This window comes from Pseudothauera lacus (genome assembly GCF_003034845.1).
GTDB lineage: Bacteria > Pseudomonadota > Gammaproteobacteria > Burkholderiales > Rhodocyclaceae > Pseudothauera > Pseudothauera lacus.
The window spans coordinates 54,906-112,576 of the sequence record NZ_PZKC01000013.1; the positions used below are offsets into that span (position 1 = coordinate 54,906).

Here is a 57,671-nt window from a genome sequence, read left to right on the forward strand (position 1 = left end):
GGTGCTTGTCCTTCGGGATCAGGAACTCGTGCACGGTGCCGTCGAGCTCGGTGATCACCAGGCGCTGCTTGCCCTTGGTGTCCTTGCCGAAGGAAACGGTGCCGGTGTACTCGGCGAGCATGCCGGCATCCTTCGGCGCACGCGCCTCGAACAGCTCCGCGACGCGCGGCAGACCGCCGGTAATGTCGCGGGTCTTGGCCGATTCCTGGGGGATGCGGGCGAGCACGTCACCGACGCCGACCTGCTGGCCATCCTTCACGGTGATCAGCGAGCCGACCTGGAAGGTGATGGCCACGGCGTGCTCGGTGCCGGCAATGCGCACTTCCTCGCCGCTGTCGTCGAAGAGCTTGACCTGCGGACGCACGCCCTTCGCGGTGGACGAGCTGGAGCGGCGCTTGGCGTCGATCACGACGAGGGTGGACAGGCCGGTGACGTCGTCGATCTGCTTGGCGACGGTGACCCCTTCCTCGACGTTCTCGAACTTCACCGTACCGGCGTACTCGGTGATGATCGGACGGGTGTGAGGATCCCAGCTGGCAAGCTTGGTGCCGGCCTTGATCGCCATGCCGTCGTCGACCATCAGGGTCGCGCCGTAGGGCAGCTTGTGACGCTCGCGCTCGCGACCCATCTCATCGGCGACGACGAGCTCGGCGGAGCGTGCAATGACGATCTTCTCGCCCTTGACGTTGGAGACATAGCGCATGTTGCCGGCAAAGCGGATGGTGCCGGCGGACTTCGCCTCGACACCGCTCGCGGAGGCCGAACGCGAAGCCGCACCACCAACGTGGAAGGTCCGCATGGTGAGCTGGGTACCCGGCTCGCCGATCGACTGCGCAGCGATCACGCCGACTGCCTCACCGGCATTGACCATCGAACCGCGGCCGAGGTCGCGCCCGTAGCACTTGGCGCACAGGCCGTAGCGCGTTTCGCAGGTCAGCGGGGTGCGCACCTTGACCTCGTCGATGCCGATGCTCTCGATCATATCGACAGCATCCTCGTCGAGCATGGTGCCGGCCTCGATGAGGGTCTCCTGGGTATCGGGATTGACCACGTCATCGGTACACACGCGGCCGAGGATACGGTCGCGCAGCGGCTCGACGACTTCGCCACCCTCGATCAGGGCCTTCATCACGAAGCCTTCGCGGGTGCCGCAATCGTCCTCGATGACCACCAGATCCTGGGTCACATCGACCAGACGGCGGGTCAGGTAGCCGGAGTTCGCGGTCTTCAGCGCCGTATCCGCGAGACCCTTACGGGCGCCGTGGGTGGAGATGAAGTACTGCAGAACGTTGAGGCCTTCACGGAAGTTGGTGGTGATCGGCGTCTCGATGATGGAGCCGTCCGGCTTCGCCATCAGGCCACGCATGCCGGCGAGCTGGCGGATCTGCGCGGCGGAGCCGCGGGCGCCGGAGTCGGCCATCATGTAGATGGAGTTGAAGGACTCCTGCTTGGCCGGCTTGCCGTCGCGATCGACGACGTCGTCGTGGCCGAGCTGGTCCATCATCGCCTTGGCGACCTGGTCGCCGCAGCGCCCCCAGATATCCACGACCTTGTTGTAGCGCTCGCCGTCGGTGACCAGACCGGAGGTGTACTGGTTGGCGATCTCCTTGACCTCGTGCTCGGCGGCGCGGATCAGATCGTCCTTCTGCGTCGGCACGAGCATGTCCTTGACGGCGATGGAGATGCCGGCACGGGTCGCCAGGGCGTAGCCGAACTGCATCAGCTTGTCGGCGAAGATCACCGTGTTGCGCAGGCCGCAGCGACGGAAGGAGGCGTTGATGAGCCTGGAGATTTCCTTCTTCTTGAGCGGCTTGTCCATCACGCTGAAGGGCAGGCCGGGGGGCAGGATCTCCGACAGGATGGCACGGCCCGCGGTGGTGTCGTAGCGGGTGATCTTCTCGCGGTGTTCGCCGTCGGCGCCGACCTCGATCTCCCTCAGGCGCACCGAAATGCGCGCGTGCAGGGTGATCTGCTTGGAGTCGTAGGCACGCTTGACCTCGCTGACGTCGGTGAAGATCATGCCTTCGCCGGGGGCGTTGATGGCCTCGCGGGTAGCGTAGTACAGGCCCAGCACGATGTCCTGCGAGGGGACGATGATGGGCTCGCCGTTGGCCGGCGACAGGACGTTGTTGGAGGCCAGCATGAGGGTGCGGGCTTCCATCTGCGCTTCCAGCGACAGCGGCACGTGAACGGCCATCTGGTCACCGTCGAAGTCGGCGTTGAAGGCCACGCAGACCAGGGGGTGAAGCTGGATGGCCTTGCCTTCGATCAGCACCGGCTCGAAGGCCTGGATGCCGAGGCGGTGCAGGGTCGGGGCGCGGTTGAGCATCACCGGATGCTCGCGGATCACCTCTTCGAGGATGTCCCACACCACCGGCTCCTGGCTCTCCACCATCTTCTTGGCCTGCTTGATGGTGGTCGCCAGACCCATCAGTTCGAGCTTGTTGAAGATGAAGGGCTTGAACAGCTCCAGCGCCATCAGCTTGGGCAGGCCGCACTGGTGCAGCTTGAGCTGCGGGCCGACGACGATGACCGAACGGCCCGAGTAGTCGACGCGCTTGCCGAGCAGGTTCTGGCGGAAGCGGCCGCCCTTGCCCTTGATCATGTCGGCCAGCGACTTCAGCGGACGCTTGTTGGCGCCAGTCATGGCCTTGCCGCGGCGGCCGTTGTCGAGCAGCGAGTCGACGGCTTCCTGCAGCATGCGCTTTTCGTTGCGCACGATGATCTCGGGGGCCTTGAGCTCCAGCAGGCGCTTCAGGCGGTTGTTACGGTTGATCACCCGACGGTAGAGGTCGTTGAGGTCCGAGGTGGCGAAACGGCCGCCGTCCAGCGGCACCAGCGGACGCAGGTCGGGCGGCAGCACCGGCAGCACTTCGAGGATCATCCACTCGGGCTTGATGCCGGAGGTCTGGAAGGCCTCGAGCACCTTCAGGCGCTTGGAGAACTTCTTGATCTTGGCTTCCGAGCCGGTGGTTTCGAGTTCGCCGCGCAGCTTCTCGATCTCGAGGTTGACGTCGAGCGTGCGCAGCAGCTCGCGGATGCCTTCGGCGCCCATCACGGCGTCGAAGTCGTCACCGTACTCCTCGACCTTGGCGAGGTAGTCGTCCTCGGTGAGCAGTTGCGCGCGGTTGAGCGGGGTCATGCCCGGCTCGACGACCACGAAGGCTTCGAAGTAGAGTACGCGTTCGATGTCGCGCAGGGTCATGTCGAGCACCATGCCGAGACGGCTCGGCAGGCTCTTCAGGAACCAGATGTGGGCAACCGGCGAGGCCAGCTCGATGTGGCCCATGCGCTCGCGGCGCACCTTCGACAGGGTCACCTCGACGCCGCACTTCTCGCAGATCACGCCGCGGTGCTTGAGGCGCTTGTACTTGCCGCACAGGCACTCGTAGTCCTTCACCGGGCCAAAGATCTTGGCGCAGAACAGGCCGTCGCGCTCCGGCTTGAAGGTACGGTAGTTGATGGTTTCGGGTTTCTTGACTTCCCCGTACGACCACGACCGGACCTTGTCGGGGGAGGCCAGGCCGATGGTGATCGCGTCGAACTCTTCCTCGTTCGGCAGGGTTTGCTTGAACAGGTCAGCGAGCAAGCTCTTCATCTAATTCTCCAGCGAGGAGTTTGGCCGCGGGGCAGCAGGGGGATATCCCCCGCCACCACCGCGGCCGGATTCTCAGTAGCGGTCCAGGTCGATGTCGATCGCCAGGGAGCGGATTTCCTTCACCAGCACGTTGAAGGACTCCGGCATGCCGGCGTCGATCTTGTGCTCACCCTTGACGATGTTCTCGTACACCTTGGTCCGGCCGGTGACGTCATCGGACTTCACCGTCAGCATCTCCTGCAGGGTGTAGGCAGCGCCATACGCTTCCAGCGCCCACACTTCCATTTCACCGAAACGCTGGCCGCCGAACTGCGCCTTGCCGCCCAGCGGCTGCTGGGTGACCAGCGAGTACGGGCCGGTGGAACGCGCGTGCATCTTGTCATCGACGAGGTGGTGCAGCTTCAGCACGTGCTTGTAACCCACCGTCACCTTGCGCTCGAACGCCTCGCCGGTACGGCCGTCGTACAGCGTCACCTGGCCGCCGTCGGGCAGACCGGCGAGCTCCAGCATGCGGGCGATCTCTTCCTCGTGAGCGCCGTCGAACACCGGCGAGGCAAAGGGCACGCCCTTGACCAGATTGGACGCCAGTTCGATGACTTCGTTGTCGTTGAAGGCGGAAATTTCTTCCGGCTTGCCGGTCTCGTTGTAGATCTGCTCGAGCAGCCCGCGCACTTCCTTGGCCGCGGCATTGGCGCGCAGCATGCGGTCGATCTTGTTGCCAAGGCCCTTCGCCGCCCAGCCGAGGTGGGTTTCGAGGATCTGTCCGATGTTCATCCGCGACGGCACGCCGAGCGGGTTGAGGACGATGTCGACCGGGCTGCCGTCTTCCATGTACGGCATGTCCTCGACCGGCACGATGCGCGACACCACACCCTTGTTGCCGTGGCGGCCGGCCATCTTGTCGCCGGGCTGCAGGCGGCGCTTGACGGCGAGGTAGACCTTGACCATCTTCTGCACGCCCGGGGGCAGCTCGTCGCCCTGGGTGAGCTTCTTCTTCTTGATCTCGAAGGCACTGTCGAAGTCCTTGCGGGTCTTCTCCAGACCTTCACGCACCGCTTCGAGCTGGGCTGCGAGCTCTTCGTCGGCCATGCGGATGTCGAACCAGTGATAGAACTCGAGCTGGTCGAGGTAGGCGTCGCTGATCGCGGTGCCCTTGGCGAGCTTCTTCGGACCGCCATTGGCCTTCTGGCCGACGATGAGACGGCGCAGACGGGCGAAGGCATCGCGCTCGACGATGCGCATCTGGTCGGCGAGGTCCATCTTGAAGCTGCGCAGCATGTCGTCGATGATCGACTGGGCACGCTTGTCGCGCTCGATACCCTCGCGGGTGAACACCTGCACGTCGATGACGGTGCCGACCATGCCGGCAGGCACGCGCAGCGAGGTGTCCTTCACGTCGGAAGCCTTCTCGCCGAAGATCGCGCGCAGCAGCTTCTCTTCCGGGGTGAGCTGGGTTTCGCCCTTCGGCGTGACCTTGCCGACCAGCACGTCACCGGCGTCAACTTCGGCGCCGATGTAGACGATGCCCGATTCGTCCAGGCGGGACAGTTGGGCTTCGCCCAGCGAGGCGATGTCGCGGGTGATTTCCTCGGGTCCGAGCTTGGTGTCGCGGGCGACGACGGTGAGCTCCTCGATGTGAATCGAGGTGAAGCGGTCTTCGGCGACGACGCGTTCGGAGATCAGGATGGAGTCTTCGAAGTTGTAGCCGTTCCACGGCATGAACGCCACCAGCATGTTCTGGCCGAGCGCCAGTTCGCCGAGGTCGGTGGAGGCGCCGTCGGCCACCACGTCGCCCTTGGCGATGACGTCGCCGACCTTGACGATGGGGCGCTGGTTGATGTTGGTGTTCTGGTTGGAACGCGAATACTTGATCAGGTTGTAGATATCCACACCGACCTGACCGGCTTCGTTCTCGGCGTCATTGACGCGCACGACGATACGGGCCGAATCGACGTAGTCCACCACCCCGCCACGCAGGGCCTGCACCGCAGTACCCGAGTCGACGGCAACGGTGCGCTCGATGCCGGTGCCGACCAGCGGCTTCTCCGGGCGCAGGCAGGGCACCGCCTGGCGCTGCATGTTGGCGCCCATCAGCGCGCGGTTGGCGTCGTCGTGCTCAAGGAAGGGAATCAGCGAGGCCGCCACCGAGACGATCTGACCCGGCGCCACGTCCATGTACTGGACCTGGTCGGCAGTCGCCAGGGTGAACTCACCCTTGTGGCGGCAGGACACCAGCTCACCGGCCAGCGAACCGTCGGCGGCGATTTCGGCATTGGCCTGGGCGATGACGTACTGGCCTTCCTCGATGGCGGAGAGGAAGTCGATCTGCTCGGTGACCTTGCCGTCCTCGACCTTGCGGTAGGGGGTTTCAAGGAAGCCGTGGCGGTTGGTGCGTGCATACACCGCCAGCGAGTTGATCAGACCGATGTTCGGACCTTCCGGAGTCTCGATCGGGCACACGCGGCCGTAGTGCGTCGGGTGCACGTCGCGGACCTCGAAGCCGGCGCGTTCGCGCGTCAGACCGCCCGGGCCAAGGGCCGAAACACGGCGCTTGTGGGTGATCTCGGAGAGCGGGTTGGTCTGGTCCATGAACTGGGAGAGCTGGCTGGAGCCAAAGAACTCCTTGATCGCGGCCGAGATGGGCTTGGCGTTGATCAGGTCATGGGGCATCAGGTTGTCGGACTCGGCCTGGCTCAGGCGTTCCTTGACGGCGCGCTCGACGCGGACGAGGCCGGCGCGGAACTGGTTCTCGGCCAGTTCGCCGACCGAACGCACGCGGCGGTTGCCGAGGTGATCGATGTCGTCGATGTCGCCGCGACCGTTGCGCAGCTCGACGAGCACGCCGATGACGGCGAGGATGTCCTCGTTGGAGAGCGTGCTGGGACCTTCTTCACCACGGGCACCGACGGTTTCGTAGAAGCGCTTCAGCCAGCCCGGAGCCTTGTCGTCGATCTTCTCGGGATAGGCGCGGCGGTTGAACTTCATGCGCCCGACCGACGACAGGTCGTAGCGCTCCTCGGCGTAGAAGAGGCCCTGGAAGAGCGCTTCGACGGCGTCCTCGGTGGGCGGTTCGCCCGGACGCATCATGCGGTAGATGGCGACCTTCGCCGCCCACTGGTCGGCGGTCTCGTCAATGCGCAGCGTCGACGAGATGTAGGCACCGCGATCGAGGTCGTTGACGTACAGGGTCTGGATGTCGCTGATCCCGGCTTCGCGCAGGCGGGCGAGCAGCTCTTCGGTGATCTCGTCGTTGGCACGGGCGACCAGTTCGCCGGTCTCGGCGTCGACGACGTTGCGCGCCAGCACGCGACCGAGGAGGAAGTCCTCGGGAACGGGCATGCGGGTGACGCCGGCCTGCTCCAGTTCGCGGATGTGCTTGGCGGTGATGCGCTTGTCGCGCGCGACAATCAGCTTGCCGCTCGGATCGGTGATGTCGAAGCGTGCCACTTCACCGCGCAGGCGGTCGGGCACGAGGGTGAAATCGACCGCTTCGGCGGAGAGATGGAAATCGTCGAAGTCGTGGAAGGTCTCGAGGATCTCTTCCGGCGACATGCCGATGGCACGCAGCAGGATGGTCGCCGGCATCTTGCGACGGCGGTCGACGCGGAAGTACAGGTAGTCCTTCGGGTCGAACTCGAAGTCCAGCCAGGAGCCGCGGTAGGGAATGATGCGCGCGGAGAACAGCAGCTTGCCCGAGGAGTGGGTCTTGCCGCGGTCGTGCTCGAAGAACACGCCCGGGGAACGGTGCAGCTGGGAGACGATGACGCGCTCGGTACCGTTGATGACGAAGGAACCGGTGGTGGTCATGAGCGGAATCTCGCCCATGTACACTTCCTGTTCCTTGACCTCCTTGATGGTCTCCTTGGGCGCTTCGCGGTCCATGATCACCAGACGCACGCGCGCGCGCAGCGGCGACGCGAAGGTCAGGCCGCGCTGCTGGCACTCCTTCACGTCGAAGGCGGGCTCGCCGAGCATGTACTGGACGAATTCCAGACGGGCATTGCCGCTGTGGCTGGAAATCGGGAAGATGGACGTAAACGCGGCCTGCAAGCCCTGGTTCACGCGCGTTTCCGGCGGCGTTTCAGCCTGCAGGAAGGCGGCGAAGGACTCGATCTGGGTGGCGAGCAGGAAAGGCGCGTCCAGCACGGCTGCGCGCTTGGCGAAGCTCTTGCGGATACGCTTCTTTTCGGTGTAGGAATACGCCATGGATGCTCCGGGTAGAGGTCAGACGTCGAACAGACAAAACAGCTGCAGAATACGGCGCCCCGCATGTCCCTTTCGGCACCGCGTGCAGCCGGCCGGGACGCTGTATTCTGGCTTCCTGCAAGCAGAAAGCACGAAAGGGCCGGCGCCCGAAACGAGCGCCAGCCCCATGGCAAGGCCGGGTATTACTTGATCTCGACCTTCGCGCCGGCGTCTTCGAGCTGCTTCTTGAGCGCTTCGGCGTCGGCCTTGGCGATACCTTCCTTGACAGCCTTCGGGGCGCCGTCGACGACGTCCTTGGCTTCCTTCAGGCCCAGGCCGGTGGCGGCACGGACGACCTTGATGACTTCAACCTTCTTGTCGCCAGCGGCGGTCAGGATGACGTCGAACTCGGTCTTCTCTTCGGCGGCGGGAGCGGCAGCGCCGGCACCCGGGGCAGCCACGGCCATCGCCGCGGCGGAGACGCCGAACTTCTCTTCGAACGCCTTGACCAGGTCGTTCAGTTCCATGACGGTCATCGCGCCAACGGCTTCGAGGATGTCTTCTTTGCTGATTGCCATTTCAAATCACTCCAAAATCGAACTTATCTGAAAACTGTAGTGGTGTCGCTCAGGCAGCGGCGCCTTCTTCCTCGCGCTTCTTGGCGAGGGCCGCGAGGGTGCACGCAAAGCCGGAAACCGGCGCCTGCATGACGCCCAGCAGCTTGGCGAGCAGCTCTTCGCGACTGAGGATCGAAGCCAGCGCCTTGACGCCATCGGCGTCGAGCACCTTGCCGGCATACGAACCGGCCTTGACCACCAGCTTGGGATTGCCCTTGGCGAATTCGTTGAGCACCTTGGCGGCGGCAACCGGATCTTCCGACACGCTGTAGATCAGCGGACCCACGAGCTGGTCGGCGAGACCGGCAAACGGGGTGTCGGCGATTGCACGACGCACCAGGGTGTTCTTCAGCACGCGCAGATAAACGCCAGATTCGCGGGCCTTGGCACGCAGCACGGTGAGATCGCCCACCGCAATGCCGCGATACTCGGCCACCGCGATGGTCTGGGCGTTGGCTACCTGTGCCGACACCTCTGCCACTACGGCTTTCTTGTCATCGAGATTGAGACCCACAGGCCTTTCCTCCTTTCAAGTCCACACACGGATCGCGAAACACGATCCGCACCCACGGCGACCTGGATCAGGAGCGCGGTCGCGAACGACCAGAATCCTGTCTGGGCACACCGTCTGCGCAGGCCACCAAGTGCTTAAGCGGGTTTCCCCACACCTGCGGTCTTTGACGATCCGCGCGCTACCGTGGCGGCGCGCGGCCCAAAGTTCTTGTTGCGTCTCAGGCGGAGACGCTGCCCGGCTCGACGCGCACACCGGCACCCATGGTGCTGGAGAGCGCGATCTTGCGCAGGTAGACACCCTTGGAGGCGGCCGGCTTGGCCTTCACCAGGGCCTCGACCAGGGCACTGAAGTTCTGCTGCAGCGCTTCGTCGGAGAACGAAGCACGGCCGATGGTGGCATGGATGATGCCAGCCTTGTCGGTACGGTACTGGACCTGACCGGCCTTGGCGTTCTTCACCGCGGTGGTGACGTCCATGGTCACGGTGCCGACCTTGGGGTTCGGCATCAGGCCGCGCGGGCCGAGGATCTGGCCGAGCTGGCCGACCACGCGCATGGCGTCAGGGGTGGCGATACACAGGTCGAAGTCGATGTTGCCGGCCTTCACCTGCTCGGCGAGATCGTCGAAACCGACCACATCGGCACCGGCCGCACGCGCGGCTTCGGCCTTGTCGCCCTGGGCGAAGACGGCCACGCGGACGGTCTTGCCGGTACCGGCGGGAAGCACCACGGAACCACGCACGACCTGATCGGACTTGCGTGCATCAACGCCGAGGTTGACGGAGACGTCGATGGATTCGTCGAACTTGGCGGTTGCGCACTGCTTCACCAGGCTGAGCGCTTCGGCCAGCGGGTAGGTGCGATTGCGGTCAACCTTGGCACGCAGGCCCTGAACGCGCTTGGAAAGCTTTGCCATGATCACAGCCCCTCCACGGTGATGCCCATGCTGCGGGCCGAGCCGGCGATGGTACGCACCGCGGCTTCGAGGTCTGCAGCAGTCAGATCCTTCATCTTGGTCTTGGCGATTTCCTCGACCTGCTCACGGGTGATCGAGCCGACCTTGTCGGTGTGCGGCTTCGGCGAACCCTTCTGGACCTTGGCCGCCTTCTTGATCAGCACCGAGGCCGGCGGGGTCTTCATGATGAAGGTGAAGCTCTTGTCGGCGAAGGCGGTGATCACCACCGGAATCGGCAGACCCGGCTCCAGACCCTGGGTCTGGGCATTGAAGGCCTTGCAGAATTCCATGATGTTCAGACCACGCTGACCGAGCGCGGGACCGATCGGGGGGCTGGGGTTGGCCTTGCCGGCCGGAACCTGCAGCTTGATGTAGCCGATGATTTTCTTTGCCATTGCGGCATGCTCCTGTTATGAGTGCAAACGCGCCGGACAGGCCGACGCTCCTCGCTTACCCGCCAGAGGCGGCTTGACACCGGCGGGCGCCGCAGCGCCCGCCATCACGCTCAGGTCTTCTCGACCTGGGCAAAATCCAGTTCCACCGGAGTGGCGCGACCGAAGATGGTCACCGACACCCGCAGCTTGCTCTTTTCGTAGTTGACGTCCTCGACGGCACCATGGAAGTCGGTAAACGGACCTTCCTTGACGCGCACGACCTCGCCGGTCTCGAACAGCACCTTGGGACGGGGCTTTTCGACCCCTTCCTGCATCTGGTGCATGATCTTGTCGACCTCCTTCTCGGAGATCGGCGTCGGCTTGGTGGCGGTACCACCGACGAAACCGGTGACCTTCGGCGTCGACTTCACCAGATGCCAGCTCTCGTCGTTCATTTCCATCTCGACGAGCACGTAGCCGGGGAAGAACTTGCGCTCGGAGATGCTCTTCTGGCCGCCCTTCATCTCCACGACTTCCTCGACCGGCACCAGTACCTGACCGAACAGGTCCTGCATGCCGGCGCGGTTGATGCGGTCAAGCAAGGCCCGCTGAACGGACTTCTCGAACCCGGAGTAGGCGTGCACCACGTACCAGCGCTTCGTCATGATCACTTCCAGCCCAGGACCAGGTCGTACAGCACCCACTCCAGGCTCTTGTCAGTCAGCCACAGAAAGATCGCGATAACGACCACGAAGGCGAACACCATGCCGGTGGTCTGCACCGTTTCCTTGCGCGTCGGCCAGACCACTTTCTTGGTCTCGACCACCGCCTCGCGGGCAAAACCGACGAAGCGGCGCCCCGGCTCGGAAAGCCAGGCCACCGCAAGACCGGCACCGAGGCCGACGAGCACGGACAGCACGCGCACGACCAGCGGCTGCTCACCCAGCACGTAAAAGCCGACCACGCCGGCCGCAACCAGGGCGAGAGCCAGCGCGAATTTCAACTTATCGGCCATCGATTTCTTGGTATCCGGAAAGTATGGCAGGGGCAGAGGGAATCGAACCCCCAACCTTCGGTTTTGGAGACCGACGCTCTGCCAGTTGAGCTATACCCCTGCAGCAGAGACTACGAAGCGCTCCCTCACGGGAGCGCTTGCTATCGGGCAATTCCTCGGGAATTACTCGATGATCTTGGCAACCACACCGGCGCCGACGGTACGACCGCCTTCGCGGATGGCGAAACGCAGACCTTCTTCCATGGCGATCGGGCAGATCAGCTTCACGGTGATCGACACGTTGTCACCCGGCATGACCATCTCGGTGCCTTCCGGCAGGGAGATCGAACCGGTCACGTCGGTGGTACGGAAGTAGAACTGCGGACGGTAGTTGTTGAAGAACGGGGTGTGACGACCGCCCTCTTCCTTCGACAGCACGTAGATCTCGCCGGTGAAGTGGGTGTGCGGGGTGATGGAACCCGGCTTGCACAGCACCTGGCCACGCTCGACGTCTTCACGCTTGGTGCCGCGCAGCAGCACGCCGACGTTGTCGCCCGCCTGACCCTGGTCGAGCAGCTTGCGGAACATTTCCACGCCGGTGCAGGTGGTCTTGACCGTGGCCTTGATGCCGACAATCTCGATTTCCTCACCAACCTTGACGATGCCGCGCTCGACACGGCCGGTCACCACGGTGCCGCGGCCGGAGATCGAGAACACGTCTTCGATCGGCAGCAGGAAGGGCTTGTCGATGGCACGTTCCGGGGTCGGGATGTAGGAGTCCAGCGCAGCGGCCAGCTCCAGGATCGCCGGTTCGCCGATCGGCGACTGGTCGCCTTCGAGCGCCTTCAGCGCGGAACCCTTGACGATGGGAATGTCGTCGCCCGGGAAGTCGTACTTGGAGAGCAGCTCGCGCACTTCCATCTCGACCAGCTCGAGCAGCTCTTCGTCGTCAACCATGTCGCACTTGTTCAGGAAGACGATGATGTAGGGCACGCCGACCTGGCGGGCCAGCAGGATGTGCTCGCGGGTCTGCGGCATCGGGCCGTCAGCGGCCGAGCACACCAGGATCGCGCCGTCCATCTGCGCCGCACCGGTAATCATGTTCTTCACGTAGTCGGCGTGACCCGGGCAGTCCACGTGGGCGTAGTGACGGGTTTCGGTCTCGTACTCGACGTGCGCGGTGTTGATGGTGATGCCGCGCGCCTTCTCTTCGGGCGCCGCGTCGATCTGGTCGTAGGCCTTCGCTTCACCGCCGAACTTCTTCGACAGAATGGTGGTGATCGCCGCGGTCAGCGTCGTCTTGCCATGGTCAACGTGGCCGATCGTGCCAACGTTTACGTGCGGCTTGGTCCGCTCAAACTTGCCCTTCGCCATGTCGAAACCTCTTGAGAGTCAGTATCAGGATTGGGAAAAAACCTTCAACACCAGCAACGAGAGGAGGAGAATGGTGCCCATGACGTGGATTGAACACGTGGCCTCTCCCTTACCAAGGGAGTGCTCTACCACTGAGCTACATGGGCACTGCCAAAACACCTACAACTCTCACAACCTGGAGCGGGTGAAGGGAATCGAACCCTCGTCGTAAGCTTGGAAGGCTTCTGCTCTACCATTGAGCTACACCCGCGTACCACGCAACGACCCGCAACACCCTGTACCGCAACGGCCTCACCGCGCAGCACACAAGCTACTTGGTGGAGGGGGAAGGATTCGAACCTTCGAAGGCTGAGCCGGCAGATTTACAGTCTGCTCCCGTTGACCGCTTGGGTACCCCTCCGAGCGAGAAGCGCCGCACTATAGAGACTCTTCGAGGCGCTGTCAAATACTTTTGCGCCCGGACGGCCGTTTTCGCCGCCGCCTGCGCTTATCACCGATAATTGCCGCTTTCCAACCAGCACCTCCCGACGCCCAGCCATGAACGCCCTCACCACGGCGCCGCGCCGCCCGCTGCCGCAAACCTTCATCGACGCATTGGCGGCCGGCTTCGGCGCCCGTTTCTCGACCGCGGAGGCGGTGCGTGCGCACCACGGCCACGACGAATCCCACTTCCCCGACGCACTGCCCGATGCGGTGGTGTTCCCGCACACCACGGAGGAGGTTGCCGTCATCGTCGCGCTCTGCCGCGAGCATGGCGTAGCGCTGATTCCCTACGGCGTCGGCAGTTCGCTGGAGGGGCACATCCTCGCCGTCCGCGGCGGCATCAGCGTCGATTTCTCCGAGATGAACAAGGTGCTGGCGGTACACGCCGAGGACATGGATGCCGTCGTCCAGCCAGGCGTCACGCGCAAGCAGCTGAATGCCGAACTGCATGGCAGCGGGCTGTTCTTCCCCATCGACCCGGGCGCCGACGCCTCGCTCGGCGGCATGGCCGCCACCCGCGCCTCCGGCACCAACGCGGTGCGCTACGGCACCATGCGCGAGAACGTGCTGGGCATGACCGCGGTGCTCGCCGACGGCCGGGTGATCCGCACCGGCGGACGGGCGCGCAAATCGTCCAGTGGCTACGACCTCACCCGCCTGCTGGTCGGCTCGGAAGGCACGCTGGGCCTGATCACCGAACTGACCGTGCGCCTGCACCCGCTGCCGGAAGCGGTCTCGGCGGCGATCTGCACCTTCCCCGACGTGGACGCCGCGGTGCGCACGGTGATCCAGACCATCCAGCTCGGCGTGCCGGTGGCGCGCATCGAGCTGCTCGACAGCCTCACCGTGACCGCCATCAACCGCTACAGCAAGACCACGCTGCGCGAGGCGCCGATGCTGTTCTTCGAGTTCCACGGCTCGCCCGCCGGGGTCGAGGAGCAAGCGGCCACCGTGCAGGAACTGGCGCGCGACAACGGCGGCGAGGACTTCGAGTGGGCCACCCGGCCGGAGGACCGCAGCCGCCTGTGGCAAGCCCGCCACGACACCTACTTTGCCTGCCTCAACCTCAAGCCCGGCTGCCGCGGCATCACCACCGACGTGTGTGTGCCGATCTCGCGCCTCGCCGAAGCGATCGCCGGCACGCGCGCGGACATCGCCGCCAGCGGACTCACCGCGCCCATCGTCGGCCATGTCGGCGACGGCAACTTCCACACCCTGATCCTCGTCGATCCGGAGGACGCGGCAGAGATCGAGCGTGCCGAAGCGCTCAACCGGCGCATCGTCGAGCGCGCGCTGGCGCTCGACGGCACCTGCACGGGCGAGCACGGCATCGGCTTCGGCAAGCAGGACTTCCTGCTCGCCGAGCACGGCGAGGCGGCGGTGGATGCGATGCGGCTGGTCAAGCAGGCGCTCGACCCGCACAACCTGCTCAACCCCGGCAAGGTCATCCCCGGCCTCTGAACGCCGCCGCCATCAGGGTATCCAACTATTGAATCGTGCACAGGCGGCGATTACGCTGCCTGCAGGCTTGCACGCACCCCGCGCCCACAAGGCACGCGTGCAGCCTGCAACCCAAAAACACGATTTTTGTGGAAGGAGACTCCCATGGCGGAAGCCGATCCGCGGCCCGGCGCGCCCTCGCGCGCAAGCACCGCACCCAGTCTGGAAGACAAGTACACCACTGTTTCCGGGCGCGTCTATCTCACCGGCTACCAGGCGCTGGTGCGCCTGCTGATGATCCAGAAGGAGCGCGACGCCGCCGCGGGGCTGAACACCGCCGGCTTCGTCTCCGGCTATCGCGGCTCGCCCCTGGGCGGCCTCGACCAGACCCTGTGGAAGGCGAAGAAGCACCTCGCCAGCCACGACATCGTCTTCCAGCCCGGCATCAACGAGGACCTCGGCGCCACCGCGGTGTGGGGCACCCAGCAGGTCAATCTGTCGCCGCAGGCCAGGTACGACGGCGTCTTCGCCATGTGGTACGGCAAGGGCCCGGGGGTGGACCGCTGTGGCGACGTGTTCCGCCACGCCAACGCCGCCGGTTCGTCGAAACACGGCGGCGTGCTGGTGATCGCCGGCGACGATCACGCGGCGAAGTCCTCCACCCTGCCGCACCAGACCGACCATTTCTTCAAGTCGATGATGATGCCGGTGCTGGCCCCGGCCGGGGTGCAGGAATACATCGACTACGGCGTGCACGGCTACGCGCTGTCGCGCTACTCCGGCTGCTGGGTGGCCTTCAAGGCGCTGGCCGACACCGTGGAGACCTCGGCCTCGGTGGACGTCGACCCGCAGCGCGTGCAGGTGACGCTGCCCACCGACTTCGCCCTGCCACCGGACGGCCTCAACATCCGCTGGCCCGACCCCCCGCTGGTGCAGGAAAAGCGCCTGCTGCACTTCAAGCTCTATGCCGCGCTGGCCTATGCGCGGGCCAACGGGCTGAACCGCATAGTCATCGATTCGCCCGCCCCGCGCCTGGGCATCATCACCTGCGGTAAGAGCTACCTGGACGTGCGCCAGGCCTTCGACGACCTCGGCATCGATGAGCAACTGGCCGCGGAGATCGGCATCCGCCTGTACAAGGTGGGCATGGTGTGGCCGCTGGAATCCGACGGCGTGCGTCACTTCGCCGAAGGCCTGGACGAGATCCTGGTGATCGAGGAAAAGCGCCAGCTGCTCGAGTACCAGTTGAAGGAAGAGCTCTACAACTGGCGCGAGGACGTGCGCCCGCGCGTCATCGGCAAGTTCGACGAGAAGGGTGAGTGGGCGCGCATCGCGCGCGCGGACGGCACCATCGACCACGGCGACTGGCTGCTGCCGGCAGCCGGCGAGCTCACCCCGGCGATGATCGCGCGGGTGATCGCCGCGCGCATCGGGCGCTTCTTCACCTCCGAGCGCATCAAGGCGCGCCTGGCCTTTCTCGAAGCCAAGGAGGCGGCGCTCGCCGAGCGCGTGTTCAAGATCGACCGCGTGCCCACCTTCTGTTCCGGCTGCCCGCACAACACCTCCACCCACGTGCCCAAAGGCAGCCGTGCGCTGGCCGGCATCGGCTGCCACTACATGGTGACCTGGATGCCCGAGCGCCACACCGCCACCTTCAGCCAGATGGGTGGTGAAGGCGTGGCCTGGGTGGGCCAGGCGCCGTTCACCCGCGAACAGCACGTGTTCGCCAACCTCGGCGACGGCACCTACTTCCACTCCGGCCTGCTGGCGATCCGCCAGGCGGTGGCGGCAAAGGTGAACATCACCTACAAGATCCTCTACAACGACGCTGTGGCGATGACCGGCGGCCAGCCGCACGACGGCCCGCTGGACGTCCCGACCATCGTTGCCCAGCTGCAGGCCGAGGGGGTGAACAACATCGTCGTGGTCACCGACGGCAGCGAACGTGCCTATGGCCCGGCCGACCTGCCGCACGGCGTGCCGGTACGCCTGCGCGACGAACTCGACACGGTGCAGCGCGAACTGCGCGCCGTACCCGGCGTCTCGGCACTGATCTATGACCAGACCTGCGCGGCCGAGAAACGCCGGCGCCGCAAGCGCGGCACCTACCCCGACCCGGCGCGCCGGGTGTTCATCAACGAAGCGGTGTGCGAGGGCTGCGGCGACTGCGGGGTGCAATCGAACTGCATGTCCATCCTGCCGGTGGAAACCGAGTTCGGCCGCAAGCGCCGCATCGACCAGTCGTCGTGCAACAAGGACTATTCCTGTCTCAACGGCTTCTGCCCCAGCTTCATCACCATCGAAGGCGGCCGGCTGCGCAAGGGCGCCGCACTGGCCGCCGACGAATCGCACTTCGCCGCGCTGCCCGATCCGGCGCTGCCGGACACCGCGCAGCCCTGGGGCATCATGGTCACCGGCGTGGGCGGCACCGGGGTGGTCACCATCGGCGCGCTGATCGGCATGGGCGCGCATCTCGACGGCAAGGGCGTCACCGTGCTCGACATGACCGGCCTGGCGCAGAAGGGCGGCTCGGTGTTCAGCCACATCCGTATCGCCGACCGCCCCGAGGACCTGCACGCCGTGCGTATCGCCGCCGGCGAGGCCAATGCGGTGATCGGCGGCGACGTGGTGGTCAGCGCCAGCATCGAGGCACTGGCCAAGATGGCCGCCGGCCGCACCCGCGCGGTGGTCAACTGCGCCGAGACGCCGACCTCCGAATTCACCCTCAATCCGGACTGGCAGTTCCCCCTCGCGCGCATGCAGGGCGCCATCCGCGACGCGGTGGGCGAGGCCCGCTGCGACTTCCTCGATGCCCAGCAGATCGCCACCGCATTGATGGGTGACGCCATCGCCACCAACCCCTTCCTGCTCGGCTACGCCTGGCAGAAAGGCATGGTGCCGGTCAGCCACGACGCGCTGATGCAGGCCATCGAGCTCAACGGCGTGGCCGTCGACATGAACCGCAAGGCTTTCCTGTGGGGCCGGCGCGCCGCCCATGAGCTGGCCGCGGTGCTGCGCCACATCCGCCCGGCCGAGGTGGTGCCGCTGCGCGCCCGCGGCCTCGACGACAGCATCCGCATGCGCGAGGAAGCGCTCACTGCCTATCAGGACGCCGCCTACGCGGCGCGCTACCGCGCGCTGGTGGACAAGGTGCACGCCGCCGAGACGCAGGTCGCCGGGGCGGATTCGACCCGCCTGACCGAGGCGGTGGCACGCAACTACTACAAGCTGCTGGCCTACAAGGACGAATACGAGGTCGCCCGGCTATACACCGACCCGGCGTTCTGGGAACAGGTGCACGCCAGCTTCGAGGGCAACTTCGAGGTACGTTTCCATCTCGCTCCGCCGCTCACCACCCGCCCCGATCCCAACACCGGGCGCATTGCCAAACGCGCCTACGGCTCCGGCATGCTGAAGGTGTTCCACCTGCTCGCGCGCCTGAAGGGGCTGCGCGGCACGCGCTGGGACGTGTTCGGCTACAGCGCCGAGAGGCGGGCCGAACGCGCGCTGATCGCGCAGTACGAGGAGGACATCGGCGAAGTGCTCGAAGCGCTCAGCTTCCTGCGCCTGCCGCTGGCCGTAGAGCTCGCCAGCCTGCCCGAGGGCATTCGCGGCTTTGGCCACGTCAAGGCCGACGCCATGTCCGCGGCAGCAAGCCGGCGGGAAGCACTGCTGGCACGCTGGCGCGGTGTCGACACGCCGCGCATGGCGCCGCAGACACGCGCGGCGGCCTGATCGCAGCTATGATCCGGGCCTCGACTGCGAAGAGGCCCGGATGCCATGCCCCCTGCCCTGAAGGCCCTCGCCGCCCAGCTTGGCGGCTGGCTCATCGCCGTGCTGCTGGCGCGCAGTGGCGTTTTGCCCGGTGGGCTGTGGGCGCTGCTGGCCGCACAGAGCGTTGGGGCAGTGACGGTGGCCGCGGCACTGCGCAGCGCACGCTGGTGGCTGCCCATCCATCTGTGCTTCACCCCGCTGGCGGTGGCCGCACAAGGGCTCGGCCTGCATCCGGCCTGGTACCTGGGCGCCTTCCTGCTGCTGGCGGCGATCTACTGGAGCAGTTTCCGCACCCAGGTGCCGCTTTATCTGAGCAACCGCGACACCGTGCAGGCGGTCGCCGGCCTGCTGCCGCCCGACCGCCCGGTGGCACTGCTGGACATCGGCAGCGGCACCGGTTCGCTGCTGCGCCCGCTCGCCCGGCTGCGCCCGGATTGCCGCTTCAAGGGCATCGAGAGCGCTCCCGCGCCCCACCTCCTGGCCTGCCTGCTGGGCCGCGGGCTGACCAACCTGGATCTGCGCCGCGGTGACTTTTTCGCCCAGCCGTGGTCGGAGCAGGACGTCGTGTATGCCTTCCTTTCTCCGGTGCCGATGGCTAAAGTCTGGAGCAAGGCCTGCGCGGAGATGGCCCCCGGCAGCCTGTTGCTCAGCAACAGCTTCGCCGTGCCCGGCGTCGCGCCGGCATTCACGGTGACGCTGAACGACCGCCGCGGCACCTGCCTGTATGGCTACCACCCTGCCGGCACTGCGCCCATCGCGGTGAAATAGGCTGCCTTAGGCGCGCTTTTCCGCCTCTAGGAATGCAGTCGGGGTGTCGATAATGGCATCGTGCGGTCAACAGGCCGCGATACTGGGAATGAAGTCATGGCTGAGATCATCTGCATCATTGGCAACAAGGGCGGTACCGGCAAGACCACCCTGTCGCACATGCTCTGCCAGGGGTTGGGGCTGCTCGGACACCGCTCCGCCTGCGTGCTCACCGACACCTCGCGCGAACCCCTGTCGCCTGAAGGGCGGCGCTACATCACCGCCGACGCGCGCACCCGCGAAGCCCTCACCAAGGTGGTGGACAAGCTGCGTACGCTGGAGGACTGGATCGGCGTCATCGACGGCGGCGGCAACCGTACCGAGATGGACCGCAAGCTCTACGCCTTGTCAGACATCGTGCTGCTGCCCTTCCGCGAATCGCACGAGGACATCCGCACCGTGGTGCGCGATCTGGAGATGTTCCCGCGTGCCTACGCGGTGCCCTCGCAATGGCCGGCAAACGCCTGGCAGCGCGATGCCGCCGACCGCAACGTCGCCCTGCTGATGGGCGCCTACCGCCACCGCATCCTCAAACCCGTCGGCGCGCTGTCGGCCTCCAAGCTGCTGCTGCAGAAGCAGGTCCCCGACCAGTTGCCGACCCCGCTGGCCAACGCCTGCCGGGGGCTGGCACGTCAGGTCATGCACGTGCTGGAAATCGATGGCGGCGAGGACGGCCCCTTCGTAGACGACGAGGACGACGAATCGCTGCACATCCCGCCAGCGGAGATGCCGCTGCGCCTCGGCCAGGGCGTGCGACGCTAGGAGCCTGGCGCTGCGCGCGGCGTGGCGCCCGAGCCGGGACGGCGCCCTCTTACAGCCGGGTGCCGTGGCGCGAGATGACCACCAGCGCCTGCGCGCGGTTGCTGACCTTGAGGGCGCGGAAGATGGCCGACATGTGCACCTTCACGGTCCCTTCGGAAAGGCCCAGCAGGTCGGCGATCTCGCGGTTGGTCTTGCCCTGCGAGAGCAGTTCCATGACCCGTGTCTGCGCCGGCGTGAGGCCGAAACGCTCATTGACCGGCGCCGCCGCACGCTTGACCGCCCCGCGATCGACGTCGGGCAGGAAGACGCCGCCGTCGAGCACGGTACGCACCGCCTCGCACAGCACGTCGCCAGGGCTGGCCTTGGAGACGAAGCCCGAAGCCCCACCCTTGATGGCGCGGCGCACCGAGACCGCGTCGTCCATCGCCGAGACGACGATGGCCGGAACATCCGGGAAGCGCTTGGCGATCACGCCGAGCAGCGAGAAGCCGTTCATGTCCGGCAGCATCAGGTCGACGACCACCAGATCCCAGTCACTGCCGCTGTTGAGGCGTTCGATGGCCTCGTCCGCACCGCTGGCCTCGACCAGCTCCATGTCCGGCTCCAGACGCGACAGCGTCTGCGTCAGGGCCTCGCGCACCAACGCGTGATCTTCAACGATGAGTATCTTGGTCACAGCCTGCTCCCTGCTTGCGAAGGCCGCCCCGGGGCGACGGAGACACGGCGCTGCCGCCCTCCTCACGCCGTCCGGCAGCGCCGTCGGATTGATGCGCGAAGCATAGCACGACGAATGAAGATGCGAACATTCCCCTATCACCGCGCGCAAATCTCCGCGACAATCTCTCATTGAGAACTTTCACCGGGCATATCCCGACGCTCTGCCGGCACACCTCCCGGCGACGCCGGCCCGCCACCACGGACAACACACCCGCTCCGCCCGATGCGCAGACTGTTCCGCCTGCTATGCCTGCTGTTCGTCGTGCATGCCGCCAGCGCCGCGGCCAGCGGCATCGCGCCGGTACTGCTGGTGCTCTCCGAGGACGACGGCGTGCATGCGGAGATGGCCACCGCCCTGCGCCACGCCCTGGAGGGCAGCGCAAGCACCGAGCAATTGCACTGGAAGGCCCTCTCCGCCACCGCCTTGAAGGATCGCCGGGTGGTGGTCAGCATCGGCGGCCAGGCCGCCCAGGCCGTCGCCAGCGCCGCCCCGCCGGTGCCCGTGCTGCACACCCTGGTATCGCGCGCCGCCTTCGCGCGCCTGCCTGCCAACCCGCGCGCGTCGGCGATCTTCCTCGATCAGCCGGTGGCGCGCCAGATCGCCCTGATCCGCCTTGCCCTGCCCGAACACCGCCGCCTCGCGCTGCTCTTCAGTCCGGCCAGCGAGGCCTACAGCAACGAGATCGCCAGCGCCGCACGGGGCGCCCGCCTGCAGGTGAGCAGCGCCCGCCTCGACAACGAACGCGAGATCTTCCGCGCCCTGCAGCAGGTTCTTGGCGAACCCGCCGTGCTCCTCGCCATCCCCGACCCTGCGGTCTATAACAGCTACACGATCCAGAACATCCTGCTCACCGCCTACCGCCAGCGCTCGCCACTGGTGGGTTTCTCCGCTGCCTACGCGCGCGCCGGCGCCTTGCTCGCCCTGTACTCGACGCCCGGGCAGCTTGCCGAGCAGGCTGCCGCCGCGGTGCGCAGCGCCCTGCTCGGTGGCGAACTCCCGCGTCCGGCCGCGCCACAGCAGTTCGAAGTCGCGGTCAACAGCAACGTCGCCCGCTCGCTGGGCCTGCGCATCGACTCCGCAGCAGCGCTTGGCAACGCCCTGCGCTCAGGGGAGGAGGCCCGATGATCCAGCGCTGGGGCGTGCGCGCCCGTGTCATCCTGGCCGCGGTGCTGCCGATGCTGGCACTGGCCATCGCACTCACCGTGTTCTTCACCAGCTCACGCCTCTCCGACCTCGAGGAGGCCCACAACGCGCGCGGCCAGGCCCTCGCCCGCCAGCTCGCCGCAGCCAGTGAGTACGCCGTTTTCTCCGGCAACATCGAAACCCTGCAGCAGCTCGCCAACGCGGTGTTTGCCGAGACCGACATCGTCTCGGTGCGCATCCTCGACGCCCACGGCGACGTGCTGGTACGCAGCGGCTATTTCGTCCAGGGTAGCGGCGGCAGCCCGCTGCGCGCCGGCGGCGAGGCAGTTCACGAAATCGTCGAGCCGATCACCCCCGGCAAGGTCGCCCTCGACGACGGCTTCGGACTCGATGCCGCACCCCGTGCCGACAACCAGCTCGGCAGCGTCTACCTGGGCATGTCGCGCACCCATCTGCTGCTGCAGCGCAACCAGCTCCTGCGCGGGGCTGCCGGGGCGGTGCTGCTGGGCCTGATCGGCAGCCTGCTGCTGGCCTCGTGGCTGAGCCGCGGGGTCAGCCGTCCGATCCGTGCGGTCGCGCAGGCAGTGTCGCGGATCGGCCGCGGCCAGCTTGGCGAACGCGTACCGACGATGGGCGGTGGCAGCCTGCAACTGCTCTCCAGCGGCGTGAACGAGATGGCCGCACGCCTGCAGGAAATGCACGACCAGATGGCGCGCAAGATCGATGAGGCAACCGCCGAGCTGCGTGCCCGCAAGGAGGAGGCCGAACAGGCCAACCTCGCCAAGTCACGCTTCCTCGCCGCCGCCAGCCACGATCTGCGCCAGCCCATGCACGCACTCGGCCTCTTCGTCACCGAACTGGCGCTGCAGGCCCACCCTCCCGCGGCCCGCCATCTGGTCAGCAAGATCGCCGCCTCGGCTGAGGCGATGGAGAACCTCCTCGACAGCCTGCTCGACATCTCCAAGCTCGATGCCGGGGTGATGAACGCCAATGTCCGCCCCTTCGCACTGCAGCCCATCTTCGCGCGCATCGAGGCCGAGCAGCAGCGCGCCGCCGCCGCCAAGGGCCTGCGCCTGCGCGTGCGGCCCACCCGCGCCTGGGGACGCAGCGATCCGGTACTGCTCGAACGCATCCTCAAGAACCTCACCAGCAACGCCATCCGCTATACCCGCACGGGCAGCGTGATGATCGCCTGCCGCATGCGCGGCCCCCATCTGCGCATCGAGGTGCGCGACTCGGGCATCGGCATCGCTCCGGAAGAACGCCAGATCATCTTTCAGGAGTTCGTCCAGCTCGACAATCCCGAGCGCGCACGCGACAAGGGCCTCGGCCTCGGGCTGGCGATCGTGCGCCGCCTCACCGACCTGCTCGGCCACTGCCTGACCCTGCACTCGGCGCCCGCGGCAGGATCGACCTTCGCCGTCGAGCTGCCCGCTTCGCCGCCCGAGGAACGCGACCATGGCAGCCGCGGCGAGCGCCCCCCCGGCGACCTCGAAGGCTGGCGCATCGCCCTCATCGACGACGATCCGCTGGCCCTCGCCGGCATGGAAGGCCTGCTCACCGCCTGGGGTTGCGAGGTCCGTGCGGCACCCAGCCTGGAAGCCCTGATGGCCGCCTACGACCTCGTCGACAGTCCGCCACAGCTGCTCATCAGCGACTTCCAGCTCCATGGCGCGACCACCGGGCTGGACGCCATCGCGGTGATGCGCGCGCGCTGGGGCGAAACCCTGCCTGCAGTGCTGATCAGCGGCGACACCAGCACCGACACCCTGCGCCTGACCCAGGCGGCAGGTCTGCCGCTGCTGCACAAACCAGTGCGCCCCGGACGCCTGCGTGCCTTGCTGCACCGCATGCACAGCGGTCTGCAGGATGAGTTAAGATCGGACTGACATGCCCCGGCGCCGCAAGCGCGCGGCAAGGCGGGCCAACAAGAGGAGGGCAGACCATGTCGCAGGACAACAACGCACAGGATCCGCTGGATTTCGTCCGCGGGATGTGGAACAACATGGGCTTCTCGCTGCCCGGCATGGTGACCCCGACGCTGGACGTCGACGAGCTCGACAAGCGCATTGCCGATCTCAAGGCCGTCGAAGGCTGGCTGAAGATGAACCTCAACATGCTGCAGATGACCACCCAGGGTCTGGAGATGCAGCGTGCAGCACTCGCCGCGGTGAAGGCGATGAGCGAACATGCCCGCGAATCGGCCGAACAGGGCGACAGCGGCGACACCAACCCCTTTGCCAATGCTGCAGCGATGTGGCCGTGGAACATGATGGGTGGCGCGGCCAGCACCGCCACCGGCGATGCCCCCGACAACGCGCCGAAAGCGACTTCGGCACGCACCACGACGACGCGCAAGCGCGCACCGGCGAAGAAGTAGGGGTTCCCTCAGCCGTTCAGCCGGCGACGCCGAGCAGGTACAACCAGAAGCTCAGGGTCGCCACTGCGGCCAGCGTGGACGCCGAGATCAGCCAGGCCACGCCGGGGCCGTCGCCACCCATGCGCATCGCCAGGATGTAGGCCGAGCTCGCCGAGGGCAGCGCGGCAAAGAGCACCAGCAGCTCGAAGGCCAGCCCTTCGATGCCGAGCGCGCGCCCCAGCCACCAGGCCAGCGCCGGCATCATCATCAGCTTCACTGCCAGCAGCCACAGCGAGCCGCCGAGGCGGCCGCCGACCTGGCCCCAGCGCAGCGCTGCTCCGACCGCCAGCAGCCCCAGGGTCACCGCCGCATCGCCGAGGCGCTTGAGAAAGGCCTGCGCCGGCTCGACGAGCTCGAAGCCGGCAAGATTCCACCCCAGACCGGCAAGGGTGGCCAGCACCAGCGGATTGCGCAGCAGTTCGCGCGCCAGGCTGCCCTGGCCGTGGCGGGCGAGCATGCTTACCGCGAGGATGTTGGCGAAGGGCACCATGGCGCCGGACATCGCCCCCATCGTCGCCACCCCCAGCGCGCCGTGCAGCTTGCCGGCGATGGCGATGCCGATGTAGGTGTTGAAGCGGTAGGCGCACTGCAGGCGCGAGGCGAAGGCGATCGGTGCCAGGCCCATCAGCGGCTGCCCCGCCCAGCCCAGCACGAAGCCACCGAACAGCACCGCGAGGGCACAGAGGAAGAGCGGCAGGGTGGTGGCGAAGTCGATCGGCACGCTGGCCAGCGCGTTGAACAGCAGGGCCGGAAAGAGGACGAAGTAGACCAGTTTCTCGATCCCCGCCCACAGGTTTTCGGCGGCGAGCAGATGGCGGCGCAGCAGGGCGCCGAGCAGGATGAGGGAAAAATCGGGGAGGAGCAGGAGCAGGCTTTGCATCGGTGCAAGCCTAACCCAAGGCCGGCCTGCTGCGCGCTCCGTGATGTTACGGAGCGCGCAGCGGCCGGTGCAGTTCAGATCACCCGCGCCGCCCGCAGGCGGTCGAGCTCTTGCGCATCGATGCCGAGCGCGGCGAGTACGCGCGCCGTATGTGCGCCCGCGGCGGGAGCGGGGGCGAAATCCGCCGGCGCGTGTCCGGACAGGCGCACTGGGGGGGCGAACTGGCGCACCCCGTCTACCTCGATGACCATGCCACGCGCCTGCAGGTGGGCGTTCTGCAGGCTCTCCTCGAGGCGCAGCACGGGGGTGACGCAGCAGTCCACACCGTCGAACAACGCCGTCCATTCGGCCTGGCTGCGCGTGCGGAAGATCGCCGCCAGCGCGCTGCGCGCCCGCGCCCCGGCCTCGCCGCCGGCCAGATGGGCGGGTTTCAGGTCCGCCCTGTCGAGGGTGTCGCAGAGCAGGTGCCAGAACTTCTCCTCCAGCGCCCCGACCGCCATGTGGCGGCCGTCGGCGGTCTCGTACACGCCGTAACACGGCACCCCGCCGTCGAGCAGGTCCTCGCCGCGCGGCTTCACCGCGCCGTGGGCGAGCACCTCGCAGAGCGGGAAGATGGCATGCGCCAGCGCGGCGTCGGTCATCGCCACGTCGACGTGACGCCCCTGCCCGCTCGCACGCGCATCGATCACCGCCACCAGCAGGCCGAGCAGCGCGCTCAGGGTGCCGCCGAGGAGGTCGCCGATCTGCAGGTTGGGGATGGCCGGCGGGCCACCGGCGCTGCCGATCTGGTCGAGCACGCCGGCGTAGCCGATGTAGTTGATGTCATGCCCGGCGCGCTGCGCGTAGGGGCCGTCCTGGCCGTAGCCGGAGATGCTGCAATAGACCAGGCGCGGATTGCGCGCGGCCAACTGGGCGTAGCCCAGGCCCAGCTTGTCCATCACCCCCGGGCGGAAGCCCTCGACCAGCACGTCGGCGCTGTCGACCAGGCGCAGGAAGAGTTCGCGCCCGGCGTCCTGCTTGAGGTCGATGCGGATGCTCTGCTTGTTGCGATTGACCACCTGGTAGAAGTAGCTGCTGTCGCCATTCATCGCCCCCATGCTGCGGGCGTAGTCGCCGGCGCCGGTATCCTCGACCTTGATCACCTCGGCGCCGTAGTCCGCCAGGTGCTGGGTGGCCAGCGGGCCGGGCAGCAGACGGGTGAGGTCGAGCACCCGCAGGCCGTGCAGGGGTGGTGCGCGCATGCTCAGTCGTACTTGCGCAGGTCGTCGATCACCTTGCCGTCGTTGGCCAGGCTGGCGGGCGCGCAGAACGCCACTTCGCCGCGCAGCTTGGTGACTTCGCGGATCGACGCGGCAACGGCGGCGGCGAGCGCGTCGTCGGCAGCCGCACTCTCGCAGTGCAGGGTCATGCGGTCGTTGAGTCCGGGGTTGTCCACCACCAGCCGGGCACGCGCCAGCTCGGGGTGGCGGCGGACGATCTCGGCGACCTGACTGGGATGGACGAACATGCCCTTGATCTTGGTGGTCTGGTCGGCACGCCCCATCCAGCCCTTGATGCGCAGGTTGGTACGCCCGCAAGGCGACTCGCCGGGCAGCAGGGCTGAGAGATCACCGGTACCGAAGCGGATCAGCGGGTAGTCGGGATTGAAGGTGGTCACCACCACTTCGCCGACCTCGCCGGGCGCCACCGGGTCGCCGGTGCCGGGGCGGACGATCTCGAGGATGATGTCCTCGTCGACGACCATGCCCTCGCGTGCCGGGGTCTCGTAGGCGATCAGGCCGATGTCCGCGGTGGCGTAGGCCTGGTAGGCCTGGATGCCGCGTGCGGCAAGGGCGTCGCGCTGACTGGGCGGAAAGGCCTCGCCGGAAACGAAGGCCTTGGTGAAGGACGGCGTCACGCCGAGCTCCGCCGCCTTGTCGAGGATGATGCGCAGGAACGACGGCGTGCCGGTATAGGCATTGGGCTGCAGGTCGGCGAGTGCGGCAACCTGCTGCTCGGTCTGCCCCACGCCGGCGGGGAACACCGTGCAGCCCAGGGCGTGCGCGGCGGTCTCCATCATCGACCCTGCGGGGGTGAAGTGGTAGGAGAAGGTGTTGTGCACCAGGTCGCCTTCGCGGAAGCCCGCCGCATGCAGCGCACGCGCCAGCCGGTAGTAGTCCGCCCGCGCGCCTTCCGGTTCGTACAGCGGCCCGGGCGAGGCGAACACCCGCCGGCAGTCGCGCCCCCAGTGTGCGGCGGCAAAGCCGCCGAAGGGGCGCGCCGCCTTCTGGCGCTCCAGCAGTTCGGACTTGCGGATCACCGGCAGGCGGGCGAGGGCCTCGCGCGAAGTGACCGCCTCAGGATCGACATCGGCCAGCAGACCGGCAAAGGCCGGGGCGTTGGCCTTGGCGTGGGCGATCTGTGCCGGCAGGCGGGCAAACAATTCGTCTTCGCGGGCGCCTGCAGCGCGTGTTTCACGGTCGTCGTAGTGGCTCATTGAACTGTCCCGGTCTCCGCCCGCACGCGGCGGGCGGCCAAAAGCTGGAACCACGAGGGAAGGGCTGAATGCATGCATGAGGCACGAAGCGGATGAGGATGGCGAATGCTCACGACAGCCAGCGCTTGCGCCGGCGGTAGTGCTTGACCTCGCGGAAGCTCTTGCGCCCCTCTCCGGAGAGGCCGAGGTAGAACTCCTTGACGTCTTCGTTGTTGGCCAGTTCCTTGGCCTCGCCTTCCATGACGATGCGGCCGTTCTCGAGGATGTAGCCGAAGTCGGCGTAGCGCAGCGCCACCATGGTGTTCTGTTCGGCGAGCAGGAAGCTCACGCCTTCCTTGCCATTGAGGTCCTTGACGATCTCGAAGATCTCTTCGACGATCTGCGGCGCCAGGCCCATCGACGGTTCGTCGAGCAGGATCATCTCCGGCTTGGCCATCAATGCGCGGCCGATGGCGCACATCTGCTGCTCACCGCCGGAGGTGTAGCCGGCCTGCGAGGAGCGCCGGGTCTTCAGGCGCGGGAAGTAGTGGTAGACCTTCTCCAGGCTGTCGTTGAGCTCGCGCCGCGAAATGCTGCGGGTGTAGGCACCGGTGAGGAGGTTTTCCTCAATGGTGAGGTGGCCGAAGCAGTGCCGCCCTTCCATCACCTGGATGACGCCGCGCTTGACCAGTTCATTGGGGGTCATCTGATCGACCCGCGTGCCCTTGAACTCGATGCTGCCCTTGGTGACGTCTCCGCGTTCGGCGCCGAGCAGGTTGGAGATCGACTTCAGGGTAGTGGACTTGCCGGCGCCGTTGGCACCCAGCAGGGCGACGATGCCGCCTTTCGGCACTTCGAAGGACACGCCCTTCAGCACCAGGATGACGTGGTCGTAGATGACCTCGATGTTGTTGACGCTGAGGTAGGGCGCCGCATTAGCGGCTGCGGTCTGATTGGCTGTATTCATGGGTGTTTTCGCCTGTTGTCTCCGTCCCACCTCCCCGAAGGTTTCGGGAGAGGATCTGCACGCGTCTCGCCGCAATGGGGCAAGCCGCCTGCAGACCCCCCCGCGAGCGGGGAAGCCTGCACCTGCGCACCGCCAGGGGTGCGCAGGCTGTTGCGCAATTACATTTCCTTCGAGCAGTCGCGCGGGGTGATGCCCTTCTCCGCAGCGTAGGCAGCGGCGGACTCCTCGATCATGCCGCGCACCAGTTGGCGGTCACCCGACACCCAGTCGGAAACCACGTTCCACTTGGCACCGTCCCACTGCTGGAACTTCACCACGCCAGCGCCTTCATGGTCGGCGCAGGTGATGTTCAGCTGGGGCATGAAGCCGGTGGCGCCGAGCGCGGACAGGCGGGCGTCGTCGATGCGCAGGTTCTCGAAGCCCCAGCGCATCTGCTCACCGGTGAGCGGCTTGCCCTTGCCGAACTTCTCCTGCGCGGTGCGGATGGCCTCAACGTAGATGATGCCGTGCACCACGCCACGGTTGTAGAGCACCGAGCCGACGCGGCTGCGGTCTTCCATGTTGCCGCGGTTGCTGGCGTAGACATGCTCCTGAATGGCCTGGATCACCGGGAAGCCGGTACCGGCGGGGTTGAAGCCGGCCGCGACATAGCCCTTGGCGGCATCACCCGCGGGGATGGTATCCTCCTCGGAGCCCGACCACCACACGCCGACGATCTTCTCGCGCGGGTAGCCGGTACGCGCAGCAGTGCGCAGCGCGGTCGGGTTCATCACCCCCCAGCCCCACAGGATGGTGTAGTCCGGACGCAGCTGGCGGATCTGCAGCCACTGGGCCTGCTGCTCGTTACCGGGGCTGGCCACCGGAATCATGGTGAGCTGGTAGCCATAGCGCTCGGCGAGGCGCTGCAGCACGGCGTGAGACTCCTTGCCGTAGGCGGAATCGTGGTACAGCAGGGCAATCTTCTTGCCGCGCAGCTTGTCGTTGCCACCTTCCTTGCTGCCGATGTAGTTGATGATCGCCGAGGCCTGACTCCAGTAGGTGGTGATCATCGGGAAGACCCACGGGAAGACGCGCCCGTCGGCCGCATCGGTACGGCCGTAGCCGATGGTGACCATGGGGATCTTGTCCTGGGCGACGCGGTCGAGCACCGAGTAGGCGATGCCCGTCGACAGCGGCTGGAAGGCTGAGTTGCCGGTGGCGCCGCGGTTCTTCTGGCGCTCATAGCACTCCACGCCGCGGGCGTTGTTGTATTCGGTCTCGCACTCTTCCCAGGTGAGCTTGACGCCGTTCACGCCGCCGTCGCGCTCGTTGATCATCTGCATGTAGTCGATCCAGCCGCCGAACAGCGAAGCGCCGTTGGAGCCGAAGGGGCCGACGCGGTAGCTGGGCAGGCCGATGTACTGTTCCTGGGCGGCGGCCACGCCGCCGGCCAGCAGACCGGTCACCGCAGCACCCATCACAATGGTGTTGCGCAAGCTGAATTTCATTGGATTGCCTCCTCTTTGTATGTAGTGCCCTGCTGGTGAAGCCTCATGCCGGCCGGGAGCAGGACCCGGCGCGGAAATTCAGTTTAGTGCCAAAAACGGCTCAGTGCGGGAAGGGCCACAGGCGCAGCTTTTCCTTGCCGATCTGCCACAACCTCGCCATGCCATGGGGTTCGACGATGAGGAAGAAGATGATCAGGCCGCCGAAGATCATCAGTTCGAGGTTGGAGCCGAAGCCCGGCGGCAGCGCGGCGCCGACGAAGCTGTGCAGGACGATGTTGAGGAACACCGGCAGCAGCACGATGAAGGCCGCACCAAGGAAGGAGCCGAGGATGGAGCCGACACCGCCGATGATGATCATGAAGAGGATCTGGAACGACAGGGTGAGGTTGAAGCCCTCCGGTTCAACGGTCCCCAGGTAAGTGTAGGCGTACAGTGCGCCGGCCACCCCGCAGTAGAACGACGACACCGCAAAGGCCTGCAGCTTGGTGCGCATCAGGCGGATGCCGATGACCTCGGCGGCGACGTCCATGTCGCGCACTGCCATCCACTTGCGCCCGGTGGTCGAGCGCACCATGTTCTTGGCAGCAAGGGCCAGCACAGTAACCACCAACAGGGTCAGCAGGTACTTGCTCTCCGGCGTATTGAAGGCGTAGCCGAGGATATTGATCTCCTGCGCGGTGATCACCCCGGAGCTGGAGTAGTTGGAGAACCACGGGAACTTCACCAGCACCCAGACGATGAAGAACTGCGCTGCCAGCGTCGCCACGGCGAGGTAGAAACCCTTGATGCGCAGCGAGGGCAGACCGAAGAGGATGCCCACTGCCGCCGCACTGAGGCCGCCGAGGAGAATGGCCATCAGGAAGGGCATGCCGTCGATGCGCAGCATGAAGTTGTAGGTGGCAAACGCCCCCACCGCCATGAAGGCTGCCGACCCCAGCGACAACTGCCCGGCATAGCCGGTGAGGATGTTCAGCCCCAGCGCGGCCAGGGAGAAGATCAGTACCGGGGTGAGGATGGCCTGCAACCAGTACTGGCTGGCCACCATCGGCACGATGAGGAAGAAGAAGGCGAGCAGCGCGATGAATCCCACCCGGTCCTGACGGATCGGGAAGATCTGGCTGTCCTCCTGGTAACTGGCCTTGAACTGGCCGGCTTCACGATAGAGCATGCGTTGTCTCCGTATGCGTTGTGTTTGTGCGTTGTCGTTCTATCGTCCGATGCCTCAGACCCGGTCGATGTGCTTTTCGCCGAACAGGCCTTCCGGGCGCACCAGCAGGAAGAGCATGGCCAGGATGTAGGGGAACCAGGATTCGATGCCACCACCGACAAACGGACCAAGGTAGATTTCCGCGAGCTTCTCGCTGGCGCCGATGATGAGCCCGCCGATGATCGCCCCGGGCACCGAGGTGAAGCCGCCGAGGATGAGCACCGGCAGCGCCTTCAGCGCGGTGAAGGTGAGGGCGAACTGCACGCCGTTGCGCGCCCCCCAGATCAGACCGGCGATCAGTGCGACAAAGCCGGCGACACCCCAGACGATGGCCCAGATGTGCTTGAGCGGGATGCCCACCGACAGGGCGGCCTGGTGATCGTCGGCCACCGCGCGCAGGGCGCGGCCCACCCGGGTGTATTGGAACAGCAGGGCCAGCACGACGAAGAGCACGAGGGCGATGCCGGCAGCGATGAGGTCGAACTTGGAGATCATCATGTCGAACTCGTCGAGCATCCACATCACCGGTTCGTCGGAGATGCCAAGGCTCAGACCGCGTGCGGTGTTGCCCCAGATCGCCTGCACCAGGCCCTCGATGAAGAAGGTCAGACCGATGGTGGCCATGAACAGGGTGATCGGCGGCTGGTTGACCAGCGGACGCAGCACTACCTTTTCTGTGGCGATGCCGAGCACCACCATGGACATCAGCGCAAGCGCGAAGGACAGCCAGAACACCCCGCCGCTGCCGGGCTCCATGCCGGTCCATCCGGGCAGCACCTCGGTGAAGCCGACGAAGGTCAGCGCAGCAAAGAACACCATCGCGCCCTGGGCGAAGTTGAACACCCCCGAGGCCTTGAAGATGAGCACGAAGCCGAGCGCGACCAGGGCGTAGAGCACGCCCGACAGCAGGCCGCCGATCAGCACTTCGAAAAAGAACGTCATTGTTGTCTCCTCTTATCCTTTTTCCTGCGGCCGCACTCAGTGCGAGGTACCGAGGTAGGCGGCGATCACATCGGGATTGCTCTTCACCTCGTCGGGCGTGCCGTCACCGATCTTCTTGCCGTAGTCGAGCACCACGACACGGTCGGAGATGTCCATCACCACCCCCATGTCGTGTTCGATGAGCACGATGGTGGTGCCGAACTGGTCATTGACGTCGAGGATGAAGCGGCACATGTCCTGCTTCTCCTCCACGTTCATGCCCGCCATCGGTTCGTCGAGCAGCAGCAGCTCGGGCTCGGCAGCCAGCGCGCGGGCGAGCTCGACGCGCTTCTGCAGACCGTAGGGCAACCGCCCCACCGGAGTCTTGCGGATGCTCTGGATCTCAAGGAAGTCGATGACCTCCTCGACCTTCTTGCGGTGCTCGATCTCTTCCTTTTGCGCCCGACCCCAGTGGAGCATGTGCGACAGCAGGCCGCAGTTCATCTTCATGTGGCGACCAGTCATGATGTTGTCGAGCACGGTCATGCCCTTGAACAGCGCGATGTTCTGGAAGGTGCGCGAGATGCCCTGCGAGGCGGCCATGTAGGGCTCCATCTCGCGGCGCTCCTGGCCATTGAAGACGATGCGGCCTTCCTGGGGGTGATAGACCCCGTTGATGACGTTGAGCATCGAACTCTTGCCGGCGCCGTTGGGGCCGATGATGGCGCGGATTTCGTGCTTGCGCACGTCGAAGCTGATGTTGGTCAGCGCCTTCACCCCGCCGAACGACAGCGAGATGTTCTGCAGGTCGATGACGACTTCGCCGAACTTGCGTTCCATGTGCCTGTGTCTCCCCTCAAGCGGCCTGGCGGGCACCGCGCGCCGGGAAGGTCTTGGCCTCCTCGATGCGCAGCGTGGCGGCGATCTTGCCTTCGCGGCCGTCTTCGTATTTCACCGGTGTCTCGATGTACTGCTCCTTGCGCCCTTCGTAAAGCGCCTCGATCAGCACCGCATAACGCTCGGAGATGAAGTTGCGCCGCACCTTGCGGGTCCGCGTCAGCTCACCGTCGTCGGCGTCGAGTTCCTTGTGCAGGACCAGGAAGCGCTTGATCTGGCTGGCGCTCATCATCGGATCGGAAGCCAGTTCGGCATTCACCTTCTCGATGCCGTCGCGGATCAGCTCATACACCGCCCCCTGCTGCGCCAGATCGGTGTAGCCCGAATAGGCCATGCCCTTGCGCTCGGCCCAGTTGCCCACCGCTTCGAGGTCGATGTTGATGAAGGCGGTGACGAAGTCGCGGCCGTTGCCGAAGGCCACCGCTTCCTTGATGTGCTGGAAGAACTTGAGCTTGTTCTCGATGTAGTTGGGCGCAAACATCGAACCGTCGGTGAGTTTGCCCACGTCCTTGGCGCGGTCGATGATCTTGAGGTGGCCATCTTCATCGAAAAAGCCCGCATCGCCGGTCATGAAGTAGCCATCGGCATTGATCGATTCGGCGGTGGCGTCCGGGCGCTTGTAGTAGGCCTTGAGCAGCATCGGCCCCTTGACGAGGATCTCGCCGTTGTCGGCGAGCTTGACCTCGACCTGCGGTGCCGGCTTGCCGACCGAATCGAGCTTGATCTGGCCATCCGGCTGCAGGCAGACGTAGGCGCAGGTTTCGGTCTGGCCGTAGAGCTGCTTGAGGTTGATGCCGATGGAGCGGTAGAAGCGGAACAGGTCCGGACCGATCGCCGCACCCGCGGTGTAGGCCACGCGGATGCGGCTCATCCCCAGCACGTTCTTGAGCGGGCCGTATACGAACATGCTGCCCAGCCAGTACTGGAAGCGGTCGGCACCGGAAACCGGCTTGCCGTCGAGAATCTCGGCGCCGCAACGGCGGGCGACGTCCATGAAATGATGGAAGATCTTGCGCTTGATCCAGCCGGCATCCTCCATGCGGATCATCACCTGGGTGAGCAGGCCTTCGAACACCCGCGGCGGCGCAAAGTAGTAGGTCGGTCCGATCTCGCGCAGGTCGGTCATCACCGTCTCGCCGGATTCGGGGCAGTTGATCGTGAAGCCGGCAACCATGGCCTGCGCGAAGGAAAACAGGTGATCGCCCACCCAGGCCATCGGCAGGTAGGAGAGGATGTCTTCCTGCTCGCTGAGGCGGTCGAATTGCGCCCCGCCCTGCGCCGCGGCGATGAAGGCGCCGTGAGTCTGGCAGACTCCCTTGGGCTTGCCGGTGGTGCCGGAGGTGTACAGCATCACCGAAATGTCGTCGGAGGCGCCCTTGTCGATCTCGCCGTTGAGGAAGTCGCTCTGGTTGCGGTCGTGGATGCGCCCCATCTCCTGCAACTCGTCGAGCCCCTTGAGCAGGGTCTGGGTGTAGTGCCGCATGCCGCGCGGATCGTCGTAGATGACGTGTTCGAGGAAGGGCACCTCGGGGTGGATCTCGAGCATCTTGTCCACCTGCTCCTGGTCCTCGACCACGGCGAACTTGATCTCGGCATCCTGCAGCACGTAGGCCATCTCCTGCGCCACCGCATCCTGGTAGAGCATCACCGGGATGCCGCCCAGGCACTGGCAGGCCGCCACCGACCAGTACAGGCGCGGGCGGTTGTCGCCGATGATGGCCAGGCGGTCGCCCCGCTTGAAGCCCAGCTCGGCCAGCCCGCAGGCGATGGCGCGGACGTTCTCGGCGACCTGCGCCCAGCTGTAGGTCTGCCAGATGCCGTATTCCTTCTCGCGCATCGCCGGGCGGTTCGGGCGCACCCGGGCGTGGTGCATCAGCAGGCGCGGAAAGGTGTCGAGCGCGGATTGCCCGGTAGAGTCGGACATGCCCATTCCTCCTTTGGTTTGCTTTCTGTCTCGTTACCCGGACCGTGTTGATGTTGTGTGTTCCGGGGGTGCCGCAGCACCTGTCTTCTGCGACCGCCTGCCGCCGGGCAGGCGACAGTGCGGTCTGATCACGGCTGCAGTGTGTCAAGCCATGTTTGCGCAACTGTTTGCGCAATGTATCGAATTGTGAAGAGCGGAAAACGAAACCGCGGAGGCGGGGATCAGCGCCCGCGCTGGGCGTCCTCGATGATCAGCATCTCTGCCTGCGCGGCGGTCACCGGACGCGAGTAGAGGAAGCCCTGCGCGTACTCGACGCCGAGGCTGCGCAGCAGCGCGGCCTGCTCGGGCAGCTCGACGCCTTCGCAGACCACTTCGCGGCCGAGCTTGTGGGCCAGGTCCACGATGGTCTCGACAAAGCTGCAGTCCTCCGCCCGCTCGTGCATGTGCATGACGAAGGAACGGTCCACCTTGAGTGCGTCGATGGGCAGGCGATGGAGGTAGGACAGCGACGAGTAGCCGGTACCGAAATCGTCCAGCATCAGCTTCAGGCGGGTGCGCTTGAGCGCTTCGAGCAGTTCGATGGCACGCTCGGCGTTCTCCATCATCGCGCTCTCGGTGATCTCCAGCTTCAGGTGGCGCGGCGACAGTCCGGTTTCGCGCAGCGTGCGGCGGATCTCCGCCAGCACCTCGGGGTGCAGGAGCTGGCGCGCGGAGAGGTTGACGCTGACGGTGAGCGCCGGGCGGCGCGGAAAGGCCAACTGCCACTGGCGCATCTGCTGGCAGGCGGCGCGCAGCATCCAGCGTCCGATATGGACGATGAGACCGTTCTCCTCGGCGAGCGGGATGAACTCCGCCGGCGAGATCAGCCCGCGCTCGGGATGGTTCCAGCGCACCAGGGCCTCGAAGCCGGTAAGGCGGCCGTCCTTGACCCGCACGATGGGCTGGTAATAGGCCTCGAACTGCTCCTTCTCCAGGGCCCGCCGCAAGTCGAGTTCGAGATCGAGGCGGCGCAGGGCCTCCTCGTGCATGCCGCGGTCGAAGAGCACGTAGCCCCCGCCGCCCTGCGCCTTGGCGCGGCGCATCGCCATGTTGGCATCGCGCAGCATGACGTCGGCCTCGGTGTACTGGTCGCCGGATACCGCCATGCCCGCAGAGAGGCTGGAAAACACCTCGTGCTCATGAAGCTGGAAGGGCAGCACGAACTTCTCCTGCATGCGCTTGACCACCCGTACCGGTGCGCTGGCATCGCGGATGTCTTCCAGCAGGACGCCGAACTCGTCGCCCCCCAGCCGGGCCACCATGTCGGTCGGCCGGGTGGCACGGCGCAGCAGGTTGGCCACCTCGATCAGCAGCAGGTCGCCGACGCGGTTGCCGAGGCTGTGATTGATGACGCTGAAGCGGTCAACGCCGCAGTGGATGACCGCAAAACGGTGATCCTTGCGGCGCTGCGCCCGGCGCATGGCGTGCGCGACGCGGTCGAGGAAGAGGCCACGGTTGGGCAGACCGGTGAGGCCATCGACAAAGACCTCCGGCAGGCGGGCTTCGTGCTCGCTGAGATGGACCGCGGTCTCATGTGCGGAGGCGTAGAACAGCCCCTGATCGGCATCGTGGCTGACGCTCCACGCCAGACCGACGTAGCGCCCGTCGGCCTTGCGGCAGCGGCAGGAGAAACGCACCGTGTTCATGCCCACGCCGATGCGTTCGAGCAGCGCGGTGACATCGCCACGGTCGTGCTCATGAATCAGCTCGGTGAACGGCCGCCAGCGCAGCGTCTCCTCGCCATGGCCGAGCACCTCGCGCCACGACTCGCTCATCATCTGCACGATCCAGTCGTCGTCGAGGATCATCAGCAAGGCGCCGGGCAAGCGGAAGAAGGCGCTTTCTGAAGGGATTTCCTGCGGCGGCTTGCGGTAGATGGGCATGTACGGGAGGTGCTGGGTGAGGCTTGCGCCCTGTCGGCGAATACTACCGCGGGCGCGCCGGTCTTCCCATCCTGCAGCGCAACAAGCGCTCATTCAGGCACCAGCGCGCCGCCCCTGCCGCCACGGCTCAGCCCCCTGTACCGCGCAGCCGCTCGCGCACGCGGGCTTCGAGAGTGTCGATGCGCTTGTGCTGGGCCTCGCGCTCGCGGCGGGCCTGGCCCAGCTCCTCCTCGATGGCCTCGACCCGCGCGCGCCGGCGCTCGGTCGCCGCATCGGCCTGCGGCAAGGCAACGAGTATCTCCACCAGCCGCTTCTGCTCATTGATCAGGTCGCTCTCGCGGCGCTCAAGGCCCGCGGCCTGCGCACGCGCCTCGACCAGCTCCCGGCGCAGCTCGACGAGCGCTTCGAGCAGCGCCAGCGAGCGGGAATCGGGGGCGACGCGCGACCACTGCACGAGGGTATCGACATCGAGGTCCAGCAGCACGACGCGACGTTCGCGCGGCCGCGTCTCAACGACCTCCAGCGCACGCTCGCCGCCAGCGGGCAAAGCGAGGCGGAAATGCGCCGCATCCAGGCGGGTGTCCACGGGCGCGGGCGACTCGAGCGCCCAGCCATCCTGCCGCGGATGCTCGATGGTCAGCGTGCGCTCGCCATCGGGCGCGCCCTCGACGCGGTAGCGGGTGACGCGACGCAAGCTCTCGACGACGGTCAGCACGCCATCGACGATACGCATCTCACCGACGCGCTCGGAGGCCTCACGCTCCTCACGCACGCTCACCGCGCGGTCCTGGGCAAAGTCGACGATCTCCCGCCCCCGCGGCGGCAGTTCCGGAGTGCGCGCATCGCCGGCATGACCGCGGCCATCCTCGTACAGTGTCAGCACACCGGCGGGCAGCCGCAGCGGCAGCGGATTGCGCAGGTCGAGCGCAATCATGGGGTGCCTCACCCCCCGCCCGCCGCGGTACAGCAACAGGCGCGCATCGTCGAGGAGCTCATCGATGAAGGGCAGGCTGATCATCTCGCCGGCACGCAGGGTGACGGGCTCCGCCAGCGTGAAGCGGCTGAAACTCGCCCCGTCGTCGGCCTCCACTGCCACCGCAGCCATCGCATCGGCCGCCATCGCCGGCGCCGGTGCGGGCGCCGCCATCATCACCTCACCGCGCACCGCGGGCTGCGCACGCGCACGCGCGCCGCCGCCCGCCCCCCCTTCGCCCTCCGCCCTCACCAGGGGGCGCTGGACATGGCGACGCGCATGCAGTTCGGCACGCAGGGCGCGCACCGCCCCGGTAGCCAGCGTCAGGCGCACGCCGTTCCAGTCCTGGCCGGTGGTGTTCTCGACCAGCATCCAGCCCAGCACCCGCAGCCCGGCGGGGGTATCGATGGCGCGGTAGGCCGTTTTCCACAGCGGCGCTTCCTGCAGATAGTGCACTTCGACGGTGCGCGCCGCGCCTGCCCGTGCGGACAGTTCAAGCTCGACCATTTCCGCCCCGCTGCGCGCCCGCCACGCCGCCAGCGCCGCGCTCACCACGCGCTGGTCGGCGGCGTCGCTGAAACGGAAGGCGAAGAGTTCGTCGACCGGAAACTGGCGGATGCTGCCCAGTTCCCCGGGCTCCAGCAAGGACAGCACCATGCAGCTGCGGCCCTCGCCACACGGGCGCGCCGACACCCCCATGTTGGTGCCCTGCTGCGCGTCCGCCCCCCGCCCCACCACCAGCTCTGCGCCGATGCGGGCATTGAGCAGACGCACCGGGTCGGTCACCTCATCGGCCGCAAGCGGCAGTTGCAGGAAGGCATCCTCGAAACCCTGCGGCCCCGCCAGGCGCAGGACAGGCGCACCGCCGGCGGGGTCGGAGAGCCAGAAGCTCTTGAGGAAGTCGTCGACATCGGCGCGCCGCAAGCGCAGCCGCAAGGGCTGGCCGGCACCAAGGGTGCCGCGCGCCTCGATCAGCGCGACACCCGCCGTCGACAAGGTTACCGCCCGCACTTCGGGCTGAGCCGCCGCATGGGCGGTCACCGCCAGCATTACCGCCGGCAACAGATGAGTCATTCGCATGCGCTTTCTCCGGAACTGCCGTGCAGCCTAGCCGGATATGCCATGCGCGACAACTCGCGCCGCCCTGCCGTCGCGCAGGCGCAGACGCTTACATGCTGCGCCGGTACTGCCCCCCGACCTGATAGAGCGCGCCGGTGATCTGCCCCAGCGAGCAGTAGCGCACCGCATCGACCAGCACCTCGAAGACGTTGCCGTTGTCGATCACGGTCTGCTGCAGCCTGGCCTGCCACTTGGGCGCTGCAGCCTTGTTGCGGGCGTGGAAGTCGGCCAGGCGCTTGAGCTGCGACTGCTTCTCCTCCTCGGTCGAGCGTGCCAGTTCGATCTCCTGCTGGGCCTGGCCCTTGGGGTTGAGGAAGGTGTTGACGCCGATGATGGGGTAGGAGCCGTCGTGCTTCTTGTGCTCGTAGTAGAGCGACTCCTCCTGGATCTTGCCGCGCTGATAGCCGGTTTCCATGGCGCCGAGCACGCCGCCGCGGCTGGCGATGGCCTCGAACTCCTTGAGCACTGCCTCCTCGACCAGATCGGTGAGCTCATCGACGATGAAGCTGCCCTGGTTGGGGTTCTCGTTCTTGGCCAGGCCCCACTCGCGGTTGATGATGAGCTGGATCGCCATCGCGCGGCGCACCGATTCCTCGGTCGGCGTGGTGATCGCCTCGTCGTAGGCGTTGGTGTGCAGCGAGTTGCAGTTGTCGTAGATGGCGATCAGCGCCTGCAGCGTGGTGCGGATGTCGTTGAAGTCCATCTCCTGGGCGTGCAGCGAGCGGCCCGAGGTCTGCACGTGGTACTTCAGCTTCTGGCTGCGCTCGTTGGCACCGTACTTGTTCTTCATCGCCACCGCCCAGATGCGGCGCGCGACACGGCCGATCACGGTGTATTCCGGGTCCATGCCGTTGGAGAAGAAGAAGGACAGGTTGGGCGCGAAGTCGTCGATGTGCATGCCGCGCGCCAGGTAGGACTCCACGTAGGTGAAGCCGTTGGCCAGCGTGAAGGCGAGCTGCGAGATCGGGTTCGCGCCGGCCTCGGCGATGTGATAGCCGGAGATCGACACCGAGTAGAAGTTCTGCACCTTGTGGTGCACGAAATACTCCTGGATGTCGCCCATCATCTTGAGCGCGAACTCGGTGCTGAAGATGCAGGTGTTCTGGCCCTGGTCCTCCTTGAGGATGTCGGCCTGCACCGTGCCGCGCACGGTGGACAGGGTCCAGGCGCGGATCTTGGCGTACTCGTCCTCGGTCGGCTCACGGCCGTTGTCGGCCTTGAACTTGGCCACTTGCTGGTCGATGGCGGTGTTGAAGAAGAAGGCCAGGATGATAGGCGCCGGGCCGTTGATGGTCATCGACACCGAGGTCGACGGCGCGCACAGGTCGAAGCCGTCGTAGAGCACCTTCATGTCTTCCAGCGTGGCGATGGACACGCCGGAGTTGCCGATCTTGCCGTAGATGTCCGGGCGCAGGTCGGGGTCGCAGCCGTAGAGCGTGACCGAGTCGAAGGCGGTGGACAGGCGGTGCGCCGGCATGCCTTCGGACACCTTCTTGAAGCGGCGGTTGGTACGGAAGGCGTCGCCTTCGCCGGCGAACATGCGGGTGGGGTCCTCGCCCTCGCGCTTGAAGGCAAACACCCCGGCGGTGTAGGGGAAGGAGCCGGGCACGTTCTCCTTCATCAGGAAGCGCAGGGTCTCGCCCTCGTCCTCGAAGCTGGGCAGCGCCACCTTGCGGATCTTGCTGCCGGAGAGCGACTCGCTGGTGAGCTTGGTGCGGATCTCCTTGTCGCGGATCTTCACCACGTACTCGTCGGCGGCGTAGAGCGCCTTCTCGGTCGGCCACTGTTCCAGCAGCTTTCTCGCCGCCGGGGTCAGCTCGCCGTCCTTCCAGTCGATCATCTCGTCGAAGGAGCCGATGTCCTTGCCGCACTGCTCGAACAGCGCCTTGGCGGTCTTCAGCGACTGGCGCTCGCGGGCCACGCGGGCCTGCTGCTGCACGTGCTTGTGGTAGTCGCGCAGGGTGTCGGCGATCTCGGCCAGATAACGGGTGCGCTCCGCCGGAACGATGGCACGCCCCTTGGAGGAAGCCTTCACCGTCACCTTGGGCAGCTTGCCGGCCTTGTTCGCCTTCAGGCCCTTGTCCAGCAGCTGCGGGAAGATGGCCTGGTAGAGCGCGGTCACGCCGTCGTCGTTGAAGCGCGCCGCCATGGTGCCGAACACCGGCATCTCGTCGGTGTTCTGGCTGAACAGCTCGCGGTTGCGCTGGTACTGCTTGCGCACGTCGCGCAGCGCGTCCTCGGCGCCCTTGCGGTCGAACTTGTTGATCGCCACGAAATCGGCGAAGTCGAGCATGTCGATCTTCTCGAGCTGGCTGGCGGCGCCGAACTCCGGCGTCATCACGTAGAGCGACAGGTCGACGTAGGGCACGATGGCCGCGTCGCCCTGGCCGATGCCCGAGGTCTCCACCACCACCAGGTCGAAGCCGGTGAGCCTGCACGCGGCGATCACTTCCGGCAACGCGGCGGAGACTTCCGAACCGGTGTCGCGGGTGGCCAGCGAGCGCATGAAGATGTTCTCGTGCTCGATGGCGTTCATGCGGATGCGGTCGCCCAGCAGCGCGCCGCCGGTGCGCTTGCGCGAAGGGTCGATGGAAACGATGGCGATCTTGAGCTTGTCTTCCTGGTCGAGGCGGAAGCGGCGCACCAGCTCGTCGGTAAGCGAGCTCTTGCCTGCGCCGCCGGTGCCGGTGATGCCCAGGGTCGGCACCTTGACCTTGGCCGCGGCATCCTTCAAGGCCTGCTTGATGTCGTCGCTGCAGGCGCCGTTCTCCAGCGCGGTGATCAACCGCGCAAGGCTGCGCCGGTTGCCGGCGGCGAGCTGCTTGAGGACCTCGGCAGCGCTCTTCGGCGCCTCGCCGGTAAGGTCGAAGTCGGACTTCTGCACCACGTCGTTGATCATGCCCTGCAGGCCGATGGTGGCACCGTCCTCCGGCGAGTAGATGCGGGTGACGCCGTAGTCGTGCAGCTCCTTGATCTCGGAAGGGACGATCACCCCGCCGCCGCCGCCGAAGACCTTGATGTTCTCGCCGCCGTTGGCCTTGAGCAGGTCGATCATGTACTTGAAGAACTCGACGTGGCCGCCCTGGTAGCTGGTGATGGCGATGCCCTGCACGTCTTCCTGCAGCGCGGCGTTGACGATCTCGCCCACCGAGCGGTTGTGACCCAGGTGGATGACCTCGGCGCCGGTGCCCTGCAGGATGCGGCGCATGATGTTGATCGAGGCATCGTGGCCGTCGAACAGCGACGCCGCGGTGACGAAACGCACCTTGTTCCTGGGCTTGTAGGGCGTCAGCTTCTTGGCCACGCTCAGATCGGTCATGTCGGTCTCCCCCACTGTTATTGGATTGATGACTGAATGGTAGAAGCCCGCCCGGGCGATTGCCATTGCCATTGTCGACGTCAATCGTGCAAACTCTGCCAACCCTTCGCACAATGTCAGCCCACTCCCGGATGCCCCCCCAGCAGCTCCCGCGCTCACCCCGCACAGCCCCGCACAGCGCCCGCAGCCGCGCAACGGTGGCTATGGGATTCGTCACCGGAATGCTCTCCGGCCTCGCCCGCCGAGGGCTGGACGCCGCCCCGCTGCTGGACGCCGAACACATCGACCTTGCAGACCCTGCCAGCCGTGTGGCGGTCGAGCGCTACGCCGCGCTCTACAACCGCATCACCCGCGAACTCGACGACGAGGGTTTCGGACTGTTTGAGCGCCAACTGGCCCCGGGCTTCTTCGAATTTCTCTGCCGCAGCATGCTCGGCGCCGCCACACTGGGCGAGGCGCTGGCGCGGGCAGCGCGCTTCCTGCGCCTGGCCCTGCCCGATCTCCGTCTGGAAGTCGCGCGCAGCGAACCGCAGGCACTGCTGTACATCGACGAAACTCGCCGCCTCGCCCCCCGCGCCGACGACCCCGGACGGGTCTTCGCCTACGAATGGCTGCTGCGTCTGGTGCATGGGGTGGCGTGCTGGTTCGCCGGCCGCGGCCTCGCCCTGGAGGCGGTGAGCTTCCCCTACCCGCGCCCGCCGCACGCCGCCGACTACGCCCTGGTGTATACCGCGCATTCGAGTTTCGACGCGCCACGCCTGGTCGCGCGCCTGCAGGCCAACCTGCTCGACCTGCCGCTGCGCCGCGACGACCTCGCCCTGGAGCGCTTCCTCGAGGGCGCCCCCGGACGCATCACCATGCTCTACCGGCGCGACCGCGAGATGGTCACCCGCGTGCGCGACGCCTTGCGCGCCGCCTTGCCGGAGAGCCTCACCGTAGCCGATCTCGCCGCCCGCCTGCACCTCTCCCCGCGCACCCTCGCCCGCCGTCTGGAGGAGGAAGGATCGAGTTTCCGCGCCATCAAGGACGCCCTGCGCCGCGACATCGCCATCGCCCGCCTGACCAAGACCACCCAGCCCGTCGGCGAACTCGCCGCCGAACTCGGCTATGCCGATCCATCGGCCTTCTACCGCGCCTTCGTGAGCTGGACGGGGCTGGCGCCGGAACACTACCGCCACCGCCTGGCCGGCCGTGCACGGCCCGGTTTACGTTGACGCAAACGTCGATTCTGGCGACGATGCACCATTGCCGTGCGGCGCCGCAGCGTGCCCGCGGCGACGAAGTATGCAACGCTTGGGGCCTTCTGCAACGCCCGGCACACGGAGACCCGCAACACCATGGCGAAGCCGGCCGACCCCTTCGAGTCGCTCATTTCCCTGACCCCCGAGCAACGCCGGCGCTACGACCTGCTGCTCGCCGGCCTCGACCTCCTCGACCAGGCCATCGCGGTGTTCGATGCCGCGCCCCGGCTGGTGATCTGGAACAAGGCCCTGCTGCGCCTGCTCGACTTTCCCGAGGAACTGGTGCGCGTCGGCACCCCTTTCGAGGCCTTCGTGCGCTTCAACGCCGAACGCGGCGAGTACGGCGAAGGTGACATCGAACAACTGATCGCCGAGCGCATGGCCTCGGCACGCGCCTTCCAGCCCCACTACGTCGAGCGTGCGCGCCCCAATGGCCGCCTGCTGGCGGTACGCGGGGTGCCGATACCCAACCTCGGCTTCGTCTCGCTGTGGACCGACATTACCGAACAGCGCCGCGCCGAAGCGGTGATTCAGGAGCAGAACGCCCAGCTCGAAGCGCGGGTGCGCGAGCGCACTGCGGAACTCGAGCGCGCCAACCAGGAAATCGACCAGATCGCCCGCGCCCTGCGCCTCAACGAGGAACGCCTGCGCCTGATCCTCGACGCCATTCCGGCGATGATCGCCCACATCGACGCCGGACAGCGCTACCGCTTTGCCAATCGCGCCTACGCCGAGTGGTTCGGCGAAAGCAAGGACGGCATCGTCGGCAAGTCGATCGCCGAGGTGTTCGGCGCCGAAGCCTACGCGCTGATCGCCCCTCACCTCCACGACGCCGAGAACGGCGAGCGCGTGAGCTACGAATACTCGCGCCGCAATGCCGCCGGCCACACGGTGCATGCGCGCAGCGTGGTGGTCCCCGACGTGTCGCTGGAGGGCGGCTTCAAGGGCTTCTTCGTGCTCTCCATCGACATCACCGAGCAGAAGGCCAGCCAGGCGGCACTCATCCAGGCGCAGAAGATGGAGGCCATCGGCCAGCTCACCGGCGGTCTCGCCCATGACTTCAACAACCTGCTCTCCATCATCATCGGCAACCTCGCCGCCCTGCGCGACCGCCTGCCCGACCCCGGCCAGCACGGACAGTATCTCGATCCCGCCCTGCATGCCGCCCAGCGTGGCGCCGAGCTGATCAAGCGCCTGCTCACCTTTGCCCGCGGCCAGACCCTGGAACCGTGTGCGGTGGAAGTGGGCGCGCTGGTGCACAACATGATCCAGCTGCTGCGCCACACCCTCACCGAGGACGTGCGCATCGTCACCCATGTGCCCACCGCACGCCTGTACGCCTTCGTGGATCCGCACCAGCTCGAGAACGCCCTCCTCAACCTCGCCCTCAACGCCCGCGACGCCATGCCCGCCGGCGGCGACCTGACCATCACCGTGGCCGAGCGCCACATCCCCGACAGTCTGTCCGCGCTGGTCGAGCTGCCCGCCGGCGACTACGTCCAGTTCGACGTCACCGATACCGGCAGCGGCATCAGCCCGGAAGCCCTCGCGCGGGTGTTCGAACCCTTCTTCACCACCAAGCCCTTTGGGCGCGGCAGCGGTCTCGGCCTGTCGATGGTGTATGGTTTCGTGCGCCAGTCGGGGGGCAACATCCGCGTGCGCTCCACGCCGGGCGCCGGCACCACGGTGACCTTCGTGCTGCCACGCACCGAGGCCCCGCCCGTGGCCGCACCAGGCAGCACAGCACAGGCTGCGCCGCAGCACACCCGCAGCGGCCCGGTGCTGCTGGTCGAGGACGAAGCCGAGGTACGCCGCATCATCCGCCTGCAACTCACCGAGCTGGGCTACGCCGTACTGGAGGCCGCCGATGGCCTGGAGGCGCGCAGCCTGCTCGAGAACGTCCCCGACATCGCCCTGCTGGTCACCGACACGGTGATGCCCGGCGGCATCAACGGCCGCGAACTGGCCGCACACGCGCGCCTGCTGCGCCCGCAGCTGCCCATCCTGCTGATAACCGGCTATGCCGCCGACGACGCTCTCGAAGAGGTCGCCGAACTGGAGATCGCCATCCTGCGCAAGCCCTTCGACCGCGCCGCGCTGGCCACCGCACTGCACCGCCTCGAACAGGAACACGTCAAGGAAGCGCCCACCTCATGAACCGTAGCGACAACACCGTCATCCTGGTCCTCGAAGACGAAGTGGACATCGCCCGGCTGATCTGCAGCAGCCTCGCCGAGTACGGCTTCCGCTGCGAGCACGTCAGCACCGGCGGGCAGCTGCTCGGCCGCGCCCGCCAGTCCACCCCCGACCTGTGCATCATCGACCTCGGCCTGCCCGACATGGATGGCATGCAGGTGGTACGCGAACTGCAGGAAGGCAGCCCCTGCGCGGTGCTCATCCTCACCGGGCGCAACGATGTCACCGACCGCGTGCTGGGTCTCGAACTGGGTGCCGACGACTACATCGTCAAACCCTTCGAGCCGCGCGAGCTGGTCGCCCGCGTGCGCTCCATCCTGCGCCGCTACCAGCGCAGCGCCCCGGCGGAGGCCGAAGCGAGCGAACGCAACCTGGCGATCTTCGCAGGCTGGCGCTTCGACAAGGGCCGCCATGCCCTGATCGCCGACGACGGCGAGGAGATCGCCCTGTCCGCCGCCGAGGCCGCCCTGCTGCTGACCCTGCTGCGCCGCCCGAACAAGATCCTCAGCCGCGAGCAGTTGCTCGGCGAGCGCGACGTCGACCCCTTCGACCGCAGCATCGACGTGCGCATCTCGCGCCTGCGCCGCAAACTGCGCGACGACCCACAGAGCCCGAAGCTGATCAAGACGGTCTACGGCGCCGGCTATCTGTTCTCCGCCCAGGTGGCATGGGAATGAGGGCTGCCCAGCGCGCGGCACTGGCCCTGGATTACGCTGCTTCTCTATAATTATGAATTCTTAATCCAGCACTTTCCGGGAGCCCAGACATGTCCGCACGCCCTTTCAAGATCCTAGGTATCCAGCAGATCGCCATCGGCGCACCCAGCAAGGACAGGCTGCGCACCCTGTGGGTGGACATGCTGGGCCTGGAAGTCACCGGCAACTTCGTCTCCGAGCGCGAGAACGTGGACGAGGACATCTGCGCGATGGGCGCCGGCCCCTTCAAGGTGGAAGTGGATCTGATGCAGCCGCTCGATCCCGAAAAGAAGCCGGCGGTGCACACCACCCCGCTCAACCACGTCGGCCTGTGGGTGGACGACCTGCCGAAGGCGGTGGAATGGCTCAGCGCCAACGGCGTGCGCTTTGCCCCCGGCGGCATCCGCCGCGGCGCGGCGGGCTATGACATCACCTTCATGCACCCGAAGGGCAATGAGGAGTTCCCCATTGGCGGCGAAGGGGTGCTGATCGAGCTGGTGCAGGCGCCCCCCGAAGTGGTCGAGGCCTTCGCCAGCATCACCGGCTGAGGCTGGCGGTGAACGCAGACGGCGGCCCTTGCCGGGCCGCCGTCTGCGTTCACGCGCTGCACCACGGCTTCACGCGCGGGCGGCTGCCAGCCTGGCCTGACGGATGGCGGCGTACTCGTCCTCCCAGAACCATTTCTCCTCGCCGAAGGCGGGCTTCAGGTGGTTCAGCCAGGTGGCCTGGTCGTCGTAGCGGGCAAAGAAGGGGCGCTGCACCCAGTCCGGGTTGCGCCCCTGGATGAAACGCAGGGCAATGACCTTCTCGCCGGCGACCTCGGTCACACCCTGGATCTCAACCTTGCCCGGGCTTGCCGACATGCTCGGCCCGCGCGCGGTGCGGGCCAGCCCGGAAACCTGCTGCATGGCCTCGCGATAGATTTCCCAGGCCCGCACCAGCGGCACCTCGAAGTAGTGCCGGGCGCCGGTGTCGCGTTCGACGAACATGTAGTAGGGCACGATGCCGAGCTCGACCTGCTTCTGCCACATCCGCGCCCATACCGCCGGATCGTCGTTGATGTGGGCGACCAGCGGCCCCTGCGCGCGGATCACCGCGCCGGTGCTGCGCAGGCGGTGGATGGCGGCCTGGGCGACCTCGGTGTCGAGCTCCTTCCAGTGGTTGTAGTGCGCCATCAGCGCCACCTGCTTGCCCGCTTCGACCACCCGCTCGAGCAGGGCGACGAGTGCCTCGGCGTCCTCCGCAGAGACGAAGCGGTGCGGCCAGAAGCTCAGCGCCTTGGTGCCGATGCGGATGCTGCGGATGTGCTCGAACTCCGGCGCCAGCAGGGGTTCGATGTAGCTCTGCAGGTGCGCGGTCTTCATCACCATCGGGTCACCGCCGGTGAACAGCACGTCGGTGACTTCCGGGTGGGTACGCAGGTAGTTGTGCAGCACTGCGGCCTCGGAGCTGGCCATGCGCAGCTCCTTGTCGCCGACGAACTGCGCCCAGCGGAAGCAGAAGGTGCAGTAGGCGTGGCAGGTCTGGCCCTGGCTGGGGAAGAACAGCACGGTCTCGCGGTACTTGTGCTGGATGCCGTCGAGGCGGTGGCCCTCCTCGTCACGCGGCATGTTCATCTCCATCTGGTCTGCCGGATGGGGGTTGAGCGCGTGGCGCACGGCATCGGCGGCGGCGGCGATCTCATCCTTCTCCGCCCCTGCGCGCAGGAGCGCGGCGATGCGCTCGTAATGCTCGGGGTCGAGCATGCCACGCTGCGGGAAGGTGAGCTGGAAGATGGGATCGGCGGGCACCTGACGCCAGTCGATGAGCTCGTCGATGACATACTGATTGACCCGGAAAGGCAGGACGGTGGACACCACCTTCATCTCGAAGCGCATCGCCTCTGGCAGGGCAGCGAGCTGGGGGATGCGGTCGAGATCGCGCTGGGTATATACCTTGAAGGTCGGCGGACTGGCCTGACCTTTCATTTCTGCAATCGACCACTGGCGCTCCGCCGTGCGGATCTGGGTAGGCATGGGCATCTCCTTCTGCTGTTGGCCTGTCGCGCACCCGTCACCCTGGGCGCAGGCGGCGCACGGGCGTCATCTCGGGGTACAGGCCATGGTCGGACCGCAGGGCAGGAAAAGGCGCGGGGCAAGCGCGCCCTGCGGTCGAAGCGCGCCACCGAAGATCGTCGGCAGCGCTCGGGAACGGGCGAATCTTATTGCACGAGTTAGTTTTGTGCAAATACGACAGGGCGCAACAGGGAAGGTTCCCGCCTCACCCCGCGGGCGCTACTCCATCCCCCACTTGTGCAGGCGGTAGCGCAGCTGGCGCAGGGTCATGCCCAGGCGACGGGCGGCGGCGGAACGGTTCCAGCGCGTCTCGTCGAGGGTGCGCAGCACGCGGATGCGCTCATCGTCGCTGTCGGCAGCGGCGTCCTCGACGGCTTCGGAATCGTGGCGCGGCAGAGGGCGCACCAGTCCCTCGGTGGGATGCAGCTCGATGTCGGCAAGGCCGATCTCATCGCCCTCGCACAACGCGCAGGCGCGTTCGAGCATGTTCTCCAGCTCGCGCACGTTGCCGGGGAAGGGGTGCTGCCGCAGGCTGGCCAGCGCTGCCGCCGAGAGCCGCCGCGGCGCCACCCCCTCGCGCTCGGCGAGGCGGGCAAGGATGTGCGCGGCAAGCACGGGAATATCCTCCGGGCGTTCGCGCAGCGGCGGCACCCGCAGGGTGATGACGTTGATGCGGAAGAACAGATCCTGGCGAAAGCGGCCGTCGGCGACCAGCTGAGCAAGATCGCGGTGGGAAGCCGAGAGGATGCGCACATCGACCGCTTCCTCGCCGTGCGCGCCGACCGGGCGCACGGCGCGCTCCTGGATGGCACGCAGCAGCTTGACCTGCATCGCCAGCGGCAGCTCGGCGACCTCGTCGAGAAACAGCGTGCCGCCGCTGGCGGCCTGGAAGAGGCCCTGCTTGTCGGTGGCCGCACCGGTGAAACTGCCCTTCTTGTGGCCAAAGAACTCGCTTTCCATCAGCTCCGGCGAGATCGCCCCGCAGTTGACCGGCACGAAGGGACCTTTCGCACGCGGGCCGAGACTGTGGATGAGGCGGGCGATGACTTCCTTGCCGGTGCCCGATTCACCGTGGATGAAGACCGGTGCCTGGTTGCGTGCGAGGCGCTCGATCTGCTGGCGCAACTGTGCCAGCACCGTCGAGCAGCCGAGCAGCTGGCGCCCGCCGCTGTCGGCGGGGGCATCCTCACGGCTGCGCAGCGCATTGGCGACCAGTTCGCGCAAGCCCTTCAGCTCCACCGGCTTGGTAAGGAAGTCGAAGGCGCCGAGCTTGAGCGCACGGATCGCCGTCTCGATGCTGCCGAAGGCAGTGATCACCGCCACCGGCAGGCCGGGATGGCGGGTCTGGATGAACTCCACCAGTTCGAGCCCGTCACCGTCTGGCAGGCGCATGTCGGTCAGGCACAGCCGGTAGCGCCGGGCATCGAGCAGGGCGCGCGCCTCGGCCACCGAGCCGGCGCTGTCGCAAGCCAGTCCCATGCGCAGCAAGGACAGCTCGATCAGTTCGCGGATGTCTTCTTCGTCATCGATCACCAGCACGTCGGCGGCGACCGGGGAATTGCGGCGGTCTTCCTGGGTCATGGCGTACTCCGCGCAGCGAGGGTGAAATGCGCCCCCTCGGTTTCCGGCCCCGGCACCAGTTCCAGTGCCGCGGCGTTGGCTTCGGCGAGTTCGCGGGCGATGTACAGCCCGAGGCCGGTGCCCTTGGGATGGGAGGTGAAGAAAGGTTCGAAGATCTTCGCGCGATCGACCTCGGGCACACCAGGCCCGTCATCGACGACGTGCACCACCACGCTGCCGGGTTCAGGTGCATGCGCATGGACGCGGATCGCCCCGGCCTTGCCGCTGCAGTAGCGGCGCGCATTGCCGAGCAGGTTGGTGAGGATCTGCTGCAGGTGGGCGCGGTCGGCAGCGAGAGTGAGCGCCGGATCGATGTCGACGGCGTAGATGCGGCGCTCCTCGTCACTGCCCAGGCAGGCCTCTTCCACCAGCGCGTTCACGAAGTCGGCAAGCGCGATCGCGCTGGGCAGCACTTCGTCGCGGCGCCCGAGGGCGAGGACATCGCGCACCATGCGCTCGATGCGGCGGGTGTTGTCGTTGATGATGCGCACCAGACGGGCCTGCATGTCGCCGCGCTTCTCCTCCAGCAGCAGCTCCGCGGCCTGCGACACCGCCGACAGCGGATTGCGGATCTCGTGCGCCATGCTGGCGGTCAGGCGCCCCAGCGCCGCCAGCTTGAGCTGCTGGATCTGGCGCTGGATCTCCTCGAAGTCGGTCAGGTAGATCACCGTGTCACCCCCCTCGCCACCGGCCCCCACGGCGCGGCAGCGCATGCTGCGCCCGGCGCGGCCGAGGCGGCCGAGACCGCTGCCGCCGCAACTGCCGTCGAGCAGGCAGTGCGGCAGACCCGGTTCCAGATCGGCCAGCAGCGCGCCTTCCGGCAAGGCCATGCCGAGCATCTCGCTGGCGCGCGGGTTGGCATGGCGGATGCGCCCGTCGGCACCGAGCACCACCACGCCATCCTGCATGTCGCGGATGATGCGCTCATTGATGGCCTGCTGGTTGGCCAGTTCGACGCCGCGGCGCTGGGCCAGCGACTCGTTGGCCTGCGCCCGGCGCGCCAGCAGGCGGGCCACCATGGCGATGGCGAAGAAGCCCGAACAGGCAATGCCGACCTGAAAGAAGTCCCCCGCCAGACCACCGCCGAAATGGCGCCAGACGTTCTCCAGCAGCACCAGCACGGTCGCCAGCGCGGCATGGAAGAGCACCGTACGCTCGCGCGACACCAGCCCCGAACCGGCCAGCACAACCATCATCAGCAGCAGCGGCACACCGCTGCGGTAGCCGCCACTGGACCACATCAGCGCCGCCAGGACAATGATGTCGACGGCCCCCTGGAGGGCGGCGATGCGGTTGAAACCGAAGCGCTGCAAGGCATCGGGAAAACCCAGCAGAAGCACCGCGGCGAGGTAGGCCACGGCGACACCGAGAAAGAAGCGCGGCGACTCGCCACCAAGGCCGAGCTCCTGCCCGGCGACGACGAAGAGCCCGGCGAGGATGAGCCGGAAGAGGTTGAAATAGCGCAGGGAGGTCAGCCGGGTGTGGTCGAAGCCACTGACCGCCGCACTCGCCTCAGCCATTCACGAGCGCCTCGCACCGAGGCGGCGGTGCGCCGCGCAACAGAAGAACTCGGCGCCCTCGCGCACACCCTCGCTCTCCGGCACATGCACGCCGCAGTGCGCGCACGCCACCATGCGCTCGGCGGCGGGCGTGCGGCGCCCCTCCGCCGATGGCCTCCCGGCGCGCCGCGCACGGAAACCCTGCAGGGCTCGGCGCAGCCACCAGACGACGATCAGCAGGAGGATGAAGATGAGGATGTTGCGCACGGCGCGCGGGACTCCGGGGGAATTCGGTCAGTTTAGCATGGCACCGGCCTGCCCTCAGACGCGCTGCAGGCGTTCGCAGGCGCGCGCCAGGGTGTCCTCGTTCTTCGCAAAGCAGAAGCGCACCACGCGATCGTCATGGCCGTCGGCGAAGAAGGCGGAGACCGGAATCGCCGCCACGCCGACCTCGCGGGTAAGGTACTCGCAGAACGCGGTATCGGGCCGTTCGGAGATCGCCGCGTAGCGCGCGAGCTGGAAATAGGTGCCACGCGAGGGCAGCAGTTCGAAGCGCGAGGCGGCGAGCGCGGCGCGGAAGAAATCGCGCTTGGCCTGGTAGAAGGCGGCCAGGCCGAGATGGCGCCCGGGGTCGGCCATGTAGTCGGCAAGCGCGTACTGCACCGGCGTGTTCACGGTGAACACATTGAACTGGTGCACCTTGCGGAACTCCGCCATCAGCTCGCGCGGGGCGGCGACGTAACCCACCTTCCAGCCGGTGATGTGATAGGTCTTGCCGAAGCTGGAGACGATCAGGCTGCGCGCGGCCAGCTCGGGGTGGCGGGCGCAGCTCTCGTGGCGCGCGCCGTCGAAGACGATGTGTTCATAGACCTCGTCGGACACCACCACGATGCCGGTGTCGCGGGTGAGTGCAGCGAGCTGCGCCATGTCATCCGCGGTCCATACGGTGGCGGTGGGGTTGTGCGGCGAGTTGATCATGATCATGCGCGTGCGCGGGCTGATCGCCGCGGCCACCGCCGCCCAGTCCGGGCGATAGTCCGGCGCGGCCAGGCGCAGGCGCACCACCTTGCCGCCCTGCAGTTCGATGGCCGGCGCGTAGGAGTCGTACACCGGTTCGAAGACGATGACCTCGTCGCCCGGATGCACCAGTGCGGCCACCGCGGTAAACAGCGCCTGGGTGGCGCCGGCGGTCACGGTGATCTCGCTATCCACGTCGTAGGCCGTGCCGTACAGCGTCTCGATCTTGCGCGCGATGGCCTCGCGCAGCACCGCCACTCCGGCCATCGGCGGATACTGGTTGTGCCCGGCACGCATCCAGTGCGCGACGCGCTCGAACAGCACGTCTCCCGCATTGAAGTCCGGGTAGCCCTGCGACAGGTTGATCGCCCCGCACTCCTGCGCCATACGCGACATCACGGTGAAAATGGTGGTGCCCACGGCAGGCAGGCGGGAGACGACGGGAGCGGGGAAGCTGGGCATGGCGACGGGCACGGCAAGGAAGGGAACGAACGATTGTGGCAGAGCCCGGTCTGCTTGGGAAACGTCTGTACACCCTTGATAGAATCCCCGCATGACCTTCAAGCAGCCCATCCCCACCATCCGCCGCGACGCCGACGGCGTCGTCATCCTCGACCAGACCCTGCTGCCGCATCGCTGCGCGCAGCACCGCCTGTCCACGCTGGACGAAGTCGCCCACGCCATCCGCAGCATGCAGGTGCGCGGCGCGCCGCTGATCGGCGCCACGGCGGCCTACGGGGTGGCGATCGCGCTCGGTCGCGATGCCGCGGACGAGGCCCTCGACCACGCCCTGCGTGCGCTCGCGGCAACGCGCCCGACCGCGGTCAACCTGCACTGGGCGCTGGGCCGCATGGGTGCCCGCCTGCTGCCACTGGCGCCCTCCGCACGCGCCGAGGCAGCCTGGCTGGAGGCCGAGGCGATTCGCCTGGAGGATCAGGAAACCTGCGCCGCAATCGGCCGCCACGGCCTGGCGCTGATCGAGGCGGTGGCGGCGCGGCGCCCCGGTCCGGTGCGCGTGATGACCCACTGCAACGCCGGCTGGGTGGCGACCTGCGGCGCCGGCACGGCGCTGGCACCGGTGTATGCGGCGCACGCGCGCGGCATCGCCGTGCATGTGCTGGTGTCCGAAACCCGCCCGCGCAACCAGGGCCTGCTCACCGCCTGGGAGCTGCGCGAAGCCGGCGTGCCGCACAGCCTGATCGCCGACAACGCTGCGGGCATCCTGCTGGCACGCGGCGACACCGATCTGGTGATCACCGGCGCCGACCGCGTCGCCGCCAACGGCGACAGCGCCAACAAGGTGGGGACCTGCCTGAAAGCACTCGCCGCCCAGGATGCCGGCGTGCCCTTCTACATTGCCGCGCCCTTCTCGACGCTGGATTTCGCCTGCCCTGATGGCAGCGCGATCCCGATCGAGGACCGCGACGCCGACGAACTGCGCTGCGTGAACGGGCTGGACGCCGCCGGCCAACTCACCAGCCTGCGCCAGGCGCCGGAAGACATGGCGGTGATCAACCCGGCCTTCGACGTCACCCCCGCGCGCCTGATCCGCGGCATCATCACCGAGCGCGGCATTGCCGCCCCTGGCGCGCTGCGCGAGATGTTCCCCGCGGCAGAACCCAGCTGATGGACGCCAGCCCCGCGCAGCGCGCCGCACTGCTCGCCACCGCCCGCGCGATGGGTGCCGCGCGCCTCAACGTCGGCACCGCGGGCAACGCCAGCCTGCGCCTGGGCGCCGACGGCAGCTACCTGATCACCCCCACCGGCCTGCCTGCGGAAGCCTGCACGGCGGCGGACATGGTACCGATGGGCGCGGACGGCAACGCCCACGGCGCCCGCGCGCCGTCGTCCGAATGGCGACTGCACCACGACATCTACGCCCGCCGCCCGCAAGCCGGCGCCATCGTGCACGCGCATGCGCCCTTCGCCACCGCGCTGGCCTGCCAGCGCCGCGAGATTCCGCCCTTCCACTACATGATCGCGCGCTTCGGCGGCAGCACCGTGCGCTGCGCCGGCTACGCCACCTTCGGCACCCAGGCGCTCTCCGACCTCGCCCTCGCCGCGCTCGACGAGCGCTGCGCCTGCCTGCTGGCCAACCACGGCATGGTGGTGTTCGGCCGCGACACCGCCCACGCGCTGGCACTGGCGATCGAGTTCGAGATGCTGTGCGAACAGTACTGGCGCAGCCTGCAACTGGGCGCACCGGTGCTGCTCGCGGAGGCGGAGATGGCCGAAGTGGTGGCGCGCTTCAGCTGGTACGGCCAGCCGCAGGAAAACGGCTGAGACCTCTCAGCCCTGCCCGGCCGCGGCCTCGATGCTGCGCGCCAGGTAGACCAGGCGTGGCCCCAGATCCTTCTCGATGCGCGCGGCGGTGAGCGCAAAGGCCGGCCCGCTGGCGGAGAGCACGAGCAGGTCGTGATCGGGGCACAGCAGCGGCACCGCCACCGCGTTGGTCTCACGGTTCCAGTCGCCCAGCGAGGTGCAGTAGCCATGCGCGCGGAATTCCTCCATCGCCTGCGCCATGCCCTGCTCCACCGCCGCCCAGGCCTCCGGCTCGCGGCGGCGTACCTGGGCGAGGAGGAAATCGCGCTCGGCAGCGGGCAGCGCGCACAGGAAGGCGCGCCCGATCGAAGTGGTGGTCATCGGCAACTGCATGCCGGTGCTCACCTTCAGCGTCACCAGCGAACGCGGCCGGCAGTTCTCCAGATAGATCATGTTGAGGCGGTCGCGCGTCGCCAGCGACACCAGCGCATGCGCGTACTCGGCCAGATCCTGCATCAGCGGGCGGGCGATCTCGCGTACGGTGACGTTGCCCAGCGCAGCGTGCCCCAGCGCCAGCACCGCAGGCGTGACCCGATAGCGCCCGCTGGATTCGTCCGCCTTCAGATAGCCCAACTCCACCAGCGTGTGGGTGAGGCGCGAAACCGTGGACTTGGCCAGCCCGGTGCGGGCGGCGAGCTCACCGTTGGACAGCAGCCGGGTCTGGGTGGAGAAGCAGCGCAGCACCTCCAGCCCCCGTGCCAACGCGGTGACGAACTGGCGGTCACCACCCTGCTCGCCAGATTCATTATTCTGCATAGCGGAACACCTTGAGTTGTAAAAGCTCACTTGACTGCGTCTGACCAACGAAGTCCTTCACATATCGACCAATTTTTGTCACGATGATAACACTACCGCAAAACAAAGTTCCGCAGTGCGGAATTAACGCTATCACGAGGGCGCATATGGCCGGCAATCCTTCCTTCCACTGGGACGACCCCCTGCTGCTCGACCAGCAGCTCACCGACGAAGAACGCATGGTGGCCGACACCGCGCGCGCCTACTCGCAGGACAAGCTGATGCCGCGCGTCACCGAGGCTTTCCGCCACGAACGCACCGACGCGGCGATCTTCCGCGAGATGGGCGAACTCGGCCTGCTCGGCCCCACCATCCCCGAGGAATACGGCGGCGCCGGGCTGAACTATGTGAGCTACGGCCTGATCGCGCGTGAGGTGGAACGGGTGGACTCCGGCTACCGCTCGATGATGAGCGTGCAGAGCTCGCTGGTGATGGTGCCGATCTTCGAGTTCGGCAACGAGGCGACCAAGCGCAAATACCTGCCCAAGCTCGCCAGCGGCGAATGGATCGGCTGCTTCGGTCTCACCGAACCGGACCACGGCTCCGACCCGGGTTCGATGGCCAGCCGGGCGAAGAAGGTGGACGGCGGCTGGCTGCTCAGCGGCGCCAAGATGTGGATCACCAACAGCCCGATCGCCGACGTCTTCGTGGTGTGGGCGAAGGACGAGGAAGGCCAGATCCGCGGTTTCGTGCTGGAGAAGGGCTGGAAGGGTCTGTCCGCCCCGGCCATCCACGGCAAGGTCGGCCTGCGCGCCTCGATCACCGGCGAGATCGTCATGGACGGCGTGTTCTGCCCGGACGAGAACGCCTTCCCGGATGTACGCGGCCTCAAGGGCCCGTTCACCTGCCTCAACTCGGCGCGCTACGGCATCGCCTGGGGCGCGCTCGGCGCGGCCGAGTTCTGCTGGCACACCGCGCGCCAGTACGTGCTCGACCGCAAGCAGTTCGGCCGCCCGCTGGCCGCCAACCAGCTCGTGCAGAAGAAGCTCGCCGACATGCAGACCGAGATCACCCTGGCGCTGCAGGGCTGCCTGCGCCTGGGGCGCATGAAGGACGAAGGCACGGCCGCGGTGGAGATCACCAGCATCATGAAGCGCAACTCCTGCGGCAAGGCGCTCGACGTCGCCCGCCTGGCGCGCGACATGATGGGCGGCAACGGCATCTCCGACGAATTCGGCGTCGCCCGCCACCTGGTGAACCTGGAGGTGGTGAACACCTACGAGGGCACCCACGACATCCACGCGCTCATCCTCGGCCGCGCGCAGACCGGCATCCAGGCTTTCTTCTGATCATGAGCGGCGGCGCGCTTTCGCATCTCAAGGTGCTCGACCTGTCGCGCGTGCTGGCCGGCCCCTGGGCCACCCAGCTGCTCGGCGACCTCGGCGCCGAGGTGATCAAGGTCGAACGCCCCGGCGCCGGCGACGACACCCGCGCCTGGGGCCCGCCGTGGTTCGAGGCGGATGGCCGGCGCGAAGCCGCCTACTACCTGGCCACCAACCGCAACAAGCGCTCTGTGGCGATCGACATCACCCACCCCGACGGCCAGGCCCTGGTGCGCGAACTCGCCCGTGAAGCCGACGTGCTGGTGGAAAACTACAAGGTCGGCGGGCTGGCCAAATACGGCCTCGACTACGCCAGCCTGCGCGCGTTGAACCCGCGCCTGGTGTATTGCTCGATCACCGGTTTCGGCCAGCACGGCCCCTACGCCGAACGCCCCGGCTACGATTTCCTGCTGCAGGCCATGGGCGGGCTGATGAGCATCACCGGCGAACCGGACGGCCCGCCGCAGAAGGTCGGCGTGGCGCTCACCGACATTCTCACCGGGCTCTACGCCACGGTCGGCATCCTCGCCGCGCTGGCCCATTGCGAGCGCACGGGCGAGGGCCAGCACATCGACCTCGCCCTGCTCGACGTGCAGGTCGCCTGCCTCGCCAATCAGGCAATGAACTACCTGGTCTCCGGCACGGCGCCGCAGCGCATGGGCAACGCCCACCCCAACATCGTGCC

At 67.0% G+C, this 57,671-nt stretch carries 43 protein-coding genes and 4 tRNA genes (2 of these 47 cut by a window edge); 15 read left to right on the forward strand and 32 right to left on the reverse strand.

Annotated features, from left to right (window positions below):
- The 13 genes from rpoC to C8261_RS14575 all read right to left on the reverse strand — a co-directional run.
- On the reverse strand, positions 1 to 3,598 hold the 5' portion of the coding sequence (gene rpoC / locus C8261_RS14515; protein ID WP_107494449.1) for a DNA-directed RNA polymerase subunit beta'. The gene continues 617 nt to the left of window position 1, outside the view; only the first 3,598 of its 4,215 coding nucleotides appear in the window; it begins with the start codon at positions 3,596 to 3,598; its stop codon lies beyond the left edge, outside the window.
- Between the two features lie 72 nt (positions 3,599 to 3,670).
- Positions 3,671 to 7,804: a DNA-directed RNA polymerase subunit beta gene (gene rpoB, locus C8261_RS14520; RefSeq protein ID WP_107494450.1), complete on the reverse strand. Its 4,134-nt coding sequence runs from the start codon at positions 7,802 to 7,804 to the stop codon at positions 3,671 to 3,673.
- Between the two features lie 182 nt (positions 7,805 to 7,986).
- On the reverse strand, positions 7,987 to 8,361 hold the full coding sequence (gene rplL / locus C8261_RS14525) for a 50S ribosomal protein L7/L12 (protein ID WP_107494451.1): 375 nt from the start codon (positions 8,359 to 8,361) through the stop codon (positions 7,987 to 7,989).
- 49 nt (positions 8,362 to 8,410) lie between these two features.
- Positions 8,411 to 8,914, reverse strand: a complete 504-nt coding sequence (gene rplJ, locus C8261_RS14530) for a 50S ribosomal protein L10 (protein WP_107494452.1) — start codon at positions 8,912 to 8,914, stop codon at positions 8,411 to 8,413.
- Positions 8,915 to 9,131: 217 nt separating this feature from the next.
- On the reverse strand, positions 9,132 to 9,827 hold the full coding sequence (gene rplA / locus C8261_RS14535) for a 50S ribosomal protein L1 (protein ID WP_107494453.1): 696 nt from the start codon (positions 9,825 to 9,827) through the stop codon (positions 9,132 to 9,134).
- A 2-nt stretch (positions 9,828 to 9,829) separates the two neighbouring features.
- Entirely contained in the window at positions 9,830 to 10,261 is a 432-nt protein-coding gene (gene rplK, locus C8261_RS14540) for a 50S ribosomal protein L11 (protein ID WP_107494454.1), read from the reverse strand.
- A 110-nt stretch (positions 10,262 to 10,371) separates the two neighbouring features.
- Positions 10,372 to 10,905, reverse strand: a complete 534-nt coding sequence (gene nusG / locus C8261_RS14545) for a transcription termination/antitermination protein NusG (protein ID WP_107494455.1) — start codon at positions 10,903 to 10,905, stop codon at positions 10,372 to 10,374.
- 2 nt (positions 10,906 to 10,907) lie between these two features.
- A complete protein-coding gene (gene secE / locus C8261_RS14550; RefSeq protein WP_107494456.1) occupies positions 10,908 to 11,255 on the reverse strand; it encodes a preprotein translocase subunit SecE in 348 nt (115 codons plus the stop codon).
- 24 nt (positions 11,256 to 11,279) lie between these two features.
- Positions 11,280 to 11,355 (reverse strand) — tRNA-Trp (locus C8261_RS14555).
- Positions 11,356 to 11,417: 62 nt separating this feature from the next.
- Positions 11,418 to 12,608 carry an elongation factor Tu gene (tuf, locus tag C8261_RS14560; protein WP_107494445.1) on the reverse strand — a complete coding sequence of 397 codons (1,191 nt, stop codon included), beginning with the start codon at positions 12,606 to 12,608 and terminating at the stop codon, positions 11,418 to 11,420.
- A gap of 71 nt (positions 12,609 to 12,679) precedes the next feature.
- Positions 12,680 to 12,754, reverse strand: a tRNA-Thr gene (locus tag C8261_RS14565).
- A gap of 30 nt (positions 12,755 to 12,784) precedes the next feature.
- Positions 12,785 to 12,858 (reverse strand) — tRNA-Gly (locus C8261_RS14570).
- A gap of 65 nt (positions 12,859 to 12,923) precedes the next feature.
- Positions 12,924 to 13,008 (reverse strand) — tRNA-Tyr (locus C8261_RS14575).
- Between the two features lie 137 nt (positions 13,009 to 13,145).
- On the opposite strand from C8261_RS14575, the gene C8261_RS14580 reads away from it, so the two are divergent.
- The 4 genes from C8261_RS14580 to C8261_RS14595 all read left to right on the forward strand — a co-directional run bounded on the left by C8261_RS14580 (position 13,146) and on the right by C8261_RS14595 (position 19,874).
- On the forward strand, positions 13,146 to 14,552 hold the full coding sequence (locus C8261_RS14580) for an FAD-binding oxidoreductase (RefSeq protein WP_107494457.1): 1,407 nt from the start codon (positions 13,146 to 13,148) through the stop codon (positions 14,550 to 14,552).
- A 144-nt stretch (positions 14,553 to 14,696) separates the two neighbouring features.
- Positions 14,697 to 18,266 carry an indolepyruvate ferredoxin oxidoreductase family protein gene (locus C8261_RS14585; protein ID WP_107494458.1) on the forward strand — a complete coding sequence of 1,190 codons (3,570 nt, stop codon included), beginning with the start codon at positions 14,697 to 14,699 and terminating at the stop codon, positions 18,264 to 18,266.
- Positions 18,267 to 18,311: 45 nt separating this feature from the next.
- Positions 18,312 to 19,073 (forward strand): class I SAM-dependent methyltransferase, encoded by a 762-nt coding sequence (locus tag C8261_RS14590; RefSeq protein WP_107494459.1) that lies wholly within the window; start codon positions 18,312 to 18,314, stop codon positions 19,071 to 19,073.
- Between the two features lie 96 nt (positions 19,074 to 19,169).
- A complete protein-coding gene (locus tag C8261_RS14595; protein WP_107494460.1) occupies positions 19,170 to 19,874 on the forward strand; it encodes a nucleotide-binding protein in 705 nt (234 codons plus the stop codon).
- Between the two features lie 49 nt (positions 19,875 to 19,923).
- Here the strand turns inward: C8261_RS14595 and C8261_RS14600 are convergent, their stop codons facing one another.
- Complete coding sequence (locus C8261_RS14600) at positions 19,924 to 20,550, reverse strand: response regulator transcription factor (protein WP_107494461.1); 627 nt, start codon at positions 20,548 to 20,550, stop codon at positions 19,924 to 19,926.
- A 264-nt stretch (positions 20,551 to 20,814) separates the two neighbouring features.
- Here C8261_RS14600 and C8261_RS14605 point away from each other — a divergent pair, with 264 nt between their 5' ends.
- From C8261_RS14605 to C8261_RS14615, 3 genes are read left to right on the forward strand one after another with little or no spacing between them, the layout of a single operon-like run.
- A complete protein-coding gene (locus C8261_RS14605; RefSeq protein WP_107494462.1) occupies positions 20,815 to 21,717 on the forward strand; it encodes an ABC transporter substrate-binding protein in 903 nt (300 codons plus the stop codon).
- Positions 21,714 to 23,624, forward strand: a complete 1,911-nt coding sequence (locus C8261_RS14610) for an ATP-binding response regulator (protein WP_107494463.1) — start codon at positions 21,714 to 21,716, stop codon at positions 23,622 to 23,624. The genes C8261_RS14605 and C8261_RS14610 overlap by 4 nt, the downstream gene beginning before the upstream one ends.
- A gap of 56 nt (positions 23,625 to 23,680) precedes the next feature.
- The gene (locus tag C8261_RS14615; RefSeq protein WP_107494464.1) at positions 23,681 to 24,115 is read left to right on the forward strand and encodes a PhaM family polyhydroxyalkanoate granule multifunctional regulatory protein; all 435 of its coding nucleotides are present in this window, start codon (positions 23,681 to 23,683) and stop codon (positions 24,113 to 24,115) included.
- 16 nt (positions 24,116 to 24,131) lie between these two features.
- On the opposite strand, the gene C8261_RS14620 is transcribed toward C8261_RS14615, so the two are convergent.
- From C8261_RS14620 to icmF, 12 genes are all read right to left on the reverse strand, one after another.
- Positions 24,132 to 25,034, reverse strand: a complete 903-nt coding sequence (locus tag C8261_RS14620; protein ID WP_107494465.1) for an AEC family transporter — start codon at positions 25,032 to 25,034, stop codon at positions 24,132 to 24,134.
- A gap of 74 nt (positions 25,035 to 25,108) precedes the next feature.
- Positions 25,109 to 26,275 (reverse strand): CaiB/BaiF CoA transferase family protein, encoded by a 1,167-nt coding sequence (locus C8261_RS14625; protein ID WP_107494466.1) that lies wholly within the window; start codon positions 26,273 to 26,275, stop codon positions 25,109 to 25,111.
- A 2-nt stretch (positions 26,276 to 26,277) separates the two neighbouring features.
- A complete protein-coding gene (locus tag C8261_RS14630) occupies positions 26,278 to 27,510 on the reverse strand; it encodes a phenylacetate--CoA ligase family protein (RefSeq protein WP_107494467.1) in 1,233 nt (410 codons plus the stop codon).
- A gap of 109 nt (positions 27,511 to 27,619) precedes the next feature.
- Positions 27,620 to 28,456, reverse strand: a complete 837-nt coding sequence (locus tag C8261_RS14635) for an ABC transporter ATP-binding protein (RefSeq protein ID WP_107494468.1) — start codon at positions 28,454 to 28,456, stop codon at positions 27,620 to 27,622.
- A 158-nt stretch (positions 28,457 to 28,614) separates the two neighbouring features.
- On the reverse strand, positions 28,615 to 29,943 hold the full coding sequence (locus C8261_RS14640; protein ID WP_107494469.1) for an ABC transporter substrate-binding protein: 1,329 nt from the start codon (positions 29,941 to 29,943) through the stop codon (positions 28,615 to 28,617).
- 100 nt (positions 29,944 to 30,043) lie between these two features.
- Complete coding sequence (locus C8261_RS14645; RefSeq protein ID WP_107494470.1) at positions 30,044 to 31,111, reverse strand: branched-chain amino acid ABC transporter permease; 1,068 nt, start codon at positions 31,109 to 31,111, stop codon at positions 30,044 to 30,046.
- Between the two features lie 54 nt (positions 31,112 to 31,165).
- Entirely contained in the window at positions 31,166 to 32,092 is a 927-nt protein-coding gene (locus tag C8261_RS14650) for a branched-chain amino acid ABC transporter permease (protein ID WP_107494471.1), read from the reverse strand.
- Positions 32,093 to 32,128: 36 nt separating this feature from the next.
- Positions 32,129 to 32,911 (reverse strand): ABC transporter ATP-binding protein, encoded by a 783-nt coding sequence (locus C8261_RS14655; RefSeq protein WP_107494472.1) that lies wholly within the window; start codon positions 32,909 to 32,911, stop codon positions 32,129 to 32,131.
- 16 nt (positions 32,912 to 32,927) lie between these two features.
- Positions 32,928 to 34,892, reverse strand: coding sequence for an AMP-dependent synthetase/ligase (locus C8261_RS14660; protein WP_107494496.1), 1,965 nt, complete (start codon positions 34,890 to 34,892; stop codon positions 32,928 to 32,930).
- Between the two features lie 221 nt (positions 34,893 to 35,113).
- Entirely contained in the window at positions 35,114 to 36,814 is a 1,701-nt protein-coding gene (locus C8261_RS14665) for a putative bifunctional diguanylate cyclase/phosphodiesterase (protein WP_107494473.1), read from the reverse strand.
- Positions 36,815 to 36,941: 127 nt separating this feature from the next.
- Entirely contained in the window at positions 36,942 to 38,861 is a 1,920-nt protein-coding gene (locus tag C8261_RS14670; protein WP_181358956.1) for a hypothetical protein, read from the reverse strand.
- A gap of 94 nt (positions 38,862 to 38,955) precedes the next feature.
- A complete protein-coding gene (gene icmF / locus C8261_RS14675) occupies positions 38,956 to 42,225 on the reverse strand; it encodes a fused isobutyryl-CoA mutase/GTPase IcmF (RefSeq protein WP_107494475.1) in 3,270 nt (1,089 codons plus the stop codon).
- Positions 42,226 to 42,428: 203 nt separating this feature from the next.
- On the opposite strand from icmF, the gene C8261_RS14680 reads away from it, so the two are divergent.
- The 4 genes from C8261_RS14680 (at position 42,429) to C8261_RS14695 (ending at position 46,905) form a co-directional block, all read left to right on the forward strand.
- Complete coding sequence (locus C8261_RS14680; RefSeq protein ID WP_107494476.1) at positions 42,429 to 43,439, forward strand: AraC family transcriptional regulator; 1,011 nt, start codon at positions 42,429 to 42,431, stop codon at positions 43,437 to 43,439.
- A 123-nt stretch (positions 43,440 to 43,562) separates the two neighbouring features.
- Positions 43,563 to 45,623: a PAS-domain containing protein gene (locus C8261_RS14685; RefSeq protein ID WP_107494477.1), complete on the forward strand. Its 2,061-nt coding sequence runs from the start codon at positions 43,563 to 43,565 to the stop codon at positions 45,621 to 45,623.
- Positions 45,620 to 46,339 (forward strand): response regulator transcription factor, encoded by a 720-nt coding sequence (locus C8261_RS14690; RefSeq protein WP_107494478.1) that lies wholly within the window; start codon positions 45,620 to 45,622, stop codon positions 46,337 to 46,339. Before C8261_RS14685 ends, C8261_RS14690 begins: the two co-directional genes overlap by 4 nt.
- An 89-nt stretch (positions 46,340 to 46,428) precedes the next feature.
- Positions 46,429 to 46,905, forward strand: a complete 477-nt coding sequence (locus tag C8261_RS14695; RefSeq protein ID WP_107494479.1) for a VOC family protein — start codon at positions 46,429 to 46,431, stop codon at positions 46,903 to 46,905.
- A 69-nt stretch (positions 46,906 to 46,974) separates the two neighbouring features.
- Here C8261_RS14695 and C8261_RS14700 read toward each other — a convergent pair whose 3' ends face one another.
- The 5 genes from C8261_RS14700 to C8261_RS14720 form a co-directional block, all read right to left on the reverse strand.
- Positions 46,975 to 48,324 (reverse strand): KamA family radical SAM protein, encoded by a 1,350-nt coding sequence (locus tag C8261_RS14700; RefSeq protein ID WP_107494497.1) that lies wholly within the window; start codon positions 48,322 to 48,324, stop codon positions 46,975 to 46,977.
- Between the two features lie 306 nt (positions 48,325 to 48,630).
- A complete protein-coding gene (locus C8261_RS14705; RefSeq protein WP_107494480.1) occupies positions 48,631 to 49,992 on the reverse strand; it encodes a sigma-54-dependent transcriptional regulator in 1,362 nt (453 codons plus the stop codon).
- Positions 49,989 to 51,551 carry a sensor histidine kinase gene (locus C8261_RS14710; protein WP_107494481.1) on the reverse strand — a complete coding sequence of 521 codons (1,563 nt, stop codon included), beginning with the start codon at positions 51,549 to 51,551 and terminating at the stop codon, positions 49,989 to 49,991. Before C8261_RS14710 ends, C8261_RS14705 begins: the two co-directional genes overlap by 4 nt.
- On the reverse strand, positions 51,552 to 51,797 hold the full coding sequence (locus C8261_RS14715; protein ID WP_107494482.1) for a PP0621 family protein: 246 nt from the start codon (positions 51,795 to 51,797) through the stop codon (positions 51,552 to 51,554).
- A gap of 54 nt (positions 51,798 to 51,851) precedes the next feature.
- Positions 51,852 to 53,009 carry a pyridoxal phosphate-dependent aminotransferase gene (locus tag C8261_RS14720; RefSeq protein ID WP_107494498.1) on the reverse strand — a complete coding sequence of 386 codons (1,158 nt, stop codon included), beginning with the start codon at positions 53,007 to 53,009 and terminating at the stop codon, positions 51,852 to 51,854.
- Positions 53,010 to 53,100: 91 nt separating this feature from the next.
- Here C8261_RS14720 and mtnA point away from each other — a divergent pair, with 91 nt between their 5' ends.
- Both mtnA and C8261_RS14730 read left to right on the forward strand, forming a co-directional pair.
- Positions 53,101 to 54,174 (forward strand): S-methyl-5-thioribose-1-phosphate isomerase, encoded by a 1,074-nt coding sequence (gene mtnA, locus C8261_RS14725; protein WP_107494483.1) that lies wholly within the window; start codon positions 53,101 to 53,103, stop codon positions 54,172 to 54,174.
- Positions 54,174 to 54,830, forward strand: coding sequence for a class II aldolase/adducin family protein (locus tag C8261_RS14730; protein ID WP_107494484.1), 657 nt, complete (start codon positions 54,174 to 54,176; stop codon positions 54,828 to 54,830). The genes mtnA and C8261_RS14730 overlap by 1 nt, the downstream gene beginning before the upstream one ends.
- A gap of 6 nt (positions 54,831 to 54,836) precedes the next feature.
- Here C8261_RS14730 and C8261_RS14735 read toward each other — a convergent pair whose 3' ends face one another.
- Positions 54,837 to 55,625 carry an IclR family transcriptional regulator gene (locus C8261_RS14735; RefSeq protein WP_107494485.1) on the reverse strand — a complete coding sequence of 263 codons (789 nt, stop codon included), beginning with the start codon at positions 55,623 to 55,625 and terminating at the stop codon, positions 54,837 to 54,839.
- 146 nt (positions 55,626 to 55,771) lie between these two features.
- Here C8261_RS14735 and C8261_RS14740 point away from each other — a divergent pair, with 146 nt between their 5' ends.
- Positions 55,772 to 56,953, forward strand: a complete 1,182-nt coding sequence (locus C8261_RS14740) for an acyl-CoA dehydrogenase (protein ID WP_107494486.1) — start codon at positions 55,772 to 55,774, stop codon at positions 56,951 to 56,953.
- A 2-nt stretch (positions 56,954 to 56,955) separates the two neighbouring features.
- Positions 56,956 to 57,671, forward strand: the 5' portion of a protein-coding gene (locus C8261_RS14745) for a CaiB/BaiF CoA transferase family protein (protein ID WP_107494487.1). The gene runs 478 nt beyond the window's last position; 716 of the gene's 1,194 nt are visible here — the first part of the coding sequence; its start codon is at positions 56,956 to 56,958; the stop codon falls past the right edge of the window.

Coding starts and splice junctions, on each gene's coding strand:
- rpoB (WP_107494450.1), bottom strand. CDS start 7,804: ATGGCGTATTCCTACACCGAAAAGAAGCGTATCCGCAAGAGCTTCGCC.
- rplL (WP_107494451.1), bottom strand. CDS start 8,361: ATGGCAATCAGCAAAGAAGACATCCTCGAAGCCGTTGGCGCGATGACC.
- rplA (WP_107494453.1), bottom strand. CDS start 9,827: ATGGCAAAGCTTTCCAAGCGCGTTCAGGGCCTGCGTGCCAAGGTTGAC.
- rplK (WP_107494454.1), bottom strand. CDS start 10,261: ATGGCAAAGAAAATCATCGGCTACATCAAGCTGCAGGTTCCGGCCGGC.
- nusG (WP_107494455.1), bottom strand. CDS start 10,905: ATGACGAAGCGCTGGTACGTGGTGCACGCCTACTCCGGGTTCGAGAAG.
- secE (WP_107494456.1), bottom strand. CDS start 11,255: ATGGCCGATAAGTTGAAATTCGCGCTGGCTCTCGCCCTGGTTGCGGCC.
- tuf (WP_107494445.1), bottom strand. CDS start 12,608: ATGGCGAAGGGCAAGTTTGAGCGGACCAAGCCGCACGTAAACGTTGGC.
- C8261_RS14580 (WP_107494457.1), top strand. CDS start 13,146: ATGAACGCCCTCACCACGGCGCCGCGCCGCCCGCTGCCGCAAACCTTC.
- C8261_RS14585 (WP_107494458.1), top strand. CDS start 14,697: ATGGCGGAAGCCGATCCGCGGCCCGGCGCGCCCTCGCGCGCAAGCACC.
- C8261_RS14590 (WP_107494459.1), top strand. CDS start 18,312: ATGCCCCCTGCCCTGAAGGCCCTCGCCGCCCAGCTTGGCGGCTGGCTC.
- C8261_RS14595 (WP_107494460.1), top strand. CDS start 19,170: ATGGCTGAGATCATCTGCATCATTGGCAACAAGGGCGGTACCGGCAAG.
- C8261_RS14605 (WP_107494462.1), top strand. CDS start 20,815: ATGCGCAGACTGTTCCGCCTGCTATGCCTGCTGTTCGTCGTGCATGCC.
- C8261_RS14610 (WP_107494463.1), top strand. CDS start 21,714: ATGATCCAGCGCTGGGGCGTGCGCGCCCGTGTCATCCTGGCCGCGGTG.
- C8261_RS14615 (WP_107494464.1), top strand. CDS start 23,681: ATGTCGCAGGACAACAACGCACAGGATCCGCTGGATTTCGTCCGCGGG.
- C8261_RS14620 (WP_107494465.1), bottom strand. CDS start 25,034: ATGCAAAGCCTGCTCCTGCTCCTCCCCGATTTTTCCCTCATCCTGCTC.
- C8261_RS14625 (WP_107494466.1), bottom strand. CDS start 26,275: ATGCGCGCACCACCCCTGCACGGCCTGCGGGTGCTCGACCTCACCCGT.
- C8261_RS14630 (WP_107494467.1), bottom strand. CDS start 27,510: ATGAGCCACTACGACGACCGTGAAACACGCGCTGCAGGCGCCCGCGAA.
- C8261_RS14635 (WP_107494468.1), bottom strand. CDS start 28,456: ATGAATACAGCCAATCAGACCGCAGCCGCTAATGCGGCGCCCTACCTC.
- C8261_RS14640 (WP_107494469.1), bottom strand. CDS start 29,943: ATGAAATTCAGCTTGCGCAACACCATTGTGATGGGTGCTGCGGTGACC.
- C8261_RS14645 (WP_107494470.1), bottom strand. CDS start 31,111: ATGCTCTATCGTGAAGCCGGCCAGTTCAAGGCCAGTTACCAGGAGGAC.
- C8261_RS14650 (WP_107494471.1), bottom strand. CDS start 32,092: ATGACGTTCTTTTTCGAAGTGCTGATCGGCGGCCTGCTGTCGGGCGTG.
- C8261_RS14655 (WP_107494472.1), bottom strand. CDS start 32,911: ATGGAACGCAAGTTCGGCGAAGTCGTCATCGACCTGCAGAACATCTCG.
- C8261_RS14660 (WP_107494496.1), bottom strand. CDS start 34,892: ATGTCCGACTCTACCGGGCAATCCGCGCTCGACACCTTTCCGCGCCTG.
- C8261_RS14665 (WP_107494473.1), bottom strand. CDS start 36,814: ATGCCCATCTACCGCAAGCCGCCGCAGGAAATCCCTTCAGAAAGCGCC.
- C8261_RS14670 (WP_181358956.1), bottom strand. CDS start 38,861: ATGACTCATCTGTTGCCGGCGGTAATGCTGGCGGTGACCGCCCATGCG.
- icmF (WP_107494475.1), bottom strand. CDS start 42,225: ATGACCGATCTGAGCGTGGCCAAGAAGCTGACGCCCTACAAGCCCAGG.
- C8261_RS14680 (WP_107494476.1), top strand. CDS start 42,429: ATGGGATTCGTCACCGGAATGCTCTCCGGCCTCGCCCGCCGAGGGCTG.
- C8261_RS14685 (WP_107494477.1), top strand. CDS start 43,563: ATGGCGAAGCCGGCCGACCCCTTCGAGTCGCTCATTTCCCTGACCCCC.
- C8261_RS14690 (WP_107494478.1), top strand. CDS start 45,620: ATGAACCGTAGCGACAACACCGTCATCCTGGTCCTCGAAGACGAAGTG.
- C8261_RS14695 (WP_107494479.1), top strand. CDS start 46,429: ATGTCCGCACGCCCTTTCAAGATCCTAGGTATCCAGCAGATCGCCATC.
- C8261_RS14700 (WP_107494497.1), bottom strand. CDS start 48,324: ATGAAAGGTCAGGCCAGTCCGCCGACCTTCAAGGTATATACCCAGCGC.
- C8261_RS14705 (WP_107494480.1), bottom strand. CDS start 49,992: ATGACCCAGGAAGACCGCCGCAATTCCCCGGTCGCCGCCGACGTGCTG.
- C8261_RS14710 (WP_107494481.1), bottom strand. CDS start 51,551: ATGGCTGAGGCGAGTGCGGCGGTCAGTGGCTTCGACCACACCCGGCTG.
- C8261_RS14720 (WP_107494498.1), bottom strand. CDS start 53,009: ATGCCCAGCTTCCCCGCTCCCGTCGTCTCCCGCCTGCCTGCCGTGGGC.
- mtnA (WP_107494483.1), top strand. CDS start 53,101: ATGACCTTCAAGCAGCCCATCCCCACCATCCGCCGCGACGCCGACGGC.
- C8261_RS14730 (WP_107494484.1), top strand. CDS start 54,174: ATGGACGCCAGCCCCGCGCAGCGCGCCGCACTGCTCGCCACCGCCCGC.
- C8261_RS14735 (WP_107494485.1), bottom strand. CDS start 55,625: ATGCAGAATAATGAATCTGGCGAGCAGGGTGGTGACCGCCAGTTCGTC.
- C8261_RS14740 (WP_107494486.1), top strand. CDS start 55,772: ATGGCCGGCAATCCTTCCTTCCACTGGGACGACCCCCTGCTGCTCGAC.